The sequence below is a fragment of the Methanobrevibacter sp. genome (genome assembly GCF_045116495.1).
Classification (GTDB): Archaea; Methanobacteriota; Methanobacteria; order Methanobacteriales; family Methanobacteriaceae; genus Methanocatella.
Genome location: NZ_JBGULU010000102.1, coordinates 1 through 40,748, shown reverse-complemented (window position 1 = coordinate 40,748; position 40,748 = coordinate 1). Strand labels below are relative to the sequence as shown.

The 40,748-nt window shown below is 33.3% G+C and carries 33 protein-coding genes; 25 read left to right on the top strand and 8 right to left on the bottom strand.

What is annotated here, in order from left to right; genetic code table 11:
* From ACJMLH_RS05900 to ACJMLH_RS05855, 10 genes are all read left to right on the top strand, one after another.
* Positions 1 to 868: tetratricopeptide repeat protein (locus ACJMLH_RS05900; protein ID WP_405275687.1), on the top strand; the 868-nt coding region annotated here is incomplete at its 5' end.
* Positions 865 to 1,389: a tetratricopeptide repeat protein gene (locus ACJMLH_RS05895; RefSeq protein ID WP_405275685.1), complete on the top strand. Its 525-nt coding sequence runs from the start codon at positions 865 to 867 to the stop codon at positions 1,387 to 1,389. The genes ACJMLH_RS05900 and ACJMLH_RS05895, both read left to right, overlap by 4 nt.
* A 53-nt stretch (positions 1,390 to 1,442) precedes the next feature.
* Positions 1,443 to 2,573: a tetratricopeptide repeat protein gene (locus ACJMLH_RS05890; protein WP_405275683.1), complete on the top strand. Its 1,131-nt coding sequence runs from the start codon at positions 1,443 to 1,445 to the stop codon at positions 2,571 to 2,573.
* A 3-nt stretch (positions 2,574 to 2,576) separates the two neighbouring features.
* Positions 2,577 to 3,965 carry a tetratricopeptide repeat protein gene (locus ACJMLH_RS05885; RefSeq protein WP_405275681.1) on the top strand — a complete coding sequence of 463 codons (1,389 nt, stop codon included), beginning with the start codon at positions 2,577 to 2,579 and terminating at the stop codon, positions 3,963 to 3,965.
* A gap of 13 nt (positions 3,966 to 3,978) precedes the next feature.
* Positions 3,979 to 5,739: a molecular chaperone DnaK gene (gene dnaK / locus ACJMLH_RS05880; RefSeq protein ID WP_405275679.1), complete on the top strand. Its 1,761-nt coding sequence runs from the start codon at positions 3,979 to 3,981 to the stop codon at positions 5,737 to 5,739.
* Positions 5,740 to 5,919: 180 nt separating this feature from the next.
* On the top strand, positions 5,920 to 7,035 hold the full coding sequence (locus ACJMLH_RS05875) for a chitobiase/beta-hexosaminidase C-terminal domain-containing protein (protein WP_405275677.1): 1,116 nt from the start codon (positions 5,920 to 5,922) through the stop codon (positions 7,033 to 7,035).
* Positions 7,036 to 7,353: 318 nt separating this feature from the next.
* Complete coding sequence (locus ACJMLH_RS05870; protein ID WP_405275675.1) at positions 7,354 to 9,543, top strand: elongation factor EF-2; 2,190 nt, start codon at positions 7,354 to 7,356, stop codon at positions 9,541 to 9,543.
* Between the two features lie 103 nt (positions 9,544 to 9,646).
* Complete coding sequence (locus tag ACJMLH_RS05865) at positions 9,647 to 11,104, top strand: sodium-dependent transporter (protein ID WP_405275673.1); 1,458 nt, start codon at positions 9,647 to 9,649, stop codon at positions 11,102 to 11,104.
* 99 nt (positions 11,105 to 11,203) lie between these two features.
* Positions 11,204 to 12,172: a hypothetical protein gene (locus ACJMLH_RS05860; protein WP_405275671.1), complete on the top strand. Its 969-nt coding sequence runs from the start codon at positions 11,204 to 11,206 to the stop codon at positions 12,170 to 12,172.
* 14 nt (positions 12,173 to 12,186) lie between these two features.
* Positions 12,187 to 12,534, top strand: coding sequence for a hypothetical protein (locus tag ACJMLH_RS05855; RefSeq protein WP_405275669.1), 348 nt, complete (start codon positions 12,187 to 12,189; stop codon positions 12,532 to 12,534).
* Here the strand turns inward: ACJMLH_RS05855 and ACJMLH_RS05850 are convergent.
* On the bottom strand, positions 12,529 to 13,209 hold the full coding sequence (locus ACJMLH_RS05850; protein ID WP_405275667.1) for a hypothetical protein: 681 nt from the start codon (positions 13,207 to 13,209) through the stop codon (positions 12,529 to 12,531). The two genes, ACJMLH_RS05855 and ACJMLH_RS05850, sit on opposite strands and share 6 nt — an antisense overlap.
* Before the next feature lie 175 nt (positions 13,210 to 13,384).
* On the opposite strand from ACJMLH_RS05850, the gene ACJMLH_RS05845 reads away from it, so the two are divergent.
* The 12 genes from ACJMLH_RS05845 (at position 13,385) to ACJMLH_RS05790 (ending at position 30,386) form a co-directional block, all read left to right on the top strand.
* Positions 13,385 to 15,364, top strand: a complete 1,980-nt coding sequence (locus tag ACJMLH_RS05845) for a hypothetical protein (protein WP_405275665.1) — start codon at positions 13,385 to 13,387, stop codon at positions 15,362 to 15,364.
* Positions 15,365 to 15,400: 36 nt separating this feature from the next.
* Positions 15,401 to 15,784 carry a hypothetical protein gene (locus ACJMLH_RS05840; protein ID WP_405275663.1) on the top strand — a complete coding sequence of 128 codons (384 nt, stop codon included), beginning with the start codon at positions 15,401 to 15,403 and terminating at the stop codon, positions 15,782 to 15,784.
* A gap of 97 nt (positions 15,785 to 15,881) precedes the next feature.
* Positions 15,882 to 17,396 (top strand): hypothetical protein, encoded by a 1,515-nt coding sequence (locus ACJMLH_RS05835; RefSeq protein ID WP_405275661.1) that lies wholly within the window; start codon positions 15,882 to 15,884, stop codon positions 17,394 to 17,396.
* Complete coding sequence (locus ACJMLH_RS05830) at positions 17,397 to 18,191, top strand: DNA polymerase beta superfamily protein (protein ID WP_405275659.1); 795 nt, start codon at positions 17,397 to 17,399, stop codon at positions 18,189 to 18,191.
* Positions 18,192 to 18,274: 83 nt separating this feature from the next.
* Positions 18,275 to 18,688 (top strand): HEAT repeat domain-containing protein, encoded by a 414-nt coding sequence (locus tag ACJMLH_RS05825; RefSeq protein ID WP_405275657.1) that lies wholly within the window; start codon positions 18,275 to 18,277, stop codon positions 18,686 to 18,688.
* Positions 18,688 to 20,589, top strand: coding sequence for a hypothetical protein (locus ACJMLH_RS05820; protein ID WP_405275655.1), 1,902 nt, complete (start codon positions 18,688 to 18,690; stop codon positions 20,587 to 20,589). Before ACJMLH_RS05825 ends, ACJMLH_RS05820 begins: the two co-directional genes overlap by 1 nt.
* 161 nt (positions 20,590 to 20,750) lie before the next feature.
* On the top strand, positions 20,751 to 21,722 hold the full coding sequence (gene mch, locus ACJMLH_RS05815; RefSeq protein WP_405275653.1) for a methenyltetrahydromethanopterin cyclohydrolase: 972 nt from the start codon (positions 20,751 to 20,753) through the stop codon (positions 21,720 to 21,722).
* Between the two features lie 145 nt (positions 21,723 to 21,867).
* A complete protein-coding gene (locus tag ACJMLH_RS05810) occupies positions 21,868 to 22,698 on the top strand; it encodes a DUF4013 domain-containing protein (RefSeq protein ID WP_405275651.1) in 831 nt (276 codons plus the stop codon).
* 378 nt (positions 22,699 to 23,076) lie between these two features.
* Positions 23,077 to 23,622 (top strand): rubrerythrin, encoded by a 546-nt coding sequence (gene rbr, locus ACJMLH_RS05805; RefSeq protein ID WP_405275649.1) that lies wholly within the window; start codon positions 23,077 to 23,079, stop codon positions 23,620 to 23,622.
* 92 nt (positions 23,623 to 23,714) lie between these two features.
* Complete coding sequence (rbr, locus tag ACJMLH_RS05800) at positions 23,715 to 24,260, top strand: rubrerythrin (protein ID WP_405275647.1); 546 nt, start codon at positions 23,715 to 23,717, stop codon at positions 24,258 to 24,260.
* A gap of 255 nt (positions 24,261 to 24,515) precedes the next feature.
* Positions 24,516 to 25,496: a choloylglycine hydrolase gene (bsh, locus tag ACJMLH_RS05795; protein WP_405275645.1), complete on the top strand. Its 981-nt coding sequence runs from the start codon at positions 24,516 to 24,518 to the stop codon at positions 25,494 to 25,496.
* 126 nt (positions 25,497 to 25,622) lie between these two features.
* On the top strand, positions 25,623 to 30,386 hold the full coding sequence (locus ACJMLH_RS05790) for a C1 family peptidase (RefSeq protein WP_405275643.1): 4,764 nt from the start codon (positions 25,623 to 25,625) through the stop codon (positions 30,384 to 30,386).
* 14 nt (positions 30,387 to 30,400) lie between these two features.
* Here the strand turns inward: ACJMLH_RS05790 and ACJMLH_RS05785 are convergent, their stop codons facing one another.
* The 3 genes from ACJMLH_RS05785 to ACJMLH_RS05775 form a co-directional block, all read right to left on the bottom strand.
* Entirely contained in the window at positions 30,401 to 31,111 is a 711-nt protein-coding gene (locus ACJMLH_RS05785; protein ID WP_405275641.1) for a thymidylate synthase, read from the bottom strand.
* A gap of 268 nt (positions 31,112 to 31,379) precedes the next feature.
* Positions 31,380 to 31,952: a sugar O-acetyltransferase gene (locus ACJMLH_RS05780; protein ID WP_405275639.1), complete on the bottom strand. Its 573-nt coding sequence runs from the start codon at positions 31,950 to 31,952 to the stop codon at positions 31,380 to 31,382.
* Positions 31,953 to 31,984: 32 nt separating this feature from the next.
* Positions 31,985 to 32,698 (bottom strand): hypothetical protein, encoded by a 714-nt coding sequence (locus ACJMLH_RS05775; RefSeq protein WP_405275637.1) that lies wholly within the window; start codon positions 32,696 to 32,698, stop codon positions 31,985 to 31,987.
* A 105-nt stretch (positions 32,699 to 32,803) separates the two neighbouring features.
* Here ACJMLH_RS05775 and ACJMLH_RS05770 point away from each other — a divergent pair, with 105 nt between their 5' ends.
* Positions 32,804 to 33,544 (top strand): 3-oxoacyl-ACP reductase family protein, encoded by a 741-nt coding sequence (locus ACJMLH_RS05770; protein ID WP_405275635.1) that lies wholly within the window; start codon positions 32,804 to 32,806, stop codon positions 33,542 to 33,544.
* Between the two features lie 34 nt (positions 33,545 to 33,578).
* Here ACJMLH_RS05770 and ACJMLH_RS05765 read toward each other — a convergent pair whose 3' ends face one another.
* The 3 genes from ACJMLH_RS05765 to ACJMLH_RS05755 all read right to left on the bottom strand — a co-directional run bounded on the left by ACJMLH_RS05765 (position 33,579) and on the right by ACJMLH_RS05755 (position 37,996).
* On the bottom strand, positions 33,579 to 35,384 hold the full coding sequence (locus ACJMLH_RS05765) for an ABC transporter ATP-binding protein (RefSeq protein WP_405275633.1): 1,806 nt from the start codon (positions 35,382 to 35,384) through the stop codon (positions 33,579 to 33,581).
* The gene (locus tag ACJMLH_RS05760) at positions 35,381 to 37,066 is read right to left on the bottom strand and encodes an ABC transporter ATP-binding protein (protein WP_405275631.1); all 1,686 of its coding nucleotides are present in this window, start codon (positions 37,064 to 37,066) and stop codon (positions 35,381 to 35,383) included. Before ACJMLH_RS05760 ends, ACJMLH_RS05765 begins: the two co-directional genes overlap by 4 nt.
* A gap of 129 nt (positions 37,067 to 37,195) precedes the next feature.
* The gene (locus ACJMLH_RS05755; protein WP_405275629.1) at positions 37,196 to 37,996 is read right to left on the bottom strand and encodes a DUF169 domain-containing protein; all 801 of its coding nucleotides are present in this window, start codon (positions 37,994 to 37,996) and stop codon (positions 37,196 to 37,198) included.
* 66 nt (positions 37,997 to 38,062) lie between these two features.
* On the opposite strand from ACJMLH_RS05755, the gene ACJMLH_RS05750 reads away from it, so the two are divergent.
* Both ACJMLH_RS05750 and ACJMLH_RS05745 read left to right on the top strand, forming a co-directional pair.
* Positions 38,063 to 38,605, top strand: a complete 543-nt coding sequence (locus ACJMLH_RS05750) for a ribonuclease H (RefSeq protein ID WP_405275628.1) — start codon at positions 38,063 to 38,065, stop codon at positions 38,603 to 38,605.
* 241 nt (positions 38,606 to 38,846) lie between these two features.
* Positions 38,847 to 40,277 carry a DUF3100 domain-containing protein gene (locus ACJMLH_RS05745; protein ID WP_405275627.1) on the top strand — a complete coding sequence of 477 codons (1,431 nt, stop codon included), beginning with the start codon at positions 38,847 to 38,849 and terminating at the stop codon, positions 40,275 to 40,277.
* Between the two features lie 132 nt (positions 40,278 to 40,409).
* On the opposite strand, the gene ACJMLH_RS05740 is transcribed toward ACJMLH_RS05745, so the two are convergent.
* Positions 40,410 to 40,712 (bottom strand): hypothetical protein, encoded by a 303-nt coding sequence (locus ACJMLH_RS05740; RefSeq protein ID WP_405275625.1) that lies wholly within the window; start codon positions 40,710 to 40,712, stop codon positions 40,410 to 40,412.
* Positions 40,713 to 40,748: the final 36 nt, after the last annotated feature.

The following is a 40,748-nucleotide window of genomic DNA, read 5'->3' as shown; positions in this document are numbered from 1 at the left end:
ATATTTTTTAAGTAGAGAGGTGAACGTAATGGACTTTAGCGATTTACTTTTATTGTTAAAAGTTAATGATCTTATTGAAAAGAAGGATTTTGAAGGTGCTAATGAAGTCGTTGATGAATTGTTGGAGGAAAATCCCGATAATGCCTCAATACTTTTTGCAAAAGCATTGTGTCTGGATGCAATGGGAGACTTTCAGGAAGCTTTGGAAATGGCTGAAAAAGCCAAAAATATTGATGGGGATGTTGTTCCTGATGAGTTTTACAATTCAGTTTCATTTAAGGCAAATAATACAGTTAAAAGAACTCCTAAAAGGTCTGAAGAAAGTAAACTGCCTTCAATTCTAAACTCCGGTATTAACTTAATCGATAAAAATGAATTCAATAAGGCCAAATTATTTTTTGACAGGGCACTCTGCATTCAGAGTGAAAATATCGAAGCTTTGGTTGGCCAAGCGTACTGTTTTGATAGATTAGGCATGAAAACCCGTGCTCATGAATTGATTGATGATGTTGACCGATTTGAAATCGACCCCAAATTTTTAAAGTATTTTGATGAGTTGATGGGCATTGATGTTGAGGATGCGGTTTACAATCATGAATCATTAAATGAAGTAACTGATTTATGTGACAGGGGATTTAGCTATATTGAGAATTTTAAGATTAAGGATGCAAAGGTATGTTTCAATAAGGCATCAAAACTTGATTCAAAGGATGTCAATCCCGTTGTGGGCAATGCATACTGCCTGTATTATCTGGGATATTATGTATTGTCATTCAAGGAATGCAAAAGGGCAATCAATATGGACATTGATTCAATTGATAGGGTGTTTTATAGAAAAGTCAAATCAAAAGCTAAGGAGGTTAAATGATGCATTATGCAAGAAGAGATACATCCTCATACTCACGACATAATGATTACAGGTATCTGGATGATGACAAGACAAAAATGTGTCCTAATTGCGGCCATAACATTAATCCCTTCTTTGTGATATGTCCTTTCTGTGACTTTGACATTAGGGAATTGCCGTCATATAAGTTATGCAAAAACTGTGGAAGAATTGTTGATGAGTGTGATGAAATCTGTCACGTTTGCGGTGTAAGTCTAATGCCTCATGAAAGCCTTCCTGAAGTGGTTGACTTATGTGATGAAGGTTTCAGGCATATTAGAAATTTTAAAATTAAGGAAGCGAAGATCTGCTTCAACAGGGCTTCTAAAATAGATTCAAAGGATGCTAATCCGATAATCGGAAATGCATATTGTCTGTATTATCTGGGCTATTATGTACTTGCGCTTAAGAAATATGATGAGGCTCTAAAACTTGATCCGGATTGCGCTGATGAAGTGTTTTACAGTAATCTGATAAGCAAGGCGAATTCGGTTAAATGTTAATGAAAGTAAAAGCTTTAGGTTATTTAAGTACTTTCAAATAGTTAAATAAGTTTATGAATAGCAGAAATTTTAATACAGAAATTAAAAGATGCGAAGAACTCATTGCGTCCAAATCATTTAAAAAGGCTGATGAGGCAATTTCAGATGCTATTCAGATTAACCGTGACTCACCTTATGCATGGTATTTAAAGGCAAAGGTTTGCCTTGGGCTTTTCGATTATAAAAAAGCTTTAATGGCATCCGAAAGAGCAGTAGAATTAAATCCAAAAATGGAATATGTTGAGCTTAAAGAAAGCATTGAAAATTTCATGAATCTGGATGTTGATGATTTGACAACAGATTACCAAAACAAAATCGACAACATGGTTGTTTTTACAGCAAATAAAAATATTAAGCTGTTGTCTAAAAGGAAATTAAACCCCCTCATTTACAATAGAATTTTAGATGGTATTAAAGATAATATAGCCAAAAACACAGTCAATGAAGGGGAAATTTTTCTGAAAGTCAAAAAATTAACCGAAAGTTTCATTGATCTTGAATTCCTTGCCAATTCAAACAATGTTTCATCAAAAAAAGTAGCTGGAGCATATGGATTTAAAAGAGCAGTCATCGATTCAAGTTTATCAAAAACACTCCAAATTGCTGCAATGATTCATGAGCTGTCTCATCATTTGATTTTTGAAATTTTCAAAAATACAATAATGCATGTCTTTCAATCCCAGGAAACTGATACGATTGAAGCTTTTGCATGGTATAGCCTTACAAGAAATGTTTACTGGCTTTTAATGAATGAATACTGTGCGCATACGGTTGAATGCCATTATATGAAACTTAAAAACTACGAGTCATTTAATAATATTTTAAAAGTTAACGAGAATTTAGATGAAGATAAAGTCAAAAAAGCTGTTGAACTTGGAAATTGTCTGGCAATGGATATAGTTTACATTCTGGATAAATTTTTCACACCTGAATTGGTTTATGAAATTAAAATGCAGTTCTTGTCAGATCGTGTAATCCTTTTAAAGAAAGGTTGTGAATTTAAAAGTGAAATGGAATTAGGAAATGAAGAAAAGTTTAGTATGATTAATTCGGTTTTAAAAGAGACTTTAATCAATATTAAGATTAATTTCTCCTACGGCGAGTTAAATCAGTTTAAAAAAATATTTGCAGATAGTAGAGGTTAATAAATGTCAAAATTATTTGATTATGCAAAGGATTTGGAACAGCAAGGCAAATTGGATGATGCCCTGAACTACTATGAAATGGCAATTGATGAGAAGGGATGTCCATTTGACATCAGATGTTACATCGGCCGTACATTAAATAAGATGGGTAATTATTCAGAGGCATTAGACTGTTTTGATTTGGTTTTAACAATGGATGAAAACCACCTTGAATCATTATTCGGTCGTGCAATATCATTAATCGGTACTAATAGATGGGTTGATGCATTAAACTCACTTGTCGATGCGGTTAACCTTGACAATGCAAATGCCAATTACTGGTATTACCTGGCAATTATCCTTAAGGAATACGGCGAAGATGAAAATGCCAGAAAATATTTCAAATACTTTAACAAGCTGGACAATGATGATTTTTCTAAAGTCCGCAGCAATTATGAATTTGGATTGATTTTCAAACAAAGGGAAAGGGAACTGTTAAGACTCAAAAAAGCATTGAACATTGATGGATTCAGAAAGGAACTTTTATCATATGGTCTTGCTCCTGAAGAGGTCGAAGGCTTGCTTAGAACAATGCCTTATGAAGAATTGCTCTTCCACATGTACTGTTTGAAGGATTTGCATAAGGACAATATTACAAAGGAAATCATCAAGGAGAGTTTGGGACTGACTGACATTGATATCATAAGAATGTTTGAGCTTGAAGATGAGGAAAAAATCAAAAAAAGCGTAATTTCAATTTTAGGCTATGATCCGTTTAAGGGCCTTGATGGGGAAGTTGACGTGCCGTTATATGAAAAGACAGGTTTGTTCAGATATATTGACAATCATAAAACTGATGATAATGTTTCAATTCGTGGAATTAGTGGATTCAATAGGTTTGTTGATATAATGGAAGCAAAAAACATGCCAAAACTACAGCACAGGACTTTAAATTATGCCGGTCAAAACAGTCAATTTCAAATCAATGCATCAAACAGCATAAATGTTGCCAATGAAAATTTCAATTTGGCCAAAAAGGCAATTGTTCGCAAAAACTATACAGATGCGTTTGTCTTTTTGGATAATGCATTGAAAAGCTGTCCTGCAGATTACTACAATATATACAATATTAAATTCTATTATGCAACATTATTGTCCAAATTCAAATCCAGGGAATACAAGTTATTGGCATACAGATATTGTAGAGATGTAGAAGAAAAATTTAGATACTTTAAAAACAAGGAGGTTTATTTATTAAATAAAGCATGTATAGCTTATGATTTAAGTTTTTACTATTTGAACTTTATAGATGAAGCAATTCAGTGTTTTAATAAATATTTGGAATTCAGCGGAAAAAATGAAGATATACAATATTTGTTAAATGGTCTTTATATGAGGAAATTGAAAAAATGATGGAGTTGATTTAATGAGTGAAAATGAAAGAATAATCGGTATCGACTTGGGAACAAGTAACTCTGCAGCATGCGTATTCATTGACGGAAAACCTACAATCGTTCCGAGTGCAGAGGGAGCAACAGTTTATGGAAAGGCATTTCCAAGTTATGTTGCATTTACAGAAGATGGTGATTTGCTTGTAGGTGAACCGGCAAAAAAACAAGCTATTACAAATCCTGAAAATACAATTAAAGCAATTAAAAGAAAAATGGGATCAGATTACACTGTTGAAATTCAAGGTAAAGAGTACACTCCACAGCAAATCTCAGCTTTTATCCTGCAAAAAATCAAAAGGGATACAGAAGCGTTTTTAGGTGAAAAAATTACAAAGGCAGTTATCACAGTACCTGCATACTTTGACGACAATCAGAGAACTGCTACAAAAGATGCAGGCAAAATCGCAGGGCTTGATGTTTTAAGACTTTTAAACGAACCGACAGCAGCTAGCCTTGCATACGGTTTAAACAAAACTTCCGATGAACACATCAACATTCTGGTATTCGATATGGGTGGTGGAACATTGGATGTAACAATCATGGAATTCGGTGATGAAATCTTTGAAGTTCATTCAACAAGCGGTAACACTCAACTCGGTGGAAAAGATATGGATTTCGCCTTAAAGAAATACTTGGCTGATGAATTTGAAAGCGAACATGGCATAAACCTTTTGGATGATTCTCAGGCAGACATGAGATTGGAAGAAGCTGCTGAAAGAGCAAAAATCGAATTGTCCAATACTGTTGAAACTGAAATCAACTTGCCGTTCATTGCAATGGATGAAGATGGCCAGCCATTGAATCTCATTACAACAATTAACCGTTCCAAACTTGAATCTCTTGTAGAGGAAATTGTTAAAAGATGCGGTGAAACTATTCAAAGAGCATTGGATGATGCAGTAATGACATCAGAAGACATTGATAAGGTTATCCTTGTTGGAGGCCCTACAAGAATGCCAATGGTTCAGGAATACGTTGAATTATACCTTGACAAAGAAGTTGAAAGGGGAATTGATCCAATGGAATGTGTTGCACAGGGTGCAGCTATCCAGGCAGGTGTTATCGATGGTGTAATCGGCGATTTAATCCTGGTTGATGTAACTCCGTTGTCTTTGGGTACTGAAGTAGCTGACGGCTCAACATCTGTAATTATTCCAAGAAACACAGCTATTCCTGTTAAAAGGAGCGAAATCTATTCAACAGTTCATGACAACCAGACTGGTGTTAATGTAAGTGTTGTTCAGGGTGAACGTAAAATGGCTGACGACAATGCCCAATTGGGTTCATTCCTGTTAAATGGAATTCCACCAGCTCCAAGAGGAGTTCCGCAAATTGAAATTACCTATGAAATTGATGCGGATGGTATTCTGAATGTAACTGCAAAAGAACAATCAACAGGAGTAAATCAGTCAATTATCATTAACGCAACAATGAAAATGTCTGATTCAGAAATCGAAAGGGCTATTGAAGAAGCTAATGAATATGCAGAGGAGGATGAGAGAAAATACAGATTGGCTCAACTTAGAAATGAGGCTGATTCCGCTATCTATGCTGCAGAAAAATTCATTTTCGATCCTGAATTTAGAGATGAAATCGCTCCATCAGACATTGATAGAATAGAAACATTGATTGGTGAGTTAAAACAGGCTGTTGCAATGGAAGATGTTGTTCAAATCACTGTTAAAACAAAAGAATTAAACAGTGCTACAACTGAAATTGGAGCTAGTTTCTACTAGCTTCAAAATTATTTTTTTTAGTATTGGATTGATTATATTGGCATTGCCTGAAATAATTGAAGTTATTTGGTATAAAACAAGGTTAAAAGGATATTATTCTTAAGTCATTGGAAACATGCATATAATATTTATACAAGATGCAATAAACCAATTATTATAATATTGATAAGGGGTTAAATTTTGGTTAAAAAAAATTTCGTATTAGTTTTAATAATTTTTTCTTTATTTTGTTTAATTTCTGCAGTTAGCGCTGAAAATAGTGATTTAACTGACAATTTAAATAACAGCATTACAAATGAATCCGGTTTACAGCCTCCAATTTCTTTTGAGGAGGACACTAATCAAAATGTTAATGATTCTTCAAATATAAATGATAATGCTTCAGTCAATAATCAGAATACTTCTGAGAAATCCAAAAATTCAAGTACAGTCATTAAAAAAGCACCTAAGGTATGGATTAATAAGATGATTGTTAAATCTGACAAGAAATTAGTTATAAAACTTAAATCAGATAAGAAAGGAACAATCTATTATTCCACAAATGGTGAAAAACCAACTGTTCACAGCAAAAAATATACAAATCCTATAAATTTAGCATCGAATAAAGTTTTAAAGTTTTTTGCCGTTTCAAAAGATGGAAGCAAATCAAAAGTTCATACATATAAAAGAATTTTAGGTAAAACTTCTAAAGGATATGTTGAAAAGCTCTACTTCGGCAATATGTCTTCAACAAAAACCATTGCCTTGATTGTTGGAGTTCATGTTCAAGAAAGCGTAATGCACAAGTCAATATATAAAAGCCTGATTAAGAACAGCAATAAATTAAAAAGAAAGTATGTGCTGTATTATATTCATGTGACCAAAGACCAGAACAGTTATTCAAAAAGCAGAATGAATGGCCAGATATTAGGAAACAAATTCATAATAAAGGATATAGCTAATGAAAAACCTAAAATAACAACAGATATCCATGAAACAAGCTATAAGATTAGTGGATATAAATATCCTCGATTCATCCATATGATTTCCAATAAGAATATTAAAAGTGTCAAAATAAGTAAAAATCTCCATAAGAAATCTTCTACTTATTTAAAACGACTGCTGAAACTGACACCTCACATTAAAAGATATGATCCGCAGTTAGGTTCTAGTCCTGCTTATATTACTGTACCTATTGCAAATAAGGGCTTAGTTTCTTATATCTATGAAACAGAGAGTAATTACTCAAATGCCCTTAAACAGACTTATGCAGACAAATATATTAAAGCATTGGATAAAGTCAATTTATCCTTTTAGTTTTTTTTTCATGATATCCCTTTTAACTGTAGAAATATATTTAAAGATTAATATGTTCAATATATGCAGTTAATAAAAGTAAATCCTTTACATAATTTATATACTAATGAAAATATACTTATTAATAGAATTATTTAGGAGGTGTTAATCATGGGGCTCGAAGATACAGAATCAGATTTCAATTGTATGAAAGTCGATTCTAGCGAAAGCTTTATGGTTAGCACAAAATGCTTTTTTTAGATAAAACAATATTGTACTTAATTTTTTTATATTTTTCTTGCGGCTTTCATACGTTAAACAATTTTAAGGAGTTACTGTATGTCAAGACAAGAAAAAATGATTAAAAAAATTAAAGAATTAATGTATGAACCTCAAAAAATCAGAAATATCGGCATATGTGCTCACATTGACCACGGAAAAACAACTTTATCCGATAACTTGATGGCCGGGGCAGGATTGATTTCAAAGGATTTAGCTGGTGATCAATTAGTAATGGACACTAAGGAAGATGAACAAAAACGTGGAATTACAATTGATGCTGCAAATGCTTCCATGGTTCAAAAATACCAAGGCGATGAATATTTAATTAACTTAATCGACACTCCAGGTCATGTTGACTTCGGTGGAGATGTTACCCGTGCCATGAGGGCTGTTGATGGTGCAGTTGTTGTAGTATGTGCTGTTGATGGTATTAAACCACAGACTGAAACAGTTTTAAGACAAGCTTTAAAAGAAAATGTAAAACCTGTGCTTTTCATTAACAAGGTTGACAGGTTAATTAACGAGTTACAATTCTCAGAAGAGCAATTTCAGGAAAGGTTCATTAAAATCTTCATGGATGTTAATAAGTTAATCAAAAACATGGCTCCTGAAGATAAGGACTGGCAACTTGATTTTGAAGACGGTAGTGTTGCATTCGGCTCAGCTTACCAAAACTGGGCTATCAATGTTCCGACAATGAAAGAAACAGGCATCAAGTTTGGAGACATCATTGAATATTCCCGTCAGGGTAAACTCGATGAGTTAGTGGAACGCTTACCATTATATGATGTTCTGCTTAACATGGTTATCGAACACTTGCCTTCTCCTGATGTCGCACAGGTTTACAGGGTTCCAAAAATATGGAATGGTGATATAGAATCAGCTGAAGGTCAAACAATGTTAAACGCTTCTGCAGATGGTCCTCTTGCAGCTATGATTACTAACGTTGCTGAAGATGATTTTGCAGGATTGGTTTCAACATGCAGGGTATATGGTGGTGCACTTAAAAAAGGAGATGAAGTTTATCTTGTAGGATCCAAAGTCAAAGCCCGTATTCAACAAGTTGGTGTCTTCAATGGTTCCAAAACTATAGATACTGAAAAGGTTCCTGCAGGTAACATTGCATACATTACAGGTGTTAAGGATGCAACTGCCGGTGAGACATTATGTTTGGATTCTAACAGAATACCTGAATTCGAACCGATTGATCATATTTCAGAACCTGTGGTTACCATTGCAATTGAGGCAAAAAACACTAAGGACTTGCCTAAATTAATTGAAGTTTTAAGAAGCGTTGGAAAACAGGATCCAACAATTAAAGTTAACATCAACGAAAAAACTGGTGAACAGTTAATTTCAGGTATGGGGGAACTTCACTTGGAGGTAATGGCCAACAGGATTATCAATGACAAAAAATTAGATATAGTCACTTCAGAGCCTATTGTTGTTTACAGAGAAAGCGTTTTAGGCACAGCAGGTCCTGTTGAAGGAAAATCTCCAAACAAACACAACAGATTCTATATTGAAGTAGAACCGTTAGATGAAGGTATTTTAAATGCATTAAACAATAAGGTTTTAAAAGAAGGTAGAATTAAATCCAAGGAAATGGCTCAAAAATTCATAGAATTTGGTATGGATAAAGAAGAGGCAAGACGTGTTTGGACAATATACAACAAATCCATGTTCTTAAACATGACTCGAGGTATCCAATACTTGGATGAAGTAAAAGAGCTATTGCTTGAAGGATTTGAAGATGCTCTTAATGAGGGACCATTAGCTTCAGAAGAGGTTAGTGGTTTAAAATTCAGATTAGTGGATGCTAAACTTCACGAAGATGCGGTTCACAGAGGTCCTGCACAGGTATTACCTGCCATTAAAGGTGCTATAAATGGAGTAATTATGCTTGCTGACCCATGTTTACTTGAACCGATTCAAAAAGTTTTCGTTTCCGCTCCAATTGAATACATTGGTGCATGCAGTCAAGAAATCCAAAACAGACGTGGTGTCATGACTGGTCAGGAAATCTTTGGTGAAGTCAGTGAAATGGAATTTGAAGTTCCTATAGCTGAAATGTTTGGCTTTGCAGGTGACATCAGATCCGCTACTGCAGGCAGAGCTCTGTTTTCAACTGAAATGAAAGGATTCAATACATTGCCTCGCAACTTACAGGATAACATTGTAAGAGAAATTCGTCAAAGAAAAGGACTTTCTCCTGAACCTTTCAGTGCTGAACACTACATAGGATGAAAGTGAAGTCCACTTTCATTCTAAAAACTTTTTTTTTAGAATTGAAGTCAAATCAATATATTTATATTTCTTTTAAAAGAAATAGCTAATTGGTGTAGGATTAATGAATAATCAAAGTCAATGGAATTCACGAATTGCTTTTCTTTTATCGATGATTGGTGCAGCTGTTGGTTTGGGAAATATCTGGCGTTACAGCTATGTGGTCTATTCCCATGGTGGGGGAACTTTTTTTATACCTTATTTGGTTGCAATTCTGATTATGGGAATTCCGTTTCTGATATTGGAATACGGTATCGGATTCAGACATAAGGATTCATTTTCCAATATTTTAAAGGGCATTAACCCTAAACTGGAGTACATGTCATGGGCATTAGTTTTAATTATGTATTTTGTTTTAATCTATTATTTGGTTATAGTGGGATGGGATTTGGTATATCTGGGTTCCAGTTTCAATTTCAGCTGGGGAACTGATTCGGCGCTTTATTTTGTAAGAAATGTTGGTGGAAGCTCAAATTTATCCAATATGACAAATTTCATAATTCCGACAGCTATTTCCATGGTGATCGTATGGATTTGTATTTGGTACATTTCCCATAAGGACTTGAATGAAGGAATAGGTAAGGCTTCAAAAATTTTAATACCTCTACTTTTTGTCATAATGGCGTTCATTGTTATTTATGCATTGACACTTCCTGGAGCAGGAATTGGAATAAACGCATTACTGAATCCTGATTGGCAAATGCTTTTTAATGTAAACATTTGGCTGGCGGCCTTTTCACAAATTATTTTCTCATTAAGCATGGGAGAGTCAATTTCCCTAACATATGCCAGCTATTTGCCTGATGGATCAAAATTAACCGATAATGTTTTGATTGTGGTTTTTGCAAATTGTGCATTTGAAGTATTTACCGCATTTGGAATTTTCTCCATTCTCGGATATATGTCTTATACTTCCGGAACACCAATGGTTGAACTTATTAGTGAAGGTACAGGATTGGTATTTGTTGTTTTTCCAATGATTTTCAATATTATGGGTCCTATTGGCCATATACTCGCTCCATTATTGTTTGTAGCAATATTATTCGCAGGAATAACATCAGCCATTGCAGTATTTGAACCGATGATTAACTCCTCAGTCCATAAGTTAAACTGGTCCCGTAAAAAAACAGTAACCGTATGGTCAATAGTAGGTTGCATAATTTCATTGCTGTTCACAACAGGAATCAGCAGTTATCTGGTTGGCATGGTTGATAGTTTCATCACAGAATTTTGCATTCTTTTTTTAATCGCAGTCCAATGCATAATATTCACATGGTTCTATGATATTGAAGGCGTAATTCCTATTTTGAATGAAAATGACAATGTTAAAGTTGGAAAAAAATGGGTATTTGTACTTAAGTACATATTGCCTGTATTCCTGTTTTTCATGTGGGGTAATGGAGTATATCATATGCTTTTAAATGCAAATAACTTCGAATTAACTGTTTATGGAGTTATTACTGTTATTATTTTGATATTGAGTTATATTTTCACCAATATCAATAAAGAAAGCCAAGGATAATTCTAAAAAAATTCTCTGGATTAAATAAATTACTTTATCTGACTTTTATATTTTTTTTAATAAACATTTTTTTATAATTAAATTATAGGAGGTTGCCAAGTGGATGTTAATGTTAAAGATGTAAGAAAACTAACTAATCAACATGAACTTGCACGAATCGCTGTTAAAAGTCCTGATAAATATGTTAGGCGTGCAGCGGTGAAAAATGTCACTGATGAAGATGTTTTGATGGATATCATTAAAACTGACGACAGTGCATTGGTTAGAAAAGTGGCAGTCAATAGAATTGGCAATGAAAAAGCTTTAGAAAATATTGCACTAAAAGACCCTGCACATTCAGTTAGAAAATCAGCAGTAAATAAGATTAATGATGAAAATGTTCTTGTCCACATTGCAAGATGTGATCCAAATAATGGTGTAAGGCAACTTGCATGGGATAAGATTAAAAAAATCAATCCAAATCTAATATTGACTGCCGAAGAAGTCTTAAGGATTTTCGATGAAGAAAGACTGATTGAAATTGCAAAATACGGTCTCACCTGGCAATCTCGTGAAGCGGCAGTTTCTAAAATCACAGATGAAAATGTTTTAGTTGAAATTGCACAAAATGATGAAGACTACAGGGTACGTCAGGAAGCCGTAAAAGGAATTGGTGATGAAGCGATTCTAATCAGCATAATTGAAAAAGAAACTTATAAAGAAGTTTTAAAGCCTGCAGTCAGAAATCCAAACCTTAAAGACAAAGATGTTTTGGCAGATTATGCTAAAAACCATCCGAATTGGAATGTAAGGCTTGCAGCTGTCGGCAATGTAAATATTAACCAGGACATCGTGTATGAAGTTGCAAAAGAGGATAAAACATGGTATGTAAGAAATGAAGCAGTAACCTACCTTGATGACGAGACAAAGCTAAAGGAAATTGCAAAAACAGACCTTCACTCATGGATTCGCGTAAATGCAATAAAACATATTGAAGATAAGGCATTTATTTTGGATGTCATTGAAAGCGATGAAAACAGATTTGTACGTGAATCTGCAAAAGTAAGGTTGAAAAAACTTTTAAGTTAAATAAAGGCGATTACATGATTCTTGAACAATTAGTACAAATGGTAGTTTATTCAATAATATGGTTTTTCATAGCCATAGTTGTAGTTGTTTTTTTAGCGGATGCATATTTAAAGGTTAAAAGGAAATTAACCGACATGTTTGGTCATGAACTTAAAAACAGCAATGACAATGTCAGAATGGCATATGTAATGAAATTGAAGAATGAGGAAATGCTTAAAAGAGTAGCCTTAAGTGATTATAATCAGGACGTAGGTGTTGAAGCTGTTGAAAGAGTCAAAAACAAATCCTATCTGGAGGAAATAGCTGAATGCGATAAGTTTCGTGTTTCAAGAGCTGCTGAAAGAAGAATGAATGAATTATAGTGAATCTATTTTTTCATAAATTCTATTGATTTCAGCCTTCTGTTTTCTGACTTCCTCATCATATTCCTCTTTTAGATATCCGTCTACATATGGATCATAGTCTCTATGCCTTATGATTGGCATATGCTCTAATTCATATATTTTTTTGTCATAATATTTTTTTGCCTTATTTTTAGCACCGAATGATGCGTATAAATTGCCCATATCTTCACTTGAAATATTATACTTGTTTTCACAATACATATTTAAGTTGTTGTAATAATCAGCTTTATCAAATTCCCCGGCTTTTAAAAAACACTCAATTACTTTGGAATAATCCTTTAAAAATAAGTTGTAATGGCTGGATTTAAATTTGGATTTGTTTTTCTTGTATGATTCTGTTATTACATTATCAATAGCTATTTCAAAATATCTGCAGGCTTCGCCATATCTTTTAAGTTCCATTAGACATTCGCCCATCTCAAAATAGATATAGTAGAAACGGTCCATATCAATATTTTTACCGTCAATGAATGAGAAAATCTCTTCATACATTTCAATATTTCTTGTTTTCACGTTTTCACATCTTTTGGCATAGAAATCCCTGACGGAATTGTTCAGCAGGTATTTTTTAATGTGAAATCCGTATCTTTTCAAAATCATTAGTTTGTATCGCAATCCATTTTCGTATTTCATACTCTGAAGTTTAAAATTTGATTCAAATAAGTTAATTAAAGTAAAAGCTTTATTCTGCTTATATATGTTTTAATTTAAAGATATGAGTGTAAACTATTTACTAAAATAAACAGGTGGTGATAATATCAGTTTTGAAATTACAAGAGATAGTTTATACAGACATTTTGAAGAAAATATGGCAAACAAAATGTTATTTAGAGTAGATTGTGACGGAGAAGATCTGTGGAATCTTTACATGGATTCCCTTCCAGAAGAAATCAACCCAATCTACCGTGAAAGAAAAGTTCATGACTGCAGTACATGTCATAGCTTTTTCAGACATGCAGCAAATGTGGTTGCAGTTGATGAAGATACATATGAACTGACTACATTGTTTGACTGTGTGCCTCACAAAGATTATGAAGGTGTTTTTGAAGCATTAAGTGAATTTATTAAAGAACATGAAATTGTAGATGTATTTAAAGTAGAAATGAAAACTGTAGGTCATAATTTTGACCGTGAACAATTAGCAGATGGCAGTGTAATCAGATACAACCATTTTTACATTGACGTTCCAAGAAAACACATCGGTTACAGAAGTGATGTTGCTGATGCAAGAACAACTAGGGAAGTATTGGAATCTACAACAAATGAAATTTCTCTTGAATCTGTTGATACAGTACTGGAACTTATCTCTACCAACAGTCTATACAGAGGAAATGAATGGAAAGATATCCTTGAAAAATTCAGAAATCATTTGGTTGAAGTTGAAAGTGTAGATGAAAAAGACCTGAACAGATTCTATTGGATCCAAAGTATGGAACTTGGTCCACTTGTATCTAGACTTAAAAACAAAAGTATTGGTACACTATTAGTTGAAATCAGTTTTGGAGTACCATTGGATGAAGCAGTTTCCAATTATGAAACAATTGTAGCTCCAACAAACTATAAAAGGCCAAAAGCAATTTTCACAGAATCCATGCTTAAAAGAGCAGAGGAAAAAATTGATGAATTAGGTTTCACAGATTCCATTCCACGCAGATTTGCAGTGATGGAAGATTTAAGCGTAAAAGATGTATTGTTTGCAAACCGTGATGTAACACCTCAACTTAAGGAAAGTGAAAGCTTATTTGACAGATTAAGATCATTTACAACTAACAAAGTTAAAAACTTCGATAAGGTTCAGGATGTTCCAATCGCTGATTTCATTGAAAATATTCTGCCAAAAGCTCAGGAAGTTGAATTATACTTAGATTACGATTTAGGAAATAATTTCATGTCCTTAATCGCACCTATCAATAAAGACGCTCCAAGTATGTTCAAATGGGATAACCTGTTCAGCTGGGCATATAAAAACAACATTGCTGACAGTCTTATGAAACAAAGGGTAAAAGCAATGGGTGGAGACGTTGATGTTGATTTAAGATTCTCCATTCAATGGAACGATTACGAATGGGATAAAAACGATTTGGATGCACACTGTACAGAACCAAGCGGTTTTGAAATTTATTTCTCTCAAATGAGAAGCAAAAAAACAGACGGCTGGCTTGATGTCGATATCATCAATCCTGAAAATGGAAAACCTGCCGTTGAAAACATCAGATACAAAGACAAAAACCGCATGATTCCTGGTGATTACAAATTCCGTGTACACCAATACACATACCGTGGTGGTGATAGAGGATTTAAGGCTGAAATTGAATTTGATGGAAGAATTTACAACTTTGAATATCCTTTCCAAGTAAGACAAAATGATTACGTCGATGTTGCAACAGTAACTTTAGATGAAAATGGAAATTTCACAATGAAAAGCCATATTGACAATCAGTCTTCCAACATTAAGGAATGGAACCTTGCATACAACACATTCATTCCGGTTTCCTTAATCTGTTACAGTCCAAACTACTGGGGTGACAATGCAGTTGGAAACAAACATGTCTTTTTCATGTTAAAAGACTGTGTAAATGAAGATAGGGTAAATCCATGGTTCAACGAATTCTTAATTGAAGAATTGATGGATCATAAAAGAGTTATGGAAGCACTTGCTTCTGTTGCAAAAGTTGAAGAATCTCCAAATCAATTAAGTGGAGTTGGATTTTCCTTAACTCAAAGAAAAAAAGTTACTTTAAAAGTTAAAACAGAAAACATTGAAAGAATGATTAATGTAGTGATTTAGGAGGATTGTTCGATGAATAAAATCAGGAGGTATAACATGATAAATATTTGGGTTGAATGCTTAAAAAATAAATTCAGATTTGAATTTAAAGGCTTAATCAGCACAGAAGATCTCTTCGATTTAACTTTAGCCGATTTGGATGCAATCTATAAAAACCTTAAAAAAGAAGAAAGTGACCTTCAAGGTGACTCCTTACTTGAAAATGATGAAAATCCAAATGTAAGGGAAGTTGAAGTTAAAATTGAAGTCGTAAAAGCAATTTTTGACATGAAAAAAGCAGAAATTGCAAGAGCTGAAAGAGCATTAGCCAACAAAGCTCAAAAAGATAAGATTTTAGCAATCATCGAAGATAAGGAAAATCAAGAACTGTCTGAAAAATCTATCGATGAACTTAAAGAAATCTATCTTAACTTGGAATAAGTAGACGGTCTATCCTTGGATAGATTGTCTTCAATTTATTTTTTTTCAAAAATTTTATAATATTTTTTATATAAATTTAAAATCGAGAGGCATTTAAATGAATTTTAAAGAACTTGATAGATTGATTCACTCAAAAATAAAAAGAATTACATTGACATGCGATGTTGTCCTGGATGAGGGTGAAGAGCTAATCTATAAAAACGGAATTGAAATTGATTTAGATGGTTTGATAATTGATGGTAACGGCCATACAATTGATGCCCGCAATAAAGCACGTATATTCAATATCCGTGCACGTCTACAAGTCATAATTACCAATATTGTTTTTAAAAATGGTATGCATGAAGACGGCGGCGGTGCAATATGCAATTTTTCAAAGTTTTTAACACTCGGCTACTGCACATTTGAACATAATGCTGCAAAAGAAGGCGGTGCAATTTACAATCACGGCTTTATTAAGGCTACAAACTGTAATTTTAAACATAACTCCTCTAAAAACTGCTTGGATATTTATAACTGGGATACATTGATTTTAAGGGAATGCAGCTTTGAAAACGAAAACAAAAACTTAATCTTCAATTTAGGTGATGTTAAAACAGTGGAATGCAGTTTTGAGCCTCATCATGTAATTGAAAATAATTATAATGTTGTGGACAGTTTTCAAAAGTTTAATGATGAGTCTGATGGATTTTCGGATAATCATTTGGAATCTGGAAAAGCTAATGATAAATCTCCAGAATTTATCGATAGTGTAAATGACTTCGTTGACAGAGCTGTGAACAGCATTGAAGCCTGCAATGAGGGTGTTGATGAAATTTTTGAATTCAGAAAACACCATATGAATGATAAAAATACAATTCATGCAGTTTCTTTTAGTGAACTTAAGGATTTCCTCTCCAAAAACAACGAGGTTTTTTTGGATGGAGATGTGGTATTCAGCCCTGAAGATGAAAAATTAAGGCAAGGAATTAAATTTGTAGGGCAAAATTACCCTCAAATGGACGAATCATGTATAGTTTTAGAAAATGATTTGGTCATTGACGGTAAAGGACATAGCATTGATGCAAAAGGTTTGGCTCGTATTTTCATTATATTGAACAATGATGTGACAGTAACCTTCAGGGATATCTCATTTAAAAATGCATATTTCCCAGAAGCATCAGGCAGTGACTATTCATATGATGGAGGAGGAGCAATTTACAATGAAGGTAACTGCAAATTTGAATTCTGCGAATTTTTAAATAATCATGTATCATTTTCAGGTGGAGCAGTTTACAATTATAGAGGTACAATGAGCTTTTTTGAATGCATTTTTGACGGGAATCATTCAGATGGTCCTGCAGGAGTCATTTTCAATAATTGCGGTGATTTGGATTTCATAAACTGCATTTTCAATAACAACTCCTCAAAACAGGCTGGAGCAGTATTATGTGATTTTTTAGGCAATTTAAAATTTAAATGCAGCTGCTTTAAAGGTAATTCCACAGAATTCGAAGGTATTATTGCACTTGGCCATAATGTATCATTTGACTTTGACGGTTCGATATTTTTGGAAAATACAGTTCGCGAAGGTCCTTACATCCACAGAATTAGCTTTTTTGATGTGATTTAAGTGTTTGATGAAATTATTAAAAGATTGGGTGAAATAGAAAACGAGAATAACATTACTATATTATATGCTTGTGAGTCAGGTTCAAGAGCATGGGGCTTTGATAATGCTGAAAGCGACTGGGACGTCAGATTCATCTATAAAAGAAATGATGTAAGGGATTATCTGGCATTGTCAGATACCCCAGATGTCATTGAATATATGGGCGAAAAATTGGATTTTGTCGGATGGGACATTAAAAAGGCACTTAATCTGCACTATACAAACAATCCTAATTTAAGAGAATGGATTATAAGTCCTATAAAATACATTGACTGGCAGTTCAATGCCTTTAAGGATTTGCCCGATTTTGACAGGGCAACATTAAAATATCACTACACCAACATAGCTAAAAGCAACTGGAAAAAATTGGGAAGGGATAATCTGGAGTTGACAAAAAGGGTTGTTAAAATGTTCATGTATAATTGCAGATGTGTCCTTACATGGATGGTGATTAATGAAGGTAAAAATCCTTCAATTAATATTTTCGAGCTATTAAATCAGGTAACCGGCTTGGATGATGATATTATAGGAGACATTAATACTTTAATTTCCTATTACAAAAACAGTAACTCTGAAAATTTAGATTCCGCCGTTATTGACAATATAAAAAAATGGATGGAACCCAATTTAGAAATAATGATATATGAATTTCCAAAAAAGGACAATTCTAAAGATTTAAAAGATTATAACAAAAGGTTTTTTGATATAATATTGCCTGATTATGATGACTACTCCAGGTGGTTGAATGGAGATTAACCTTAAATTTTTCCTTAATGGAAAAACTTTCAGTAAATTTTTTTAATTTAAACAAATAATATATTATAACATAGGTGAAAAAAATGGATTTCGATATAAGGCGTGCTGATTTAGTAAAAATGACTATTAAAAATGCAGAATCCGGTCAGGAAATAGTAGCTGACTGTTTGGAAAATAAAATTCACATGACAAGACCTGAAGACTATGAATATGATTCAGGTGAAGCAGTTTTTGATATTTTAACCTTGGAAAACTCAAACTGGTATTTTAAAAAAGAAAAAGACAAAGCAAAAATTAAAGTCGAAACAAGATTCGATGAAGATGAATTAGTTAATTTGGCTATCAATCATCCTGAAAGTCATGTAAGGATAGCTGCAATCGGAAAAATAAACAATGATAATGTGCTGCTTAGAATCGTTCAGAAAGACTCAGATGAAGAAGTTAAAAAAGCGGCTTTAGAAAGATTATCCGAATTGCACATTAAAAAGGATGAATAATGACTAATTCAGCCAATGTCAGAATAGAACTAATTAAACGATCCTATAATCAGGAAAAAATTGTTGATATAGCTAAAAATGACTTAAATTGGCATGTTCGATTAGCAGCAGCAGAACATATTGATGACGAAAGTGTCTTAAAAGATATTGTAAATAATGAACTGACTTCTGCTGTGGCCATTAAAGCCATGGAGCACATTAACGATAAAGAATTTCTATCAGACATTTGCTTAAATCATCCGGATTCCCTTCTTCGCCTAGCAACAATCAACCGCATTTGTGATGAATCAATACTTTCAAAAAATGAACTATTACTTCTTTTGGAGGAGATGCTGTTAAACGATCCTGATTCATACATATTAAAAACTGTATGTGAAAATCCAAATATGACAAATCAGGATGTTCTGATTAAGGTTTCAAAGTCGAGCAGTGATGAAACGCTAAAAAGACAAGCGATTAAAAAGATTGCTGATGAAAAAATATTAACTGATTTTGCCTTAAATGATTCCAATGAATATATCCGCCGTGAAGCTATTTTAAATCCAAATTTAAAAGATTTGGACGTTATTTATGAAATTTTAAGATTGGACAGTGATGAATTCAATAGGATTGTGGCGATTTATAAAATTCCTGATAAACAGTCATTACTTAAGATTATTTATAAAAAACCGCTGCAGCACCGTTTGGCTGAAATTTCACGAAATTTTGACTTTTCTTTAAATGATTACTTTTTGAATGTTTTTAAAACTGAAACGGACGAGTATAAAAGACGAGTTGCCGTAAATTTCATAAGTGATTCTGACATTTTGGAAAATGTTGTTTTAAATGATGGCCGTGCTGAAATTCGTGCAGATGCAATCAAAAACATTAACTTCAAAAATCAAAAGATTATGGATGAGTTAATCTTAAATGAAACAGATCCTAAAGTGCTTTTGGAAATTGTTTCTAAAATCAGAAACCAAAAATTATTAAGCGGTTATGTCGAAAACCATTTGGATTATAATGAAGTTATTGTTAAAGCTATTTCAAGACTTAACAATATGGAATTGCTTGAAAAATTGGCTTATCATCCGGACTCAGGAATAAGATTTGAAGCCGTTAAAAAAATCTCAAAATCCAAACATCAGGATAAACTTTTATTGGATATCGCATTGAGCGAGGTTTGTGAAGATATATGTATGGTTGCCGTTAAAGCGATGAACATTAGAAATGACCTGATTGAAGTTGCCGATAAACGCAGAGAAAAGAACATAAGAATAGCTGCACTCAATCAAATAGAGGCAAAGAGATTGGTGGACAATTTTATGGGTTCAGTTTTCAGAAATTCCCTTGCAGATATCCCATTTGAATTTGCTTTAAAAGATATGGCTTTAAATGATAGTGATGAGGATATAAGAAAACTTGCAACATCAAAACTTAATGATGAGGAGATATTATATGAAATATCATCTGGAGATGATGTAAACCGTATTGATGCAAAAACCAGATTGAATTCTCTTTTTGAAGACATAAAACGAATGGACAATGATTTTGTTTTAAAACTGTTGGTTGATTGCAATGATAATGAGGTAGCTTCCCTAGCTCAGAAAAGATTAGATGATTTAAAAACATGGAAGAGTCGTATAGCAGAGATTAATGAAATTAATGATATCCCTACATTAAAGGATATTTCACAAAACGATTTCAACTATCTTGTCAGAAGCGAAGCTGAAGGCAAGCTTGAAAAGATACTGTTTCATATTCGATTGGATGAAATTGGAAACGAATCCAATCAGGAAAAGCTGAAAGCTATTGTTAATGATGAAAGTTTCAGCCAGGAGATTCGAAAAAAGGCACTTTTAAAGATTACCGATGAGAATGTCCTAAAAAAATTTGAAAGGATGTTGGAAAATAATTGCTAAATTAAATGTGTTTTTAAACTCCAAGATGTTCTTTTTTTTTAAAATTATTAATTATTTTAGTATAGTTTTTCCAATTCATTTAGGCAAATATAAATAAGAATAAATATAAATTTTTACTCAATAACTTAAAAGTTATAAGTTAATTTTATAGAGGTTAAACTATGGTAAGTGTAAACGTAGAAGCTAAAAAAACCGTAGATGTAATGATTGAAAAAGCAGATGAATTAAACATCGCTGTAGAAACTTTAGGCAATGGCGCCACTGTTATTGACTGTGGTGTTAATGTAGATGGAAGTTTCAAGGCAGGAGAACTTTATACTAAAGTTTGTCTTGGTGGACTTGCAGATGTTGGAATTTCAATTCCTGGAGATTTGTCTGAAAAATTCGCACTCCCTTCAGTAAAAATCAAAACTGACTCACCTTCCATTTCAACCTTAGGTTCCCAAAAAGCAGGTTGGTCAGTATCTGTAGGCGACTTCTTTGCTTTAGGTTCTGGTCCTGCTAGAGCTATCGCATTAAAACCTGCAGAAACCTATGAAGAAATTGGATATGAAGACAAAGACGCAGATTTAGCAATTTTAACTTTGGAAGCTGATGTATTGCCTGGTGAAGATGTGGCAGAATACATTGCTGAAGAATGTAATGTTGATGTTAAAAATGTCTACTTGCTTGTAGCTCCTACTTCTTCCTTAGTCGGATCTATTCAAATTGCTGGAAGAGTTGTTGAAAACGGAACATACAAAATGTTAGAATTCATCAAATTCGACGTAACTAAAGTAAAACACGCAGCAGGTATCGCACCAATTGCACCTGTTGATCCAGATGGACTTAAAGCTATGGGTAAAACCAACGATGCTGTATTGTTCGGTGGAAGAACTTATTACTATGTTGAATCTGAAGAAGGAGATGACATTGCTGATGTAGCAGCTCAATTACCATCTTCAGCTGCTGATGGATATGGTAAACCGTTCTTTGACGTATTCAAAGATGCAGGTTTCGACTTCTACCAAATTGATAAAGGAATGTTCGCTCCTGCAGAAGTTGTCATCAACGACTTAACAACTGGTAAAATGTATAAAGAAGGATTTGTAAACGCTGAATTACTTAAAAAATCCTTTGGTGTAGATGAATAATTTTATTCATCGCTTTTTTTCTTTTTTTCTTTTAAATTTATTCATATTTAGATTATAATTTGAACTATTTTTCGATAAGTTTTAAATATTATTAACTAATAAATATTTATGTTGATATATTTAGAGAGTTTATAAGGTGAAAAACATGGAAATTATAGATATTATTAAAGAATCTTTTGTATATCCTTCAAATGACTTGGCTAAACTGGCAATATATATTGCATTTACATTTGTCAGTACAATACTAGTTTTTTTAGGAATTTTATTATTAGGAATGGGATTAACACAAAGTGCCATTTATGCAGTTATAGGCATTATTTTATTCATTGGCGCTATAGTTGTAGCATTCATACTTAGTGGATATCTGATATCCATTGTAAAATCTGGAATTAATCATGACGAGAACCTCCCTGAATTCCAATGGAAGGAAAACCTGATTACAGGTGTCAAATATCTGGTTGTAAATATTGTTTACTTTATTATCCCTGCAATTATTGTTTTAATTGTTGGAGGTATCACAAATCTGTTCGGTTTATCTGCTGATGTCTTTTCCAAAATTGCAACCTCATCTGTAAATGCTTCGGCCAATACTACTGCAGTTGCCAGCAATATTGTTCCTCAGTCTACAATGATGAGTCTTTGGACTGCTATTGCTATTACAGGAATTGTTGCCGCAATTTTGTTCCTTATTTTCTTATTCATTGAAACAATGGCGGAATCAAGACTTGCAAACACAGATAGTCTTGGTGATGCTTTAAACATTCCTGAAGCATTTAAAGACATTGGAAGAATCGGTTGGGGAAAAGTTATTGCAGTTGTATTTTTGATATTCATAATAATTGCAATTATTAATTCAGTTATATCCGGACTCAATTATTACATACCTGGAATCAGTATTATTTCTATTGTAGTGACTCCATATTTAACATTCTTCGCTTCAAGAGCGACAGGATTGTTATATTCCGATATAGCTTAATTTTAACTTTTTCTTTTTTTCTTTTTTTTATTAACTATAAGTTTTGTTTGATTTTTTTTTTTAATTTGTGTTTGCAATATTTTTCCAAACTGATTGCTGACTCATTTTCTAAAAATCTTTTCATGATAGTTTAGGTGAAATATCTGGACAAGGATCAGTTATAGTTACCATTCATCCATGATTGCAGTATTATTTTCATTTGTTATGCTGGCTATTCAGTCAATGCAAATCAAACATTCAAGACCTCATTTAAAAAAATCTGAAATTTTATCTTGACAGCATTGAAAATTTTCAATAAATTTTTAAATGATAATAAACATAATATTAGTATTCTATATAGAATAAATACTTCAATTATTTATAATGGAGATGTATAAAATGGCAGATTTAAAAGGTACAAAAACTGAAGCAAACTTACAAGCAGCTTTTGCTGGTGAGTCCCAAGCACATACTAAATACCAATACTTTGCTGCAAAAGCAAAAGAAGAAGGTTACGTTCAAATCCACGATATTTTCATGGAAACTTCCAAAAACGAAAGAGAACACGCTAAAATCTGGTTCAAAATTTTACACGATGATGAAATTCCAGACACAATAGCTAATCTCAACGCTGCAGCAGACGGTGAAAACGAAGAATGGACTTCAATGTACAAAGAATTCGCAGAAACCGCTAAAGAAGAAGGTTTCCCAACCATTGCATTCTTATTTGAAAAAGTAGGTGCAATCGAAAAAGAACATGAAGAAAGATACAGAACTTTACTCGCAAATGTTGAAAACGATGCTGTATTCAACAAAGAAGCTGACATTGAATGGAAATGTGAAAACTGCGGATTTGTTTTCTCAGGTCCTAACGCACCTGAAAAATGTCCTGTTTGCGGACTTCCTAAAGCACATTTCGAAGAAAGAGCTACTAACTTTAAATAAGCTCTCTTCCTTTTTTATTTTTTTTTAGTTACTAACTAATCACCAAATATTTAAATATTCTTTTAAAATATATTAATTTGAGGTTTGATATTATGGCAGACTTAAAAGGAACAAAAACAGAAGAAAATTTAAAAGCAGCACTTGCTGGTGAATCACAAGCACGTGTAAAATATGAATTTTACGCTTCTCAAGCTAAAAAAGATGGTTATGTGGAAATCAAGGATATTTTCCAAGAATCATCTGACAATGAAAAAGAACATGCAAAAATCTGGTTTAAATTATTAAACGGTGGAAAAGTACCTGACACTTTAACCAATCTTGCAGATGCAGCTGCTGGAGAACATGAAGAATGGACTTCAATGTACAAAGAATTCGCAGAAACTGCACGTGAAGAAGGCTTGGATGACATTGCAGACTTATTTGATGCAGCAGGTGCAACTGAAAAAGCACATGAAGACAGATACAATGCATTAACTGACAAGATTAATGCTGGTAAAGTGTTCAAAAAAGATGAAGAAATCGCATGGAAATGTAACAACTGCGGATACATCCATTACGGAACCGATGCTCCTGAAGTATGTCCGTTATGCGATCACCCACAAGCACACTTTAGAAAACAAGATACTAGTTATATCTAAATCTTCTTTTCTATTTTTTCTTTTTTTTAAATTTTATTTTTAAAATTCAACCGTTTCCCACATTACGTAAATCTATATTAATGCCAATTTACTAACATAATAGTAAGTATCAAGATTGAAAATAACATTTGTTTACTGATGTTAGTTACAAGGTAACTCACTGCCATTTCTATCCAAAAGGCACTGAAAAGATTTATTTATCCTTGAAAGTAGAGTAGGCGCTGAGTTTAACAAACAATTTTTTAAGGTGATAAGATGTGTACTGCAAGTAATTATATGACTGAAAATCATTATTTTGGACGTAACTTTGACTATGAGATTTCTTATCATGAAAGGGTTACAATAACACCAAGAAATTATGAGTTTAAATACAGAAAGATTGAAGATGTCAAAAATCATTATGCCATTATTGGAATAGCTGCAGGCATTGACGGATATCCGTTGTATTATGATGCATGCAATGAAAAAGGATTGGCTATGGCAGGACTTAACTTTGAAGGAAATGCAGTCTATAAGGAATATGAGGAAGGCATGATCAATATCACTCCATTTGAATTTATTCCATATATACTTGGAAGTGCATCTTCAGTGTCTGAAGCTCGTAAATTGCTGGGTGAAATTAATCTGGTTAACATTAACTTTGCAGATGAACTGCCTTTATCCCCTCTTCACTGGATGCTGTCAGATAACAGTGGTGAAGCAATTGTAGTTGAGCCACTGGAGGATGGTTTAAAAGTGTATGACAATCCTGTAGGTGTGCTTACAAACAATCCTCCATTTGATAAACAGTTGTTCACTTTAAATAATTACAGAAATTTATCCAATAAAAATCCTGAAAACACATTTGCTAACGGCATTGATTTGGATGAATATTCAAGAGGTATGGGAGGCATTGGCCTACCTGGAGATTTGTCATCATCTTCAAGATTTGCAAAAGTAGCTTTCACACGTGCAAATTCATATTCCGGTAGCGATGAAGCAAGCAGCGTCAGTCAGTTTTTCCATATTTTGGGATCTGTTGAGCAGCAAAACGGCTGTACATTTATTGATGACCCTAATTTATTCGAATACACAATCTACACTTCCTGTTATAGTACAGAAAAGGGAATCCTATACTACAGAACTTATAACAATTCACAGATTACAGCTGTCAACTTAAATAATGAAGATTTGAATTCAGATATTTTAATCAATTTTGATTTAATTAATGAAGAGCAGGTTAATTTCATTAATTAAACCCTTTTTTTTACTTTTTTTCCTCTACAAAACATAGAATATTTATAATATAAGAATTATAAATAAGGATAATCTATACATTTTAGCAAATTTTAGTGTTTAATTTGTTAAAACGGAGGCAGCAGTTTGAAAAAAATTAAACTTGTAATGATATTTTCAATATTCTGTTTAATCATTGCGATGGCTCCAACATTTGCAATGGATAATGATACAGCTATTGGAGTTCAAAATGATACTATAATTGGCGCAGACTATTATTTCGATGCTAACATTGAAAGTGACACTGGAACAGGGTCAATGTATAATCCGTATAAGGAATTGGATACTAAAAGAATTCCTGATAATTCTATTGTTCATTTAGCTGATGGTGAATATACCCTTAAAGGAAGTAAGAGTTATTCTAATTTAAGTATTATTGGTGAAAATCCTACAAAAACTATTGTTAAATATTATGATGCAGTCGGGTTCACTTCTAACGGATTAATAACCTTAAAAGATGTGTCATTTGTAGATTTACGTGTAAATGTTAATTCAAATGCTAATTTAAATGCTATAAATACAATTTTTTCCGGTTCATCCGGTTCCAATAGTGTTATCTATTCACAGAGCGGTCCTTCTACAGTTACCTTGGATAATTGTACATTTTCTCAAAATTCCGCTAAATTGGGTGGAGCGGTTTATTTGAATGAGGGTAATCTGAATATTAAAAATTCATTATTCACTGACAATTATGCGGAAGATTCCGGTGGAGCCATTTACTGCGATAATGTATCCGTATCCATTTCAAATACCAAATTTATAAATAATAGGGCTTTAAACGATGCTGGAGGAGCAATTTATTCACTACATTCTGAGATAATGGCCAAAACGGTTGAATTCATTAATTGTTCTGCTAGTTTTGGAGGCGCATTAACTTCACTGTCCTCTGATTTAAACCTGAATAATGTTATAGCCAAACATAACAGAGCAAAATATTATGGTGGAGCTATCTTTAAGATGTACACCTCTTTTGAATTATCAAACTCCAAATTCGAAAATAATTCTGCATTAAATGGTGGAGCATTATATGCAGATAACGTTGGTGATTTTAGAATAAATTCTAATAATTTTGTAAATAATTACGCTTCATCAACTGGCGGTGCTGTTTACTCTGTTTTAAGTGAATCTTACTATGATATTACTGATAAGCAGTTAAACAATACCTTTAAAAATAACAATGCTGAATCTTACAGGGATGTTTATCAAAATATTAATCCTAATTTGAATGTTGGAGACAATGATTATATTTTATTGCATTATAACTCAGATTATCTAGGCACCCTGCCTGAAATGTATGATTTAAGGGATTATGGTTATGTAACTCCTGCAAGAAACCAGGGGAAAGGAGGAAATTGCTGGTCCTTTTCTGCAATGGCCGCTTTGGAATCCTCAATTTTAAAAGCTGTAAATGTATCTTATGATTTATCTGAAGAAAATATGAAAAATATAGCATCATTGTATTCTGATTATGGCTGGTCAATGGAAACTAATGTTGGAGGATATGATAAGATGGCAATAGGTTATCTTACAGGTTGGCTGGGCCCAGTTAATGAAAGTGAAGATGAATATAGTGGAAGTTCAGTTTTATCTCCTCTGTTAAATGCTTTAATGCATATTCAGGATATTGCATTCTTAACAAGAGATAATTATACAGATAATGATGCTATTAAAAAAGCCATAATGGAATATGGTGCAGTTTCAACAAGCGTTTATTGGTCATCTTCCTATATCAATAACATTAAAAACTATTATTACACAGGAAGCTCCAGTGCAAATCATGCAGTAGCTATTGTAGGTTGGGATGATAATTATGAGGCATCTAATTTCAAAACTGCTCCAGCAGGCAATGGTGCATGGATAATTAAAAACAGTTGGGGTACTTCAGGGGATAATGGTTTTTATTATGTTTCTTATTATGATACTAAATTTGCACAGCCTGGAAAATATGTATCTTATGCATTAATCTTAAACAATACTGTAAAGTACGATAAGAATTATCAATATGACATTCCAGGCAGGACAGATTACTTTTTTAATACATCAAGTGTTGTTTGGTATAAAAATAAATTTACCGCAACTGATAATGAATATTTGGCTGCAGTATCAACATACTTTGAAAAAGACACTAATTGGGATTTGTCTGTTTATGTAAACAATGCTTTAAAACTTAAGCAATCCGGAACTGCAAATCCGGGCTACAAAACAATTGATTTAAACAATTTAATTCCTCTTAAAAAAGGAGATGCTTTTGAAGTCGTATTTAAAATAACTGTCAAAAACGATGCGGGAGTTCCAATTTCTGAAAGTGTATCCCTGAATGTTGAAATGTATAAGCAAGGAATTTCATTTATCAGCTATGACGGGAAAAAGTGGGTTGACTTTTATGAATTAGAATGGGAATACCCTGATCATACATATGCATCACAAGTAGCATGTATTAAAGCATTCACTGTTTTAAACCCAATTAAGACTTCAATCAAGTTAACTCTCAGCAACATTAAAGATACCACTGCAGATATAATGGCCAGAGTATTTGATGAATATGGAAATCAGGTCAAATACGGTAAAATCACTTTCAATATTGATGGTACCAGCAAAACAGTGGACATTAGTGGAGGAGTAGCAAAATTAGCTAACATTAATGTTAAAACAGGCATTAATAATTATACTGCAAAATTCAGTGCAGTTGGTTATGATAGCTCTTCCAATTTTGTATTGTTAAGCACTTCTCGCATAGATACCAATATTTCTTTAGATATTTTATCAGACACCAATCCTTTTGCATTTAGAGCAACAGTTGTCGATAAAAACAATAAACCTGTTGGCAGCGGTACAGTTTATTTCAATGTTGAAGGTGTAAATTATCCGGTAGCTGTTAAAAATGGTGTCGCTAACTTGGATTACTCCTTTAAAACATTTGGCGTGAAAAATATATACGCAACATACACAGATCTGTACTGTTATAAAACTTCAAATGATGACAAATCTATTAATTTGCAGGGTATTGGTACAGAAATTACAGTTTCAGTAAATGGCCAATACAATCCTATTACACTTACTGCAAATGTCAATGATATCAACGGCAAAAAAGTCAATCATGGTAATGTTATTTTCAAGATAGATGGCCTAAATTATTCAGTTAATGTAACTAATGGTGTTGCTAGTTTAAGTCATGTTTTCCAAAGACCTGGCACAAATTCCATTAAAGCGGAATATGTTGATAATGATTATGTGTATAACTCATCTTCATGTGATAAATCAGTTTCTGTGTTACTCAAATCAACTTCCATAAGCCTGAATCTAAAATCAAACGATAAGGTAACCAATCCTGTCAATATAATCGCTACAGTTACAGATAAAGACAACAATCCTGTTAAAAGCGGAAAAGTAACATTCTCTTTAGACGGTGAGACAAAAGTTGTTGAAGTGGCAAATGGAAAAGCTAGCATAAGTCATGTTTTCAAAAAGACAGGATTGAATGATGTTGTTGTCAATTATGTTGATTTGAATTACTATGACAGTTCATCAAATCGCATTTCATTAAATGTGGCTAAAATCGATGTTGATTTAACCGTAAGTGTTGAGAAAAAGTTTCGTGATGCAAACATTAATTTGAAATTTTCAAAATCTATCGATGAACATATTATAGTTTATGTTAATAATAATAGGTATTTGGTTAAATCAAGTGCAGGCAGTGCCCAAATAAAATTATCTAACCTTGATATTGGAAAATATACTGTTAAAACATATGTTGACAGTTATATTTACAATACTAATAATAAAACTGCCAGCTTTGAAATTACTCCGATTCACACAAACATTGTCAGTCAGGGTGCTGTGTTCTATTTAAATAATAACATGTATTATTCAGTTGTGTTAAAAGATGAAAACGGTCTTGTAATTCCAAATGTCAAAGTCAGTTTAACTATTAATAATAAAACAGTCAATAAACAAACAGATTCATCAGGTAATGCTTCATTTAAATTAGATTTATCTGTCGGCACATTTCTTGCGAATGTTGCGTTTGATGGGAATAGATATTATATAAAATCTAGTTTGAATAAGATAATCACTGTCAAATCAACCATATCTTTACCTGCAATTGCAAAATATACATATGGTGCTGTTTATACGGCCAGTTTATTGGATGCGCAGGGAAATGTATTAAAAAACAAGACTGTTGATGTAAGAATTGATGATGAAGTTTATAAATTATCAAGCGGCATGAACGGTGATGTAAATTATATTGTTAATCTAACACCTGACTCCTATCAAATCACAGTTACAAATCCAGTTACCGGTGAGGTAAAATCCCAAACCATAAATGTCGTTTCCAGAATTGGAGAAAATAAGAATTTAACAATGTATTATGGTGCCGGATCCAGCTATAAAGTAAGGGTGTATGACGATAACGGAAATGTTGCATCTGGTGTGGAAGTGAACTTTAAGATTAATGGCAAAACATACAAAAAATTCACTAATTCCAATGGTTATGCATCACTTAAAATCGATAATAGTTTCAATCCGAAAACATATACTATAACAGCAACTTACAAGGGATATAAGGTTTCTAATAAAGTCACAGTTAAACCTACATTGGTATGTAAAAATATGAATGTTAAAAAGTCTAAAACATTCAAATATACTGTAAAACTGCTTAATAATAAGGGTAAAATCTTAAAAAATAAATATGTTAAAGTAAAATTCAAAGGAAAAACATATAATGCAAAAACCAATTCAAAAGGAATAGCTACCTTTAAAATTAAAGTCAATTCAAAATTAGGTAAGTTTACAATAACTTCCAGTTATGGAAGTGCTAAAATTTCTAAAAAAATAACAGTCAAAAAATAAGGTTGAAATAAACCTTATTTATTTGCTTTAATCAATTTACGGGCTGCTTTAATGTCGGTATTGTAAATATGGCCTGAAGTGGAATGGTAGTGTACTCCGCCAAAATTTATTTTTTCACCAACGATTTCCTTGTTGACTTCTTCTTTCATTTTTAATCCGAGATATGCTATGAAAAACATGTTTGAGTAAAATGCTCCGAAGATGTCATTGCTTCTAAAGATACAATGGATTGTTAATTCGTTGTCACGGACAATGCATTGCAGGAACTGAAGGCATGGTATGTCCTCTTCTTCAGCATCTTCAATTGGATTTATTGTAACTGCAACTGCACGGTTTGATCCGGTTGCATTTAAGATTCTTTTTTTCATTGTTTCGAATTGGTCAACATCAAAATGAGCAAAAATACGGTTAGGGTAAGTGTAAACAAATCCCTGTGTGTTTTCAATTATTTCTGGGTCTTCCACAGATTGTACGTATTGATATAATGCGTCGCTTTTAATCGGACAGTTTTCAAGGTCAAATTTTCCAGATTTTATATCTGCAAGCATCATGTCTGTAGTGTAATTCTGATATTTTGCTCTGAATTTCAAATCAAGCGGGTCGTCAATTATATAGAAATTCCCTAAACTTTCAAGTAAATGATGATTTGAGTCTTTATAGGTTTCTTTTCCTTGTTTTAAGATTTTATCAACAAAATCTAAGTAACATTGTGTAATACTTAACATATAAAACATCCCTTTTAAATTAATTATAGTTATGTTTTGCAAATTATATATAATTTTTTAACAAAAATTTTTCAAAGCTGATTTTTCAATAAAATTCAATACTTTAATGTTTTCATGTAGATAACTGATTTCAATTCATTAAGTATTGGCAGTAAAATCAATTATCTTAATTTATGCTATTAATATTATTATTGTTTTTACATTAACTATAATTTTAATTAATCATATTTTCAATTATTTGATAACCCATATTGCGCTATTGAAGAATCTATTTTTCATTGACTTTCCTCACCAATTTTGCGGGAATGCCTGCAACAATGGTATTTGGCTCGACATCTTTTGTAACGACTGCACCTGCCGCAACAATGGCACCATCACCTATTGTAATTCCCGGCAATACAGTAACATTTGAACCTAACCATGCACCATTTCCAATTTTAATAGGTGAAGGAAGTAGATTAGCTCTTTTTTGAGGATCTTCACTATGATTAAGTGTAAGCAGGCATGCATTGTGCCCTATTAAAACATTGTCTCCAATGAAAATTCCTCCCTGATCCTGCATGGTACAGTTTGAATTTATAAAGACATTTTCTCCAACATGGATGTTTTTTCCACAGTCTGTGTGGAAGGGCGGAACAAGTCTTAAAGTGCCGTTAACCGGCTGTGAGGTAAGTTCAGCAAAAATTTCTCTTATTTCATCTTCGGTGTGGTATTCACAGTTCAGTTTACTTTTAATCCTGATAGCTTCAAGAAGCAGTTTATCAAACATTTCCTGAACTTCAGAGGGGCTTTCAACTTCCTTTCCGCTATTTACATAATCTAAAAATTCTTTCAAATCCATGTTTTAATATTTATTCTATTTATTTAATAAAATTAGGGATGATGGCTAATTGCAGCAAATTCCACCATCATGTCAAACAGTTCTTTAGCCTTGTTGGTTGAATCCTGTTCTGTAATGTCTTCAGGTATCTCATATACGAAGGTAGGATGGCCTGACTGGGCTATTGGAATTGAAACCAGTTGGGCAGATGTTGATTTATAGGTTTCATTGCCTGTTTTAGGATAATAATTGAAATCACTGGTTTTTTGGATTTTTTCAGATATTTCAACTGAAGCGCTGTCCATTGCAGGAGTGGCAACGTAAAATCCTTCGCCATAACTTTCAATGTGTGAATGGCTTATTATCACGCAATCCGCATCTGAAGAGGCCACATCATCATTCACATAATCCTGAACAAGATGTTCTCCATTGTATCGTCCGTTCTCATAATCTTCGGGGTCTTTGGTTACACGGACATCATAATGAATAATCTTAACGTCAGGATGATCTCTTACATATTCTTTTGCGGCCTTGATTTCAGGATCAATTGACAGGGTTTCTCTTGGATGGATTCCGGTTATTAAAGCTATTGTGTTATTTGCGCTGGCATTACCGTAAACATTTTTTACAACAGTTCCGGTATCTGTATCTCCAAGTGTTGCAGTATCAATAGGAATTTGTGTGTTTAGCATTGGCCAAATATAGATTAATCCCACAATCACTATTAAAATTAAAATTAGTACTGCGATTTTATTTTTCTTTTCCAAATTTTCACCTTTATATGATATTTTGTTTTGGTATATAATATTTTTTTGTGAAAATTTAATAATGTTAAAAACATATATATTATTACCAAAAAATAGGTGAAAAATATGGCAAAAAATGCAATAATTACTGGTGGATCCAGAGGATTAGGTAAAGCAATGACTTTGAAATTAGGCGAACTCGGATACAATGTAGCTATCAACTACAGAAGCGACTCATCTAAACAATTAACCGAAGATTTAGTTGAAGAACTTAAATCAGAATATGGTGTGGAAGCTATTGCTGTACAGGCAGATGTAAGTAAATTTGAAGACTGTGAAAAATTAGTAAACGCAGCTGTTGAAGCATTCGGTGAAGAAATCGACGCATTGGTAAACAATGCAGGAATTACCAACAACTGCAACTTCATTGACTTGCAGCCTGAAGAATATGAAAGAGTAATCAACACAAACCTTGTAAGTATGATGCACATGTGTCACTTGGCATTACCTTACATGGTAGACCGTGATACTGCAATTGTATGTACCTCATCTGTCGGTGGTTTAACTGGCGTAATCAACCAAGCAGACTACTGTGCTGCCAAAACCGGTGTAATCGGTTTATGCCGTGCACTTGCTTTAGAATTTGCTCCAAGAAAAGTAAGAGTCAATTCCATTGCTCCTGGTATGATTATGACTGACATGTTAAAAGGAGTAAATCAGGATGAATTAAATGCACTTGCTGCAACAATTCCTCTCGGACACATTGGTGAGCCAAAAGAAATTGCAGGTGCTTTAGAATATATTTTAACTGCAGACTACTTGACAGGTCAAGTAATCTCACCTAACGGTGGATTTGTATTACAATAGGGTTAAAATTTAACCTTATTTTTTTTATTTTTTTTTAGCGAATATTTTCTTTTGATTGAGCATTTAAAGTGTGGTAATAATATCCTTTTTTAGCTAGAAGCTCTTCATGATTTCCCTGCTCAATTATCTTACCATTTTCAATTACAATAATCTTATCCGCATTTCTGATGGTTGATAATCTGTGTGCAATGATGAAGCTGGTTTTGTTTTCCATTAGTTTATCCATAGCTTTTTGAATAAGCTTTTCAGTTCTGGTATCTACACTTGAAGTTGCCTCATCTAAAATCAGAACTTCTTTTGTTGAAAGGATGGTTCTGGCTATTGTCAACAGCTGCTTTTGCCCATGTGAAATATTGTCTGAATCTTCGTTTAGCAAGGTTTCATATCCGTCTGGAAGCTGCCTTATGAAATTATCTGCATAAACTTGCTTTGATGCATCAACAACGTCATTTTCTGAAGCATCCAGATTGCCGTAGTGAATATTGCTTTCAATTGTATCTGAAAAGAGCCAGGAGTCCTGCAGCACCATTCCAATGAGTGACCTTAAGGAATGCTTATCGTATTGGCTGATGTCTGTTCCGTCGATTTTAATGGAACCTGCATCAATATCATAAAATCTCATAAGCAATTTGACAATTGTTGTTTTTCCAGCTCCTGTTTCACCGACAATAGCTACTTTTTCACCTTTTTTAACGCTGAATGACAAATCTTTGATTATTGTCTCATTAGGTAAATATCCGAAAGAAACGTTTTCAAAGGTAATTTCATCTCTGATTTCTGTAATCTGCATGTCGGATGAATTTTCCTCATCTTCATATTCCAAAAATTCAAATATGCGCTCACTTGCGGCCATGGCGGTTTGGATTTGATGCATGACTCTTGTAATTTGCTGGATAGGTCTTGTAAAGCTCTGCACATACTGGAAGAAAGCAAGAATATCTCCAACTGTAATTGCCTTTTGAAGAACAAATATTGCTCCTAAAACAGCTATCAATACATATGCAAAATTTGAAATGAAGTTCATTAACGGACCGTTTAGACTTGAATAGAATTGTGATTTCCATTCCTGATCAAACCATTTCTCATTGTCCTCTTCGAATTTCTCCATTGAAATGTCTTCCTGGTTAAATGCACGTATGATGTCATGGCCTGTGAATGTTTCTTCAATTTGAGCATTCAGTGAACCTTTGTGGACTAACTGCTTTAGGAAATAGCTTTGGGAGTATTTTGTAATGACTCTGATGATTAAAAATGCGATTGGGATAAGAATAATTGTGGCTAATGTCATCCAAATATTGATGGACAGCATCATAATAGATACTCCAACAAGAGTAATCACTGCAGTTGTCAGCTGTATGAATGATTGGGTAATTCCGTTCTGAAGTGAATCAATATCATTTGTTATTCTGGATAAGATGTCTCCTCTTTTGTTTTCTTCAACCTTATCCATCGGAAGGCTTAAAATTTTATCCATCAGTCTTTTTCTCAAATCATAACTGATTTTTGTAGAAATTTTAACTAAAAGATAACTTTGCAGATATGAAAATATGGAACTGACAATGTATAAAGCAACAACTATTATTAAAATATTATATAAGCTTGCAAAATCAATTGAACCTGTATGGTGGATGAGATTGTTGATTCCATCATAGATTATGGTTGTGGCCTGACCTATCATTAACGGTGCAATAATCGTAAATGCCGTTGAAAGGACTGCGCAAATCACAGTTATGATTAATCTGTATTTATGGTCTTTCAAGAGAGATAGGATATTTTTTATGGCTCTTTTATTGTCGACAGGCTTTTCAGGAGGTTTTCTTCTAATTGGACGTGGACTCATAATAGTGCCTCCATGCTGTCAATTTGAGTGTTCACGATTTCTTTGTAGATTTCACAGCTTTCAGTCAAACTTTTATGAGTTCCTCTGTCTACAATTTCACCATTGTCAATTACAAGAATTTCATCTGCATCCATGATTGTTGAAATTCTCTGAGAAACAATAAGAACTGATGATTCCTTTAGACTTTTCAGGTTATCTTTGATTTTACGTTCTGTATTCATGTCAAGTGCTGAAAAACAATCGTCAAACAGATAAAATTCATGATATCCGATGATTGACCGGGCTATTGACAGACGTTGCTTCTGACCGCCTGAAAAGTTTGAGCCTCCCTGGGTCACCTCTTCATCCAAATCTTCAACGAAATCTACTTGAGCCAGATTCAGCGCATTATTGATTTCTTCATCTGTCGCATCATTTTTTCCTGTTTGCATGTTTGACTTTACGGTTCCCTGAAAAAGAATTGCCTTTTGGGGTGTAAAGCTAATTTTATCTCTTAAAGTCTTTAATTTAAAGCTTTTTATGTTTTTTCCGTCAATTAGGATTTCACCGGAAGTCGGGTCCTGAAGTCTAGGTATCAGATTCAGGATTGTTGATTTGCCGCTGCCTGTGCCTCCAATGATTGCGGTAGTTTTGCCTGGTGTTAGGCTGAAATTAATGTCTTTCAGGGTTTCCTTTTCACTGCCAGGATATTGATAGTAAACATTTTTGAACTCGATTGTTGAATTTTCATTAATTTCGGTTAATTCTCCGTCTGTTATTGTAAGTTCTGTTGTTAGAACCTCATTTACACGGCGTCCTGAAACCAGAATTCTTGGAAGTATTATGAAAAACGCTCCAATCATTAAAAATGAAGTAACAATCTGGGTTGCATATTGAATAAATGCTATGATGTCTCCTGTTAGGATGGAACCGCTTATTGCATCATATGCTCCAAAGTATAAAATCAGAACAACCATCAGATTCATAATCAGGGTCATTAGCGGAAGCATGATAAGAATAATTCTAAATACATAAATGTTAACATCATAAAGCTCCTTATTTGCCGCATTGAATTTTTTCCTCTCATAGTCCTGCCTTACAAATGCTTTAATGACAGGTATTCCGATAAGTATTTCCCTTGAAATCTTATTGATTTTATCAATGATTTCCTGAGTTATTCTAAAGTAAGGAAGTACTTTAACCATAACAATCACTAAAAGGATAGTGACTGCAACAAAGGTAACTGCAATAATCCATGAAAGGTCAGTTCCAAGTTCAAAAGCTTTAACTATGCTTCCAATACCTAGCATAGGTGCAAATAGGAGTGTTGTAAAAATCATTCCAAGAACTCCCTGCAGCTGGTTGATGTCATTGGTTGACCTTGTAATCAGGGAAGACCTTGAAATTTTGTTCAATTCATGATTTGAGAACTTCAACACTTTTGAATAAACAAGTTTCCTTAAGTCTTTAGCATAGCCTGATGAAACCCTGCTTGAAAAATAAGAAACGCCCACAGTTGCAAAGGCAGAAATCGCCACCATCAAAAGCATCATCTCTCCGACGGATATGATAAAGTTAAAATCAGTATTCTGGATACCTATATTTACAATGTCTGCAGTGTATTGGGGAAGTGTCAAGTCACAGTAAACCTGCACGAGTAAAAGCAAAAATATTGCAAAGATATATCCAATCTTATTTTTCATTGGTGCGATTAATTTTTTCATTAATTAAATATTGGTGCATTGAAATTAATAAAAGTTATATGTTTGGTGGTGTTATTAAAGTTTTGTTCAAATGTCCGAGGGAATCGGACATCTGAAAATTTTTCGAGACTATTTGAATTTTTTCCACAAATCAGTTTGTAGAACACTGTTTTTACCAACTTCTTCAAGCTTTAAAAACAGTTCCCATGGCATTGACACGGTCAGATAGTCATTAGGAATAAAGTGTTTCATTTTGGAACGTCCTGCAAAGTCAATTGGGCCTAAAACAGGTTTAGGGTCATCACTTTCACTTTCCCTAAATGTAAAGTTTCCAATGGCCTGACAAGCTGATGCCTGTGGAGTCAAAATTGAAGCATTGTTGTCCCTGAATGATGAATTTATCTGTATTAATGCGGTCAATTCAATAGGATTGACTGTAAAAATAACTGATTTTGGAATTTCGCCATCTTCAAGATTTTCAAGACCTTTAAAAATCACGTATTCTCCTTCGTCATAGACAGGTCTTGATTTGATTCCGGCTTTTGCAGTATCAAAATCACAGTATATTCTCTCACCATGCCTAAACATTTCGCTTGTTGGTTTTGCCATATTTTCCAGTCTTTTTTCATATTCCTCTCTATTTGGAGCTGAATCGACACCCAATGACAGGAATGTGGCCTGAAAATCAATTGCATCTTCATTGGCCATACCTGATCCCCATCCGAAACCTACGGAGATTCCTCCACAGGTAATGTGTTCACGACCAAAGTAGGTTGTTTTTCTTTTAGCTATTGTCTGTGCAACAAAACTCATCACACATCCACCTTTTCCTGTTTTTGGACCGATTGCATCTTCTGGTTTGGTGTCTGTCTTTAATAAAACGATTGGTGGAAATTTCATGTCCAATTCTTTTGCGATTAAACTTTGCATTTTAACTACCTCAATATGATTTTTAATGATGAAAATATATAATATTATTTAATTGGAGAAATTATTATGGATATCTATTCTTATTTTACAGACGGTGCAGCCACAATGGTCAATAAAAATGGAAAATATTTGCGAAAAGAAGGTGGTTGGGCATTCATCATGTGCCTAAATGGTGAAAGGCAATCTGTTCAAAGCGGAGGCTGCAATTTAACTACAAATAATGAAATGGAGTTGTATGCAATATATGCTTCCATGAGGGATTTTCTTGACAACTGCAGAAATGGAGACAAAATTGAAATATATACTGACAGCGGATACTGCATTGGAATATTTACACAGTGGGCCAAAGGATGGGAAAGGAGAGGATGGAAGAAATCGGATGGAAAGCCTGTTGAAAACCTCCCATTAATTAAAGCAATCTGGAAATTGATGGGAAATATAGATGATAAAGGCTGTGAGTTATTGTTTGTTAAGGTTAAAGGTCATTCCAATAATGTTTTGAATAATGAAGCTGATGAGCTGGCAGTTGAAGCTAAAAATATTGCTGGTAAAACTGGAAAAACTGTCGGTTATGATGGTAAACCTGACTCTCTTTTGGGTACTAAATGATTTTTAATGAATATTTGATGGTTATTTGTTTAAATAATGGTAATGTTGTAGCCAATATGTTTATTTGTTTAAATTTTTAGTTGGTATTTTCAATAACAAAAATATTTTAATAGTCTCAATAATATAAATTCAAGTATAGAATATTTGTATATTTATTCAAATTCACGAATAAAATCAATTTTGATGAGTGGGTATTCAAAATTTTTGGGGGGATTTTATTTCTGATGATTATTCGAAGCATATGCAAGAACAACAGATGCAAGAAAAGCATATGCATGAACAGCAAATTCATAAACAGCATATAGGTAAAAAACCTAGGTTTAAACTCCATAGACTTAGGAGAAGAGCTGATAGAGCAATTAAAAAGAGTCCTCCATGGAGAGAATATAATTTAAGTATTGTCGTATTGATTTTAGTTGTTATTTCAATGGCTATTGGAGTTATAGAGATTAAAATAACAGATACAATCAGTTTTTTATTATTGCCATTAATATATTCTTTAGTTATGGGGTTGGCTCTTTATTTGGCAAAACCTTTTAAATATATTGATGATGAGCAAGCTAAAGTAGCTGAAGGGGTTATGGTTTTACTTATCGGTGTTTTAATTTCCAAATTAGCTATTTCAAGTGGTCAATCTATTGATATTATTTTTAATGTAGGTCCTGCTTTGATTTTTCAGCTGCTCGGTGATTTGGGCACTCTCATTGCATTGCCTGTTGCTTTACTTTTAGGTTTTAGAAGAGAAGTTATTGGTATGGCAAGTTCCATTTGTCGTGAACCGAACTTGGGAATTATTATTGATAAATATGGTTTTAAATCTCCGGAAGCACGTGGTGTTTTAGCTATTTTTGTCATAGGATCAATTATTGGTACTCCTTTTATCAGTTTTTTATCAAGTATATGTGTTTCAATCATACCATATCATCCATATGCCTTTGCAATGGCATCAGGTATAGGAAGTGCAAGTATGAACGCTGCAGCATTGGTTCCATTGGTGCATATGCATCCGGCTATGGCTACTCAATTGGAAGCTTTTGCAGGATGCAGTAATATTCTTTCATTCTGTCTGGGCATTTACATGTGTATGTTTGTTTCATTGCCTATTGCAGAAAAATTATATAAATGGTTATCTCCAAAGTTAGGTAAAGGTAATGCAAGCCTTGAAGAGGGGTATGTTCCTGATGATGCAGATGATGATGAAGATGTTTCTGACGGATTAAGTTTTGGTAAACTTAAAAGATGGGGCGCATTGCTTTTTGTATTTTCAGTTATTGTAGCTGTTGGAAATTTTGTAGGTTATCGTACTTCTATAATTGATTCATTTATTGGAATGCTTATTATTTCCATCATTACCATTACAGGAATGGCTCTTGAAAGGGTTTGCCCAGGTCATATCCAATCAATTATTTTCATAAGTATTATTGGTTTGCTGGTGTCAATTCCAGGAGCTCCAACCGCCAATTTTGTAGCACATTATGTCTCTCAAGTTGAGTTAACTACAATATGTACTGCATTTCTAGGTTATGTTGGTATTGCAATCGGTAAAGATTGGGATGAATTTAAAAGAATCGGCTGGAGAGGAGTTATTGTTGCTTTAATTGTAATTACAGGAACTTATCTTGGTTCTGCATCAATTGCAAATTTAACTCTATTCTTAACCGGTATGATTTAGGAAATCTATTTTTTTCCTTTTTTTTCAATAATGCAGTTAACAAAATCAGTTTTAGAAAATTTCAGTTAAAATTTTTAAAAAAATAGAAAATAAATGATTGTAAAAATCATTTTTTAATTTCAAATAAAAAAATTATAATTTAAAGAATTCAGACCATTTTACTTTACGTCTGGTTTCTTCAATTGCCACATCGTATGTTTCAGGTTTAGGCTCAGCTTTTTCCATTATTTCTGCTTTAATGTTTACATCGAAGTCGCTGTTTTCTATTTTTTCCAGTATGTCATCATCAGGATGATTTTCTTCAACTTGTGTTTTAATTTCATTTTGGACTTTAAAAAGAAGATCGATTGCTTGGCCAACACTAATGCCATTGGCTTTTAAGATTTCAATTTTTTCCATTTGTTCATCTGTAAATTCAATTTCCATTTTTGTCATGTTTATTCCACCAATATCCTATATTCATTGTATTAA

Coding starts and splice junctions, on each gene's coding strand:
- ACJMLH_RS05895 (WP_405275685.1), top strand. CDS start 865: ATGATGCATTATGCAAGAAGAGATACATCCTCATACTCACGACATAAT.
- ACJMLH_RS05890 (WP_405275683.1), top strand. CDS start 1,443: ATGAATAGCAGAAATTTTAATACAGAAATTAAAAGATGCGAAGAACTC.
- ACJMLH_RS05885 (WP_405275681.1), top strand. CDS start 2,577: ATGTCAAAATTATTTGATTATGCAAAGGATTTGGAACAGCAAGGCAAA.
- dnaK (WP_405275679.1), top strand. CDS start 3,979: ATGAGTGAAAATGAAAGAATAATCGGTATCGACTTGGGAACAAGTAAC.
- ACJMLH_RS05870 (WP_405275675.1), top strand. CDS start 7,354: ATGTCAAGACAAGAAAAAATGATTAAAAAAATTAAAGAATTAATGTAT.
- ACJMLH_RS05865 (WP_405275673.1), top strand. CDS start 9,647: ATGAATAATCAAAGTCAATGGAATTCACGAATTGCTTTTCTTTTATCG.
- ACJMLH_RS05855 (WP_405275669.1), top strand. CDS start 12,187: ATGATTCTTGAACAATTAGTACAAATGGTAGTTTATTCAATAATATGG.
- ACJMLH_RS05850 (WP_405275667.1), bottom strand. CDS start 13,209: ATGAAATACGAAAATGGATTGCGATACAAACTAATGATTTTGAAAAGA.
- ACJMLH_RS05845 (WP_405275665.1), top strand. CDS start 13,385: ATGGCAAACAAAATGTTATTTAGAGTAGATTGTGACGGAGAAGATCTG.
- ACJMLH_RS05840 (WP_405275663.1), top strand. CDS start 15,401: ATGATAAATATTTGGGTTGAATGCTTAAAAAATAAATTCAGATTTGAA.
- ACJMLH_RS05835 (WP_405275661.1), top strand. CDS start 15,882: ATGAATTTTAAAGAACTTGATAGATTGATTCACTCAAAAATAAAAAGA.
- ACJMLH_RS05825 (WP_405275657.1), top strand. CDS start 18,275: ATGGATTTCGATATAAGGCGTGCTGATTTAGTAAAAATGACTATTAAA.
- ACJMLH_RS05820 (WP_405275655.1), top strand. CDS start 18,688: ATGACTAATTCAGCCAATGTCAGAATAGAACTAATTAAACGATCCTAT.
- mch (WP_405275653.1), top strand. CDS start 20,751: ATGGTAAGTGTAAACGTAGAAGCTAAAAAAACCGTAGATGTAATGATT.
- ACJMLH_RS05810 (WP_405275651.1), top strand. CDS start 21,868: ATGGAAATTATAGATATTATTAAAGAATCTTTTGTATATCCTTCAAAT.
- rbr (WP_405275649.1), top strand. CDS start 23,077: ATGGCAGATTTAAAAGGTACAAAAACTGAAGCAAACTTACAAGCAGCT.
- rbr (WP_405275647.1), top strand. CDS start 23,715: ATGGCAGACTTAAAAGGAACAAAAACAGAAGAAAATTTAAAAGCAGCA.
- bsh (WP_405275645.1), top strand. CDS start 24,516: ATGTGTACTGCAAGTAATTATATGACTGAAAATCATTATTTTGGACGT.
- ACJMLH_RS05785 (WP_405275641.1), bottom strand. CDS start 31,111: ATGTTAAGTATTACACAATGTTACTTAGATTTTGTTGATAAAATCTTA.
- ACJMLH_RS05780 (WP_405275639.1), bottom strand. CDS start 31,952: ATGGATTTGAAAGAATTTTTAGATTATGTAAATAGCGGAAAGGAAGTT.
- ACJMLH_RS05770 (WP_405275635.1), top strand. CDS start 32,804: ATGGCAAAAAATGCAATAATTACTGGTGGATCCAGAGGATTAGGTAAA.
- ACJMLH_RS05765 (WP_405275633.1), bottom strand. CDS start 35,384: ATGAGTCCACGTCCAATTAGAAGAAAACCTCCTGAAAAGCCTGTCGAC.
- ACJMLH_RS05760 (WP_405275631.1), bottom strand. CDS start 37,066: ATGAAAAATAAGATTGGATATATCTTTGCAATATTTTTGCTTTTACTC.
- ACJMLH_RS05755 (WP_405275629.1), bottom strand. CDS start 37,996: ATGCAAAGTTTAATCGCAAAAGAATTGGACATGAAATTTCCACCAATC.
- ACJMLH_RS05750 (WP_405275628.1), top strand. CDS start 38,063: ATGGATATCTATTCTTATTTTACAGACGGTGCAGCCACAATGGTCAAT.
- ACJMLH_RS05745 (WP_405275627.1), top strand. CDS start 38,847: ATGCAAGAACAACAGATGCAAGAAAAGCATATGCATGAACAGCAAATT.
- ACJMLH_RS05740 (WP_405275625.1), bottom strand. CDS start 40,712: ATGACAAAAATGGAAATTGAATTTACAGATGAACAAATGGAAAAAATT.